Source organism: Streptomyces sp. NPDC048416 (assembly GCF_043200435.1).
Classification (GTDB): Bacteria; Actinomycetota; Actinomycetes; order Streptomycetales; family Streptomycetaceae; genus Streptomyces.
This window is the reverse complement of sequence record NZ_JBICXU010000027.1, coordinates 56,207-111,253: the sequence shown is the minus strand read 5'-3', so window position 1 is coordinate 111,253 and position 55,047 is coordinate 56,207. Positions and strand designations below refer to the sequence as shown.

Genomic DNA, 55,047 nt, shown 5'->3' with positions numbered 1-55,047 from the left:
TTGGCGGGTGCGGCGGTGGGTGGTTTGGTGCGGTCGGCGCAGGCGGAGCATCCGGGTCGGATTGTGTTGCTGGATGTGGAGGGTGGGGAGTTTTCGTCGGGTGATGTGGTGGGTGCGTTGGGTGTGGGTGAGCCGCAGGTGGCGTTGCGGGGTGGTGTGTTGTTTGTGCCGCGGTTGGTGCGGGCTGCGGTGGCTGTGCCGGGTGGTGTGTCGCCTGAGGTGGGTGCGGGCGTGGTTGGTGGGTTGGGTGGTTGGGGTGGTGGTGGGACGGTGTTGGTGACGGGTGGTACGGGTGGTTTGGGGGTGGTGTTGGCTCGGTATTTGGTGTCGGTGTGTGGGGTGCGGCGTTTGGTGTTGACGTCGCGGCGTGGTGGTGGTGTGGAGGGTGCTGGGGAGTTGGTTGAATCGTTGTTGGGGTTGGGTGCGGTGTCGGTGGAGTTGGTGGCGTGTGATGTGGCGGATCGGGGTGAGTTGGCTGGGGTGTTGGCGGGGATTCCTGAGGAGTTTCCGTTGTGTGGGGTGGTGCATGCGGCGGGTGTGTTGGATGACGGTTTGGTGGGTTCGTTGTCGGTGGATCGGTTGGAGTCGGTGTTGCGGCCGAAGGTGTTGGGTGGGTGGAATTTGCATGAGTTGACGTGTGGGTTGGCGTTGGATGTGTTTGTGGTGTTTTCGTCTGCTGCGGGTGTGTTGGGTGCGCCGGGGCAGGGGAGTTATGCGGCGGCGAATGCGTTTTTGGATGGGTTGGTGGAGTGGCGGGTTGGGGGTGGTTTGCCGGGTGCGGCGTTGGCGTGGGGTTTGTGGGGTGGTGTGGGTGGTATGGGTGGTGGTTTGTCGGATGGTGATGTGGCGCGGATGGCGCGTGGTGGTGTGTTGCCGTTGTCGGAGGCGGATGGGTTGCGGTTGTTCGGGGTGGGGGCTCGGGCGGATGCGGCGCTGGTTCCGGTACGTCTTGATGTGGAGGCGTTGCGGGCGCAGGGGGCGGCACTCCCGCCCCTCTACCACCACCTGGTCCCCACCGTGCGACGTACCGCCACTGTCGGCGACGGCACCACCGCGGACACCCTGCACCAACAGCTGTCCGCACTCAGCCCGGCCGAGCGGGAACGCGCGCTGCTCACCCTGGTGCGCGGGCAGGTCGCCGATGTCCTGGGCCATGCGACTCCGGCGGCCATCGCGCCCGACCGCGCGTTCAGCGACCTCGGCTTCGACTCGCTGACCTCGGTCGAACTGCGTAATGCGCTGAACACCGCGACGGGCCTGCGCCTGCCGGCCACCCTGGTCTTCGACTACCCGACCGCCGGCGACCTCGCGGCCTACCTGCACGACGAACTCCTCGGCACGCTCGACGACACGGTCGCTGTGCCGGTCGGCCACGGGGGGCCCGTCACGGACGATCCGATCGTCATCGTGGGCATGTCCTGCCGCTATCCCGGCGGCATCCAGTCGCCCGAGGACCTGTGGAAGCTGGTCGCCGACGGCAACGACACGGTCTCCGAGTTCCCGGAGGACCGGGGCTGGGATACGAGCGCGATCTTCGACCCGAACAGTGAGCGGCCGGACACCACGTACGTGAACAAGGGCGGTTTCCTGCACGACGCGGCCGATTTCGATGCCGCCTTCTTCCGGATCAGCCCGAACGAAGCACTGAGCACGGACCCGCAGCAGCGACTGCTCCTGGAGGCGTCCTGGGAGGCCTTCGAGCGGGCGGGTATCGACCCCGCCACCGTCAAGGGCAGCTCGACCGGCGTCTTCGCCGGGCTGATGTATCACGACTACCCGACCAGTCACAGCGCGGGCAGTATCGTCTCCGGACGCATCGCCTACACCTTCGGCCTTGAGGGGCCGGCCGTCACCGTGGACACGGCGTGCTCGTCGTCCCTGGTCGCGCTGCACCTCGCGACGCAGGCGCTGCGCAACGGTGAGTGCTCGCTGGCGCTGGTCGGCGGTGTGACCGTGATGTCGACGCCCGCCACGTTCATCGAGTTCAGCCGGCAGCGGGGCCTGGCCGGTGACGGCAGGTGCAAGTCCTTCGCCGACGCGGCGGACGGCACCGGCTGGTCCGAGGGCGTCGGCGTCCTGGTGGTGGAACGGCTGTCGGACGCGAAGCGCAACGGACACCACGTCCTCGCGGTCGTACGGGGAAGCGCGGTGAACCAGGACGGTGCGAGCAACGGCCTGACGGCCCCCAATGGCCCGTCCCAACAGCGCGTGATCCGGGCGGCGTTGGCGAACGCCCGACTGTCTGCGGACCAGGTGGACGCGGTGGAGGCGCACGGCACGGGCACGGTTCTTGGCGACCCGATCGAGGCGCAGGCTTTGCTTGCCACGTACGGTCGTGACCGTGCGGCCGAGCACCCGCTGTGGCTGGGGTCCATCAAGTCGAACCTGGGACACACGCAGGCGGCTGCCGGCGTGGCCGGGATCATCAAGATGGTGATGGCGATGCGCCACGGCGTACTGCCCAGGACGCTGCACGTGGATGCGCCGTCGTCGAAGGTGGACTGGTCGGCCGGTCGGGTGGAACTGCTCACCGAGTCCCGGCCCTGGGAAGCCGGGGAACTGAGGCGCGCGGCCATCTCCTCCTTCGGGATCAGCGGGACGAACGCCCACGTGATCATCGAGCAGGCCCCCGAGCCCGTCGCCGTCCAGCGCGGATCGGAACCGAGCCCGACAGAGGAACTGCCGGGCCGTCCCAGCACGTTGGCGCTTGTGGTATCGGCCGGGAATGCTGCGGCGCTGAGGGCTCAGGCGGTGGGTGTGCTCGGTCTGCTGGAAGGTGCGGATGCTCCGGATCCGGTGGATGTGGGGGTGGCGTTGGCGTCGACGCGTGCGCAGCTGGAACATCGTGCGGTGGTTGCGGGGGCGGGGCGTGAGGAGCTGGTTGCCGGGTTGCGTGCGCTGGGTTCGGGTGAGGAGGCCGGGGGTGTGGTGCGGGGTGTCCGTGCGGAGGGCCGGCTGGGCTTCTTGTTCACGGGCCAGGGTGCGCAGCGGGCGGGTATGGGGCGTGAACTGGCCGCCGCTTTCCCGGTGTTCGCTGCCGCTCTGGACGAGGTGTGCGTACACCTGGACCCGCTGCTGGACCGCCCACTGAAGGAGGTGCTGTTCGCGGAGGCGGGTTCGGCTGAGGCGGGGCTGCTGGACCGTACCGAGTACGCGCAGCCCGCCCTCTTCGCCATCGAAACCGCGTTGTTCCGGCTCACCGAATCCCTCGGCATCCACCCCGACCTGCTCGCCGGACATTCCATCGGTGAGATCAGCGCCGCGCATGCGGCGGGTGTGTTCTCGCTGGCTGATGCGTGTGCGCTGGTCGCGGCGCGGGGCCGGCTGATGCAGGCGCTGCCCGATGGTGGTGTGATGGCGGCAGTGCAGGCGACCGAGGATGACGTACGCGCCATGCTGGACGGTGTCGAGGACGCGGCGATCGCCGCCGTCAACGGGCCCCGTGCGGTGGTCGTTTCGGGCGCCGCCGACTCCGTCGAGAAGGTCGTGGAGACCGTACGGGCTGCGGGTGGGAAGACCTCGCGTCTCACCGTCTCGCATGCTTTCCACTCGCCGTTGATGGATCCGATGCTGGAGGAGTTCGGGGCTGTCCTGTCCGGGCTCACCTTCAGCGAGCCCCGCATCCCGGTCGTCTCCAACGTGACCGGACGTACCGCCACACCCGGCGAACTCACCAACCCCGCCTACTGGGTCACCCACGTACGCGAGGCCGTGCGTTTCGCCGACGGCATCAAGACGCTCGCGGAGGAAGGTGTCACCACCTTCCTGGAGATCGGCCCCGATGCGGTCCTCACGGCCATGGCCCCCGCAGCCCTCGCCGACGACACGACCGCCACGTTCATTCCCCTCCTGCGCCGCAACCGGCCCGAGCACAGTGAAACCCTCACCGCGCTCGCCCGCCTGTGGACCAGCGGCCACACCGTCAACTGGCCCGCACTCCACCCCACCAACGGACCCACCCGGCCCGTAGACCTCCCCACCTACCCCTTCCAACGCCAGCGCTACTGGATCGACGGCTACTCGCCGTTCGGTGCGGCGTCCGGTGCCGGAGGTCATCCGTTGCTGGGTACGGCTGTCGTGCTGGCGGAGTCCGATGGGCTGCTCTTCAGCGGCCGGCTCTCCACCCGAACGCACCCGTGGCTGGCCGATCACGCGATCGGGGAGACCGTACTGTTCCCCGGCACCGGCTTTGTGGAGATGGCGATCGGCGCCGGGGACCAGGTCGGCTCGGCAGTGTTGTCGGAAATGACACTGGAGGCTCCGCTGGTGCTTCCGGAGCAGGGAGTCATCCACACCCAGCTCGTGGTCAATGCGCCCGACGACTCGGGCGACCGCGCCTTCAGTATTCACTCGCGCGGCGAGGACACGGCGGGCGACTCGGCGTGGATCCGGCATGCGACCGGTGTGCTGAGCACGGGTGCACACCGCCCGTCGAGCGAGGCCGAATTCACCGAGTGGCCTCCGGTGGGGGCGGTGCCGGTTTCGGTGGAGGGTGTGTATGGGCGGTATGCGGAGGGTGGGTTGGTGTATGGGCCGGTGTTTCGTGGTTTGAGGGCTGCTTGGCGGTTGGGTGGTGATGTGTTTGCTGAGGTGGTGTTGCCTGAGGGGGTGGGTGTTGAGGGGTTTGGTGTGCATCCGGCTGTGTTGGATGCGGCGTTGCATGCGGTGGGTTTGACGGGGGTGGGGGAGCGGGCTGGTCTGCCGTTCGCGTGGTCGGGTGTGGAGTTGTTCGCGACGGGTGCGTCGGCGTTGCGGGTGCGGGTGCGTCCGCTGGCTTCTGGTGGCAACGCCGGGGCGGGTGGCAACGCCGGAGTGGGTGGGGGTGCCGGTTCGGGTGCGGTGTCGTTGGAGGTGGCGGATGGCGCGGGGCGGCCGGTGGTTTCGGTGGAGCGGCTGGATGTCCGGCCGATCTCGGAGGGGCAGCTGGCCCAGGCCCGTGCCGAGTTCCACGACTCCCTTTACCGGGTCGACTGGACTCCGGTGTCTTCCGCCCCCACTCCGGATGACTACGGTAAGTGGGTCGTGGTCGGTACGGCAGCGTCCGAGTGGTCGGAAACACTGGCCACCGCAGTGGCGAGCAGCGGGGTGGTCCCAGAGCTGCGGGACGCCGGCGATGCGGGCGTGATCGTACTGCCCGTGGTCGGAGACACACGTAGGGCAGGAGCCGGAACCCAGGCCGGAGCCGGCACCGAAACCCGGGCCGAGGTCGGCACCGATGCCGAAGCCCGAACCCATGCCGGGGCCCAGGCCGGAACCCATGCCGGCTCCGACGCCGATCTCGCGCGGGTGGTTCGCGAGCGTACGCACCGGGCGCTCGCCGACCTGCAACTCTGGCTGGACGACGCACGGTTCGCCACATCGACCCTGGTGGTGGTGACACAAGGCGCGGTGCCCACGGCGACCGGTGACGTGAGCGACCTCGCGGCGGCCGCGGTGGCTGGTCTCGTGCGGTCGGCGCAGATGGAGAATCCGGGCCGGATCGTCCTGGTCGACGTGGACGGTCGCGAGGCTTCCCTCGCCGCCCTGCCGCGCGCCGTGCATACGGACGAGCCGCAACTGGCCATCCGGAACGGTGAGTTGTTCACTCCGAGACTGGCGCGGGCGGCCGTTGCCACTCGGCCGGCCGACGGCAGGACCGAAGGGAAGGTCTGGGACGGCGACGGCACGGTCCTGGTCACCGGCGCCACCGGCGCCCTGGGCGGCCTGGTCGCGCGTCACCTGGTGGAGAAGCACGGGGTGGGTCACGTACTGCTCGTGAGCCGTCGGGGCCCGGATGCGCCGCGCGCCGCCGAGCTGAGTGCCGAGCTGTCAGAACTGGGCGCCACCGTGACGCTCGCCGCCTGTGATGTCGCCGATCGCGGCCAACTGGCCGCACTCTTGGCGGCCGTTCCCACCGAACACCCGCTGACCGGCATCGTGCACGTCGCGGGCACGCTCGACGACGGTGTCATCGGCTCCCTGACGCCGGAGCGCATGGACGCCGTGCTGCGGCCCAAGACCGATGCCGCCTGGAACCTGCACGAACTGACCCGCGACCTCGGTCTCTCCGCTTTCGTCCTCTTCTCCTCCATCGCCGGAGTGCTCGGGGTTCCGGGACAGGGCAACTACGCGGCGGCCAACTCCTTCCTGGACGCCCTGGCCCAGCATCGCCGGGCCCAGGGACTGGTGGCGAGCTCGCTGGCATGGGGCATGTGGGCGGACGACGGCGGCATGGCAAGCGGCCTGAGCGGAACCGATACACACCGCATGGCCCGCGCCGGGGCCGGCGCGCTCTCCGCCCGACAGGGTCTGGACCTCTTCGACACGGCAGTGCTCGGCCAGGGTCGGACCGACACTCCGGCCGACGCGCTCCTCGTACCGGCCCTGCTGGATGTACGCGCCATGGCGCAGAGCGGGGACGGGGAACTGCCGCCGCTCTTCCGCGGTTTGGTGCGTGCACCGTCCCGGCGGACCGCGCAGTCCGCCGCTCAGTCGCCCGCCGACTCGCAGGGCCTGCGGGCCCGCCTCGCGCAGGCACCCGCGGCCGAGCGGAAGGATCTGCTGACCGAGGTCGTGCGTACACAAGCCGCGCTGGTGCTCGGGCACGCGGACGCCGACACCGTGGACGCCGACCAGTCGTTCAGCGCCCTCGGCTTCGACTCGCTCAGCGCCGTGGAGTTCCGCAATCGCTTGAATGCCGTCACAGGGTTGCGTCTTCCCGCCGCGCTGATCTTCGACTATCCCAGCGCCCGGGCCGTCGCGGGTCACCTGTGGGAGGAGCTGGCACCGAGCACGGAGGACGAGGCGGGCGAAACGGGTACCGGTTCGGCCGAGAGCCGTATCCGCACCGCGCTCGCCGCCATCCCGCTGGCCCGGCTGCGGGAGGCGGGCTTGATGGACAGCCTGCTGGAACTCGCCGGGATCGAGCCGGGTCTCGCGCTGGCGGGGGACACGAACGACACCGCGGACTCCATCGACGCCATGGACACGGAGGCCCTGATCAACCTGGCGCTCGCGGACTCCGGGGCCAGTTCGGGTGTCTCATCCGAATTCGGCGATGCTCACGGCGATGCTCACGACGCGCCCCATGCCGATGGCGCCCACGGCCCCGAGTCTGCGTTCGGGTCGGAGTACGGGGCGGAGTACGGATCCGAGTACGGGGCGGAGTACGAGTCCGAGCACGGGGCGAGCTCCGAGTACGCGCATGACGAATTCGACGTCAACGACACGACGCGGGAGAAGTGACACTGCCATGGCCGAGCCCAGTCGTCCCACTCGGACTCCGCAACCCGACCGGCCCGACGCGAAGCTCGTCGACGCGCTGCGGGCCTCCGTCAAGGAGGCCGAGCGGCTGCGCGAGCAGAACCGCAGGCTGACGGCCGCGGCACGGGAGCCGTTGGCCATCGTGGGCATGTCGTGCCGCTATCCAGGCGGTGTCAGGTCCCCCGAAGACCTGTGGCGGCTGGTCACCGAGGAGTCCGACGCCATATCCGGATTCCCCGATGACCGCGGCTGGGACCTCGACACGCTGTACGACCCCGACCCGGAACACGACGGCACCTCGTACTCCAGGCACGGCGGGTTCCTGCATGACGCCGCCGACTTCGACGCCGCGTTCTTCGGTGTGGCACCGCGTGAGGCCCGTGCCATCGACCCGCAGCAGCGGCTGCTCCTTGAGGCGTCCTGGGAGGCGCTGGAGCACGCTCGGATGGATCCCGGCGCGCTGCGCGGCAGCCGGACCGGCATGTTCGCCGGGGTGATGTACCACGACTACATCAACAGCTACGGCAGCGGCAGCGTCGTGTCGGGGCGGGTCTCCTACACCTTCGGCTTCGAGGGCCCGGCGGTCACGGTGGACACGGCGTGCTCGTCGTCCCTGGTCGCGCTGCACCTGGCGGCCCAGGCGCTGCGCAACGGCGAGTGTTCGCTCGCGCTGGCGGCCGGCGTCACCGTGATGTCGACGCCGGGAACCTTCGTCGACTTCAGCAGGCAGCGCGGTCTGGCGGCCGACGGCCGGTGCAAGTCCTTCGCCGAGGCGGCGGACGGCACCGGGTTCTCCGAGGGCGTCGGCGTCCTGGTGGTGGAGCGACTGTCGGACGCGCGGCGCAACGGGCACCGGGTGCTCGCGCTGGTGCGGGGTAGTGCGGTGAACCAGGACGGTGCGAGCAACGGCCTCACCGCACCCAACGGGCCCGCCCAACAACGCGTGATCCGGGCCGCGTTGGCCAACGCTCGACTGTCGGCGGACCAGGTGGACGTGGTGGAGGCGCATGGAACGGGGACCGTTCTGGGTGACCCGATCGAAGCGCAGGCACTGCTTGCCACGTACGGCCACAACCGTGCTCCGGGGACTCCGTTGTGGTTGGGGTCGGTGAAGTCCAACCTGGGACACACGCAGGCGGCGGCAGGCGTGGCCGGGATCATCAAGATGGTGATGGCGATGCGTCACGGCGTACTGCCCAGGACCCTGCACGTCGACACACCGTCGTCGAAGGTGGACTGGACGGCGGGCGGTGTGGAACTCCTGACCGAGTCCCGGCCCTGGGTGGCGGAAAGGCCCAGACGTGCCGCTGTCTCCTCCTTCGGGATCAGTGGGACGAACGCTCACGTGATCCTTGAGCAGGCACCGGAACCGGCCCCCGTGACCGCCGTGAAGGAGAACCCGGAACGGCCTCAGACCACCGCCTTCGGCCCGGTGCTCTGGCCCCTGTCCGGCGCCACCCCCGCAGCCCTGCGCGACCAAGCAGCCCGCCTCCTACCCCTCCTGGACCACCCCAGCCCACCCACACCCGCCGACATCGGCTACGCCCTGGCCACCACCCGCGCCCACCACGACCACCGCGCCGTCATCACCGCCACCGACCCCACCCGGCTCCGCACCGCCCTGCACGCACTCACCCACGACACCCCCACCCCCCACACCACCCACGCCACCGCCCGCACCCACGGCAAAACCGCCCTCCTCTTCACCGGCCAAGGCGCCCAACAACCCGGCATGGGTCACCAACTCGCCGCCGCCTTCCCGACGTTCGCAGCAGCACTGGACGAGGTGTGCGCACACCTCGACCCCTTCCTCGACCGCCCACTGAAGGACATCCTGTTCGCGCAGGACGGCACCCCCGAAGCAGAACTCCTGAACCGGACCGCATACGCCCAACCCGCGCTGTTCGCCGTTGAGACCGCACTGTTCCGGCTCACCGAAGCCCTCGGTATACGCCCCGACCTGCTGGCCGGACACTCCATCGGCGAGATCAGTGCGGCTCACGCGGCGGGTGTGTTCTCGCTGGCCGATGCGTGTGCGCTGGTCGCGGCGCGTGGCCGACTGATGCAGGCGCTGCCCGACGGCGGCGCGATGGCAGCGGTACAGGCCACCGAGGACGACGTACGCGCCATGCTGGACGGAGTCCGGGACGCGGCCATTGCCGCCGTCAACGGGCCTCGTGCGGTGGTCATTTCCGGTGCTGCCGACTCTGTCGAGAAGGTCGTGGAGGCCGTCCGGGCCCAGGGCGGCAAGACTTCCCCCCTCAAGGTCTCCCACGCCTTCCATTCGCCGTTGATGGATCCGATGCTGGAGGAGTTCGCGGGCGTCCTGTCCGGTCTCACCTACAGCGAGCCCCGCATCCCGGTGGTGTCCAACGTGACCGGACGTACCGCCGCAGCCGGCGAACTCACCACCCCCACCTACTGGGTGACCCACGTACGCGAAGCCGTTCGTTTCGCCGACGGAGTTCGCGCCGCAGCGGCTCGTGGCGTGACGCGCTTCGTGGAGTTGGGCCCCGACGCGGTGCTGGCGGGGCTGGTCCAGCCGTGCCTGGAACCGGCCGAGGCCGAGAAGGTGACCGTGGTGCCCCTGATGCGCAAGCGTCGTAACCGTCGTAACGAGGTGCGGGACATGCTGGCGGGGCTCGGTCTGCTGCATGCGTGTGGAGCGTCGCTGAACTGGCAGGCGCTGTACGCGGGCAGTGGGGCACGAGAGGTGGACCTCCCCACGTATGCGTTCCAGCATCGCCGCTACTGGATCGACTCGCCCGCGCTCTTCGGCGGGGCCGTCACTGACGGACTCGAATCCGTGGCCGCCCGTCAGGAAGGCCCCACTTCCGACGGCCTTGAGACGGGCCGGCTGCGCGCCCGCCTGGCCGAACTCCCGGCCCCGGAACAGGAGAAGCTGCTGATCGAGGTCGTTGTCGAGCACATGGCGGCGGTGCTGGGCCACGAATCTGCCGGAGAGGTCGATCCGGAGCGGGGCTTCCTTGAGTCCGGTATCGACTCGCTTTCCGCGATGGAACTGCGCAAGAGTCTCCAGCGTGCCATCGGCCTCGAAGTTCCGGCCGGCGCGGTGTTCGACCACGGCGACCCGGTCAGGCTTGCCGCGTACCTGTGTGCCGAACTCGGATCCCCGTCGTCGGCGCCCCGCATCGGCGCCCCCGGCTCGGCCGCCGCTGCCGGGACGTCGCGGCTGCCCGAAACGCTCAGCGAGTTGTTCCGGGCCGCGGTGAGGGCGGGGAAGATGGCCGAAGGCACGGCCGTCCTGAACGCGGTCGCCGATCTTCGTCCCGCCTTCCGGACCGCCGCCGAACTGCACGACCGGTACCCGGTGAGCGCGCCGGTGAGGCTGGCTCGTGGCCCCCGCGGCCCGGTGCTGATCTGCTTCCCTTCGCCCATGGCGCTCGCCGGGGCCCAGCAGTACGCGCGGCTCGCCGCGAAGTTCAGGGACGTGCGCGACGTTCATGTGGTGGCCCCGCCCGGCTTCGTGGACGGCGAGCCATTGCCGGAGTCGGTGGACGCGGTCGTCGACCATTTCGCGGCGAGCGTGCGACAACTGGCGGGCGACAAGCCGTTCGTGCTGGTCGGCTACTCCTCCGGTGGCCAGTTCGCGCATGCCACGGCCAGCCGCCTGGAGAACGAGGGATCGGCGCCTGCCGCGATCGTGCTCCTGGACACGTATCTCCCGACCGACGGGGGTGTCAACGAAGGGAGCCGAGGGGGCGAAGGCGGCGACGGGGGTGGTGGAGAACCGCCTGCGGAAGGCGAATCGTCCGACGGGCTCTGGGCGCAGATGCTGGGCGGGATGATGGAGCGCGAGGACGCCTTCGGTACGTTCACCTCGGCGCGGCTCTCGGCCATGGGCCGCTACAGCTCGCTCATCACGCACTGTGATCCGGGGCCTGTCGCGGCGCCCGTCCTGTTCGTCCGGCCGACGGAATCGTTTATGGAGCAGGCGGCAGAGCCGACCGAGACCGGCGGGGCTGGGGAGGCCCGGGAGGGCGAGTCCGCCGGGGGCGACCAGAGCTGGCGTTCCTCCTGGCCCCACCCGCACACCTTGCGCGAGATCCCGGGAAACCACTTCACTCTGCTGGAGAATTCGGCCGCCACCACGGCTGAAGCCGTCGAGGCGTGGCTCGGCTCGCTGCGCGTGGATGAACTGCACTGAGGGCACTTCGTAAACCCCGGAAAGACCCCTAATATCGCGATACCCGTAACGCCGCCCAATTCGCGATCGGCCCCGGTGACGCTTCCCGCGCACCGGGGCTTCGTGCTGTTCCCGGCACGACTCGGCCAACATATGCGAGGGGCTGGCGTGAATACGGCAATCAGCACCCCTTAGGGGGCTAGGGGGATTTGTTGCGTTCTGGTGGAAGCGCTTACAGTGAATTCATTACCCACGCGAGCGGCGAGACGCGCTTCAGTGGGCCAAGTACTTCTCGTGTTGTGCAGATTCAATGAACAGGATCCGCCTTCTCCCGGAAGTGTGGATATTTGTAGCGCATTCGGTTGGATCCGGTGTAGACAGGGCATTCCTGGATCGCCCCGAGTCGGTTCGGTGAGGCCGGCCGATTGTATTCGCATAGCGCCCCACGCGTGGTACGCTCCGGCGCCTGACCGCAGGGGTGCGACGCATCTTGAGCCAGTTGTTGAAGAACCAAGTTCCCCATGGAAGTTCTCCCGGGCGCCCCGGGAGGCGACGAACCGTACCCCGGACGCAAGGGGAGATCGCGCGCATGGCCGAAGCGCCCTCCTGCCCGCGTTACAGCATCATTGTTCTGAGTGGTCCGGCCGGAGCGCAGACCAGGTCGATGCTGCCGATAGCCCAGGAACTGAATCGCAGAGACCACCGGATCACGTACATCACCACTCAGGAGTTCGCCGAGGGGAACGCGTCCGGGGGCGTCGATGTGCTGGTCCACGAACCACGCGCCGTGCCTGGGCAGGGGGCCGGTGGCCGGGAGGAGCGGGGCGGGCCCGAGGACGGCGTCCGTGTCGAAGACACCCTCGACCGTGCGGAGTCCATCCACGCCGCCTTCGCCGACGACGTTCCCGACCTGGTGCTGTACGAGGACTCGGCCCGGATCACCGCTCGTCTGCTCACCCACCGCTGGAAGCGCCCGGCGGTGGAGATCTTTCCGTCATTCGCCCATGGCGACTTCCTGGAACGTGACGAAGCCGCCGATCCGGATGCCGGCTGCGACGCCGGTGCGGCATCCGACCCCGGGACCGGCTCCGCGACCGGCTCCGACCCCGCCTCCGGGCCCCCCTCCGCGACCGGCCCCGACCCCGCCTTCGCGACCGGTACCGGCCCTGCCTCCGAGCCGGGCTCGGCGTCCGAAATGGGGTCCGACGCCGGCGTCGACGCCGCCTCCGGGGCGAGCGATTGTGTGAGCGGCCTGTCCGAGGGAGTCCGGGAGCGGCTGCTCTGCTTTGTCTCCCCAGGGGAGCAAGCCGGTTTGTCGCCGAACGACTTCTGCACCAGGCCCGAACCCCTGTCGATAGCGTTGCTGCCCAGGGAATTTCAGACCGACGGACATTTTTTTGACAGCCGTGTCGTGTTTGTGGGTCCTTGCATACCGGAACGCCGCATGGACGAGCGCTGGCGGCCGCCCGGGACCGGACTGCCCGTGGTCTTCTTCGCCCTCGACCCCGAACTCCTGGACGCGGGGCCGGAGTTCGTCCGAGACTGTATCGACGCCTTCGCGGGACGCCCGCTGCATGTGGTGATCGTGGCGGACGGCAATTCGGAAGCCGTACGCGAGATGGCCGGCTCTTCGCCCCATGTGGAAGTCCATGAGCGGGTCCCGCGTTCGGTAGTGTTGCGCTGCGCGGCGGCTTTTGTCTGCCACTCCGACCACAACAGCGTCATGGAATCCCTCTATTTCAATACGCCGCTCGTCGCCGTCCCCACGTCCGAAAGCGAACGGGCCGTCGCCGACCGGGTGGTGGAGCTCGGGCTCGGGGTGCGGATCTCGCCCGGAGCCGCCGGCCCACAGGCTCTGGTGGACGCGGTGGTCGCGCTCGTCGGGGACCTGGAGACGGGCTGCCGCGTACGGGAGTTCCAGCGCCAGGCGCGCCGTGCGGGAGGCGCACGGCGCGCGGCGGACGAGATCGAGCGTTACCTGGAATGGATCTACCAACCATGACGGGCAGCGGGCCCGCTCAGGCGGACTCCGCCTCGGTCGAGGTCTCGGGGGAAACGATGTCGAGCCGCGCGGCCAGGGCACTTCTCCGGTTGATCTCCAGCTTGCGGTAGACCCGGGTGAGGTGCTGCTCGACGGTGCTGATGGTGATGTAGAGCTTCCGTCCGATCGCGCGGTTGGTCGCCCCCAGCGCGGCCAGCTCGGCGACACGTAGCTCCGCCTCCGTCAGCACGTCGGTGCCGGCCGGTTTCGGTTCGGCCCTTTGATGTTCGGCCCTTTGATGTTCGTTCCGGCGGGGTTCGTTCTGGCCGTGTTCGGTGGGACGCTGTGCGCTCCGGCCGTGTTCGCGCCGGCCATGGTCGTCCCGCAGCCCCGCCGAAGGCCCCGCCGCCTCGCTCCGCGTGCCCGACGGCGACGCCACGGTCGACACGTCCGGCCACAGAGCGTGCGCCGGCCGTGCGACGGGCGGCGGCTGGTCCCACTCCGCGGCCGCGGGAGAGCGGCACGACCTCAGCATCTCGGCGGCCCGCTCCGCGGCCCCCATGGCTCTGACCGGATCGTCCAACTGCCAGTACGTGTCGCTGAGATCGGCCAGCGCGCGGGCGAGTTCGAAACGCGCGGTGTCCGGGTGCAGAAGTCGTACGGCGTCCTGGAGGAGTGCCGGGCGGTCCTCCAGCTCGCCGGCCGCGGCCAGCAACCGGAGCGAGGCCCCTCTGGTGCGCGGCTGATGCGTTCCTGGACGGGTCAGCTGCTCCTCCATGAGCGCTCGGGCCCTGTCCTTCTCGCCGAGGGCCAGTGCGGCTTCCGCGGCGCCGCCGCGCCAGGAGATGAGGGAGGGCAGGTCGAGCCCCCAGTCACTCATCAGCCGTCCACAGCTCTCGAAGTCGGCGAGCGCCGCCGCAGGCCGGTCCGTCGACAGATGGAAGTGCCCGCGCGCGTTGAGATAGTGGAGCCCGTACCGGGTGTCGAAGAGGGTGTCGGGCACCGGCAGTCTGATGTACCGCACCGCCTTCTCGTGGTGCCCGAGCACCGTCGAGGCGAGGATGAGGTTCGCCAGCGGGCCGCCGATGGCGACGCCCCAGGCGGCGGTGGGTATCCGGGTGAGCGCGGTCTCGCCGTACCGCACGGCGCCAACCATGTCGCCCTGGCGGAAGGCCGCCTCCGCGCGTACCGCGGCGAACACCGCCTGCCAGGTCGGAAAACCCTGGTCCGCGGCCTCCTTCAGCAGCTCCTCACACCACGAGGCGGCCTTGTCGGGGCGGTCCGCGCAGATCAGCGTGAGCAGGGCGGCGTGCAGGGACTCAAGCGTGGCGGCGCCCAGGCCAACGCTGTGCAGGACGCCTTCGGCGTTGGTGACCGCCTCGTCGCTCGCGCCCTGGTCCAGCAGCTGGGAGAGCACGGTGACGGCCTGGGGCCCGAAAGGACGTACGGGGTCCGGGCCCGTCCTGGATTCGGACTGGGCCGATGCTCCGGCGGATCCGGACGAGGGGGAGCCGGCGCACTCGGCAGGACTCGATGAGCCGGTGGAGCGGATCAGCAGCGAGGGATGCGAATACGTCATCCAGCAGTTGAAGGCGGCCAGTTCCTCCGACGGGGCGCGATCGTCGGTGGCGTCGAACGCCTCCCAGAGGGCCAGGGTCTCACGTGCCTCGGCGTAGCGGCCGTGCCAGAGCAGGCTGCGTGCGAGGAGGCCCGTGTCCCGGCCGGTTAAGTGACCGTCGCGCAGGGCGATCTTTAATCGCACGGCGTGGCGCATGGCCTTCAGCGGGGACTTCTGCCAGTCGATGCGCATGCGGTCCGCGGTGAGTGCCGCGAGCTGCCGGCTGTCGGTGCAGTCGGTGAGGGCGAGTTTGAGGTATTCGCAGGCCATGTGGGTCCTGCCCGCGTCCAGTTCGGAGTGTGCCGCGTCCCTCAGGACGTTGATCATCCACTCTTCGGGCGCCCTGCTCGCGGCGACGAGCTGTTCGGCCACCACGACCGGTGGGACGCCTTCGTTCTGGAGCGCGGACGCGACCCGCAGATGCAGTTCGTGGCGGTCCTCGGGGGGCACCTGCTCCAGGATGGCGGTACGCGCGGCGGGATGGCGGAAGTGTCCCGCACTCAGCACGCCGGTCGCGGTCAGTGAGGCGATCGCGTGCTCCACGGTCGCCGTGTTCACGCCGAGGATGTGGCCGATGGACCCGGAGGACATGACCTTGCCCACCGCGGCCACCGCCCGCGCGACCTTGAGGTCGGCCGGATCCGCCAGGTAGAGGCAGCCCATCAGCGCGTTGCGGAAGGCCTCTTGAGGGACCGCGGGCTCGCCTTCGTCGCCGCCTTCCTGGAGGCGGTGGACGGCCTCGTAGTCGTCGAGCAACGCGGACAGGAACAGGGGGCTGCCGCCCGAGGCCTCCTGGTAGGCGTGGGTGAGTTCCAGCGCCTTGGCCGGGCCGAGTCTGGACTCGATCATGGTGTGTGTGCCGGAGCGGGACAGCATGTCCAGGCGCACCTTGCGGCAGTTCGGCTGCCGGAACAGCTCGGCGTGGAAGACCGGATGGGGCGAGCGGATCGTGGACAGCTCCGCGAGCAGCAACAGCGTCCGCGAGGCCTTCATCCGGCGTTGCAGGAACAGCAGCATCTGGAGGGACTGCTCGTCCGCGTACTGGAGATCGTCGATGCTCATCACCACGGGCCCGCGCTCGCCGAGCGCCAGCAGCAACGACCGCAGTCCGTGGGCCACCGCCATGCTTGGCTGGTTCATCAGGACGGGATCCGAGCCCGTCGCATGGCCGGCGGAGACCTCCGCCGTCAGCAGATCGTTCACTCGGTCCCGGAACTCGTGGGGAAACGACTCACTTCTGAAGAGCTGGTCGATCACGCCTAGCGGAATCTCGCATTCGGCGCGGGAGGCGACGGCGGTCAACAAGACGGCGCCGGAGTTCGCCGCTTGTTTACAGAATGTTTGTAGCAGTCGAGTCTTCCCGCTGCCCGTTGGTCCGCTGACCAGCGCGATGCCGCCCCGCCCCGCCGCGGCCTCGGCGAGCAGCGTTGTCAGCGCCCTCAACTCGCTGTCTCTGTCGATGAGTTGAATCATCGGCTGAGCTTCCATCCTGCCCCCTGTGCGCGGCCACGTCTCTCCCAGGGCTGTAAACATAGCAAGCCGATTCGATCAAAAGGAGTCGTCTTGATCAAATAAAAGAACTGAATTCTGCTGGTAAGGGGACACCTTCGCTGTTGGCTGATGTTCATCTCCTGGTGTTGGTCATTGGCTGAAAATGTAGGTACGCGGCACCGATAGGTGCCCGCAATTAGCGCGCCCGAGGCGCGACATGCCGTGCTCGTCTGGGTGCGGGCGGAGGGGGCCGGTGCGCGAGGCGTGCCGCACCCTCCATCGCCGCCTCCCCGGTTTGGGATCCGCGTTTCGAGGAAGGCGACATATCGGACCGGTCGACGGTCCCGCCATGAGTAGTAGTGCGAAGTGGAGTGAAGGGTGTCTGTCGTGAAGAGTGCGCTGTCCGATGCGGAGCTGAAGGTGGTTGGTCCGGCGCTTCAGGGTGCGCTGGTCGATCTGGTCGATCTGTCGTTGGTGGCGAAGCAGGTGCACTGGAATGTGGTCGGGCCGCGTTTTCGGTCGGTGCATCTTCAGTTGGATGATGTGGTGGCGACGGCGCGGCAGCATTCGGACACGGTGGCTGAACGTGCTGCTGCGCTTGGCGTGAATCCGGATGGTCGGGCTGCGACGGTGGCGGGGAGCAGTGCGATCGGTACGGTGCCGGAGGGGTGGATCAAGGACTCCGAGGCGGTGGAGGTGCTGGTGGTGGCGCTGGGCCGGGTGGTGGAGCGGATGCGTGAGCGGATCGCGGTGACTGATGAGCCGGATCCGGTGAGTCAGGATCTGCTGATCGCGGTGACCGGTGATTTGGAGAAGCACGCCTGGATGTTCCGCGCCGAGAGCAGCTGACAGCGGCCACGCCGTGGCACGGGGGCGTCCTCCGGGGTCGCCCCCGCCCGGGCCGCCCCCGCCCGGGTCGGCGACGCTCGGGCCACTGACGTCCGGGCCACTGACGCCCGGGTCGGCGGCGTCCGGGATGCCGGGGACGGCGAGCTGTACGAGGCTGGTGGTGCGGGCGGCGGCCGGCCGTCCGGATCGAGGGACAGAGGAACGATGGAAAGCAGCGAGGGGCCCCACAGCGGCCCCGGGACGGCGGAGCGATACGCGCCCTGGCCCCGACCCGAGGACTCTCCCGCCGGCGCCACCGGATCGCAGGTGAGCCTGCGGGTGAACGGCGCCGCCCACGCGGTCGAGGTCGACCACCGCACCACCCTGCTCGACCTGCTGCGCGAACGCCTGGCCCTGACAGGTTCGAAGAAGGGCTGCGACCACGGCCAGTGCGGTGCGTGCACGGTGCTCGTGGACGGCCGGCGCGCCAACAGCTGCCTGCTCCTCGCCATCACGATGGACGGCTGCGACATCGTGACCGTGGAAGGCCTGGCCAGGACGGACGGCGCGGACGGTGACCTCCACCCGCTCCAGCGCGCCTTCCTGGACCGCGACGCCTTCCAGTGCGGCTACTGCACCCCGGGCCAGCTGTGCTCCGCCGTCGGCATGCTGTCCGAGGCGAAATCCGGTCACCCCTCCGTCGTCACCGACCCGGGGCAGACGCCCGACGGCCCGGTGCGGCTGACCGATGACGAAATCCGCGAACGTCTCAGCGGCAACCTGTGCCGCTGCGGGGCCTACCCGCACATCGTCGACGCGGTGCGGGACGTGATCGCGTGAAGCCCGTGTCCTACCTGCGCGCCCGCAGCGTGGAAGAGGCCGCGGCCGCCCACGGCGGCCGCGAGGAGGCCCGCTATCTGGGCGGCGGCACCAACCTCGTCGACCTCATGAAGCTCGGCGTGGAACGGCCGGAGGTACTGGTCGACATCACGCGCCTGCCCCTGGGCCGGGTGGAGGAGCGGCCCGACGGCTCGGTGTGCGTCGGCGCGACCGTACGCAACAGCGACCTCGCGGCACACCCCCTGATCCGGGAGCGCCACCCCCTGGTCTCGCAGGCGGTCCTCAGCGGAGCGTCGGGCCAGCTGCGCAACATGGCGACCACCGGGGGAAACCTCCTCCAGCGCACGCGCTGCGCCTACTTCCAGGACCTGTCGAAACCCTGCAACAAGCGGGTGCCCGGCAGCGGGTGCGCGGCGATCGACGGCGTCAACCACAACCACGCCGTCCTCGGCCACTCGCCGCACTGCGTGGCCACGAACCCCTCCGACCTCTCCGTGGCGCTCGCGGCCGTCGACGCCGTCGTGGAACTGACCGGCCCCGGAGGTCACCGGACCGTCCCGGTCACGGAGTTCCACCGCCTGCCCGGCGAGCACCCCGAACGGGACACCGTGATCCGGCCGGGCGAACTGATCACCGGCGTCGTGCTGCCGCCCCTGCCCGCCGGCGCGGTCTCCCGCTACCGCAAGGCGCGGGAACGGGCGTCGTACGCCTTCGCGCTCGCCTCCGTCGCCGCCGTGCTCCAGGTGCGGGACGGTGAGATCCGGCACGTCGGCATCGCCTTCGGCGGTCTGGCCCACCGGCCCTGGCGCGCCCGGCGCGCGGAGGCGGCCCTGCTCGGCGCCCGGCCGGGCACCGAAGCCTTCGCGCAAGCGGTGCACGCCGAGCTCGACGCGGCCCAGCCGCTGCGGGACAACGCCTACAAGGTGTCGCTCGCCCGCGACCTGGCCACCCAGGTGCTCGACTCGCTGACCACGTCGGCCTGAACGCCTCGCACGAGACCCGACGCCCCCTGAACCGCCCGGGAGGAGATACCGCCATGGCTTCGCAAGCGAACGCGCTCGGCGCACCCATCGAACGCCGCGAGGGCCGTGCGAAGGTGACCGGGGACGCCCTGTACGCCACCGAGTACGCGCCCCCGGGATGCCTGTACGCCTGGCCCGTCACGGCCACCGTCGCACGGGGCCGGGTCACCTCCCTCGACACCACGACCGCACTCGGCCTGCCCGGGGTGCTCGCCGTCCTCACGCCCGAATCGGCGCCCCGGCTCGCCGAGACGGACGACCCGACGCTCGCCCTCCTCCAGGACGTCCGGGTTCCCCACCACGGCTGGCCCGTCGCCCTCGCGATCGCCGAAACCCTGGAGGCGGCCCGCGCCGCGGCCCAGTCGGTGCACGTCGCGTACGACACCGAGCCGCACGCGTCGGTCCTCGACGAGAACCTGGCGGACGCCTACCGTCCCGAGGAGGCCAACGGCGGACATCCCGCGGACCGTCTTCGCGGCGACCCGCGGGACGCGTTCGCCGCCGCACCGGTCACGGTCGACGTCCGGTACCGGGTGCCGCCCCTGCACAACCACCCCATGGAACCGCACGGAGCCACCGCGCACTGGCACGACGGCCGGCTCACGGCGTACGACACCAGCCAGGGCGCCGACATGGTGCGCGCCAAGCTGGCCGAACTCTTCGAACTCCCCGAGGAACGGGTGACCGTCGTCTGCGAGCACGTGGGCGGCGGATTCGGCTCCAAGGGCACGCCCCGGCCGCACGTGGTGCTCGCCGCGATGGCATCCCTGCACACCGGGCGCCCCGTCAAACTCGCCCTGTCCAGGCGGCTGTTGCCGGAGCTGGTCGGCCATCGCGCGCCCACCGACCACCGGCTGCGCCTCGGCTGCCAACCGGACGGCACCCTCCTCTCGGTCATCCACGAGGTGACCACCCACACCTCACGGGTCAAGGAGTTCGTCGAGCAGGCCGCCGTGCCCGCCCGCGTCATGTACGCCAGCCCGAGCAGCCTCACCACGCACCGGGTGGCCGCGCTGGACGTCCCCACTCCGTCCTGGATGCGCGCTCCGGGAGAAGCCCCCGGCATGTACGCGCTCGAGTCCGCCGTCGACGAACTCGCCTGCGCCCTCGACATGGACCCCATCGAGCTCCGGGCGCGCAACGAACCGGGCCAAGAACCCGACAGCGGACGGCCGTTCAGCAGCCGCCACCTCGTGGAGTGCCTGCGTGAGGGAGCCGAACGCTTCGGCTGGGCCGAGCGCGACCTCCGGCCGGCGGCGCGGCGTTCGGGCGCCTGGCTCCTCGGCACCGGAGTGGCCGCCGCCACCTACCCGGTACTCGTCTCGCCCTGCCGCGCCACGGTCACCGCCCACCCCGACGGACTCCATGTGGTGCGGGTGAACGCCACCGACATCGGCACCGGAGCCCGGACCGTCCTCGCGCAGGTCGCCGCACACGCGCTCGGCGTGGGCGTCGAAGCGGTCCGTACCGAGATCGGCACCACGGGGCTGCCGCGCGCACCGCTGGCCGGCGGCTCGTCCGGCACCGCGTCCTGGGGCTGGGCCGTGCACGAGGCGTGCCGCTCCCTGACCCGCCAACTCCAGGAGCACAGCGGCCCATTGCCGCCCGACGGTCTCACCGCGTCCGCCGACACCAAGGGCTCGGCCGACGAGGAGTCACCGTACGCACGACACGCCTTCGGCGCCCACTTCGCGGACGTCGGGGTGGACACGGACACCGGCGAGGTGAGGGTGCGCCGACTGCTCGGCGTGTACGCGGCCGGACGCATCCTCAACGCGCGCACCGCCCGGTCCCAGTTCATCGGCGGCATGGTGATGGGGCTCGGCATGGCGCTCACCGAACGCGGCAGCGTGGACCCCGCATCCGGGGCCTTCATCGGCAGCGACCTCGCGGGCTACCACGTGCCGGCGCACGCGGATGTGCCCGCCATCGAGGCGCACTGGATCGACGAGGAGGACGCCCACCTCAACCCCATGGGCAGCAAGGGGATCGGGGAGATCGGCATCGTCGGCACGGCAGCGGCCATCGGCAACGCGGTCCACCACGCCACGGGCGTCCGCTTCCGGGAGCTCCCGCTCACACCCGACCGGGTGCACGGCGCGCTGTGAACCGGCGGTCGGCGGCCCCACCCCCCATACCGGCCTGGCGGGGCGGGGCCGCTGTGCGTCAGACGGTGCTCAGCGGATGGGCCGCCGTGGCGGAACGCGGGGGCCAGGCGTGGGGGGCGAGTATGCCGAGCACATAGGCGCGGGCGACCAGCGCGGGGCGGGTGCCGGCGCCCAGGAGTTCCCGCAGACGGCTGAGGTGGTAGTCGACGGTCTGCCGCGACAGCCTCAGGGAGGTGGCGATGTCACCGTTGCTGCTGCCCGCCGCCAGCAACGAGAGGATGCGGATCTGCGCCGCGGTGAGCGACGGATGGGCCTCATGGGCGAGGCTCTGGTGGGTGACGACGACCCACACGTGCCGGGCGCGGGCCGCGGAGTGGCCGACCGTCGTCAGATGCAGCCGGGCCCGGCGCTGGCGGCCCCGGGCGTCGACGAGCACCGCGCACGTCTCGACCCGTCTGGTCCGCCGCGCTATGAGACCGTTCCACCTGTGGTGCAGCCGGTCCAGGCCGGGCTCGGGGGCGAGCAGGGTGTGCGCGCGGCGCCCGACGAGGTCGGGCAGGCTGAGGTCGAAGAGTTCGGCCGCCGCGGTGCTGGCCCGCACCACCCGTCCGTTCGCGGAGAGAAGAGCGCAGGGCAGACCGCTGTGGTCACGCAGCGCCCGCAGGTCGTCCTCGGCGCGCTGGCGCTGGACCGTGGCGCGCAGATGATCCGTGACATCCACGTAGATCCCGGCGACGCACGTCCGCGCGTTCTCCCGAACGGGGAACCGGTGACCCACCGCCTGCCCCGCGCTGCCGTCCGGCCGCCGGTAGTCCAGCGTGTGGCGCACCGGTGTCCCGCGGCCGAGGATGTCCTGGTCGAGGGCACGGAACTGGGCGGCCTCGGCGGGAGCGTCGAAGTCCTCGATGTACTTGCCGACGAGCTCTTCGGGAACGGTGTTGTACAGGTGCGCGTAGGCGTGGTTGGCCCATAAGTAGCGCCCGTCGCTGTCCCGGATGAAGGCCGCGGCCGGGGCGAGGTTCACCAGACCCGCGAAGGCGGCGTACTGACGCGGGACCTCGGGCCGGGCATCGACCTCCACGGCCAGGCCACGGGTACGGCTCGGCGCGCGGCTGGGGGCGCGGCCCCCGTCGAGGGGCCAGCTCACATCGAAGGTGCGGCCGTCGAACCGGGCCTGCCAGTGACCCTCGCGCGGCGTGCGCCCGCGCGCCGGGAGTTCCTGACGCAACCGGTCCAGGAACCGCTGCGCGGTGCCCGCGTCGGCGAAGGCACCGCCTCCCCTCTCGGTCACCTGCCACGGCTCCTCGGCCTCCCACCAGAACACCGGGAGGTGTTCGAGCAGCGCCTTGAGACTGGAATCGTCCACAGCGGTCTCTCCGTCCGTATACAGCCCGTACGCAATCGGCTGACGCACAGTCACCCCGCGAGGGGTATCCCGTACCGATCCCGCGCATACCCGCTTCTCGGCCGAAGTGGAGGCCGCCCGCGAGCACGCGCGGGGCCGGCCCGGAGCCTCAACGCGGCCTGCGACTCAGGCATTTGCCTGAACGGTCGGCGCCTGTGATCAGGATATGGGCGCCGGCCGCGTGGTCTCATTGAGTGTGCGGGTGAATACGCCCCGACACGAACACCGGAACTTCCCCGCGGCCGACGCGCGTCACCGCTCAGCACGACGACCCACAGGACGCGTACGGCGCCGGCGCCCACGACGCGTGCGGCACGTACCGACACGGACGAATGACGAATGGAGACGAACTTCAGTGAGCAAGGTGCTGTTAGTGCATGCCAAGGGTGGTCCGCCGCTCGGTCACGTCCTGTCCAGGACGGCCGCGCGGGCGGAAGTGCACCTGCTGGCGCTCAGCGCTCTTCCTCCCACCGTGGCGGGCTCCGCCCAAAGACTGTGCGCCTCAGTTGTGACGCCCCCCGACGCGCAGCGCTCCGACCTGGTGTCCCTGATCGTCTCGCGGGCGAAGGCGGTGGGCGCCGACGCGGTGCTCACCTTCTCCGAGTACGCGGTCGTGGCCGTCGCCGAAGCGTGTGAAGCGCTCGGCCTCGCGGGCGCGGGCGGCGCCGCCGCGCTCGCTCGCGACAAGCGGCTGATGCGCCGCACCTGGCAGGAACACGGCCTGCCGCAGCCCGAGTTCCGCGCCGTCGCCACCGAAACGGACCTGCACGAGGCGGCCCGCGCCCTGCCGTTCCCCATGCTTCTCAAGGCGGCCTGGAGCGCCGGTTCCACCGCGCACCAGATCATCCGCGCCCCGCACGAGCTGTCCGCCGCGTGGCGCCGCTCCCGTGAAGTAATGGCCGAATCCGCTCAGTTGGGATATGCGGAACTGCATGTCGCGGAGGCGCAGGGTCACTTCGTGGTCGAGGAGATCGTCACCGGCACTGCGTCGGACTGGTTCGCCGAGCCCGGCTGGGGCGACTACGTCAGCGTCGAGGGTGTCGTGGTGGACGGCGCCTTCAAGCCGGTCTGCCTCAGCGGCCGGATGCCCACGGTCGAGCCGTTCACCGAGCGCGCGGGCATCACCCCCGCCCTGCTGTCCACGGACGCCCAGGACCGGGTGGTGGCGCTGGCACGCGAGGCCGTCGACGCCCTCGGCCTGCGGAACTGCGGGACGCACACCGAGATCAAGCTCGGCGCGGACGGCAGCATGTGGCTGATCGAGACGGCCGCCCGGTTCGGCGGCGCGATGACGGTGCCGCAGATCGAGGACGTCTTCGGGCTCGACCTCGTCGGCATGCTCGTCGACCACCTCCTCGGCCGTACGGTCGAGTGGCCCGAGCAGGCCCTCACCGCGGCGCAGGCACGCGGCGCGGCGGGCTCCCTCGTCGTCCTCGCGGTCGACGGCAGGGGCGAGGCCTGGCGGGACCGCAAGGTGTGGGACTTCCCCGCCGTCGCCAAGGACGTCACCCTCAGTGTGGGCAGCGAGCTGTCGGTGGTCGCGGAGAGCTCCCTGCCCGACGGCGGGCTCGTGCCCGTCTACGACCCGGCGGCGGGCGCCAACACCATGGCGGCCCTGTGTCTGCTGTCGGCCACCGACGCGCGGACGGTGCTCCGCGACTTCGAGACGCTGGTGGACGCCCTGCCACACGTTCTGCCCGCCGCGCAGCCAGAGGAGGTCTCGGCATGACCGCCCAGCTGTTCGCCGGCGCCGCCGAACCGGCCACGGACCGCACCGTCGTCGGCGAGAACCTGTCGCTGCCGCTCTTTCGCACCCTCTCCGGGGTCCTGGCCGGCCACCCCTACCTCAAGGTGGTCGTCGACCGTGCCGAGAACACCTGGCACCTGCTCGACACGGCGGCGCACCCCTTCCACGTCAACTACATAGCCACTCGTGTCCTCGGCATGACACTCGCCGAACTGGACGCGGATCTGGACGCGTTCAACGCCTCCGTCTACATGGACCCCCAGCGCCGTTTCCTGCTCGGTGTGCTGTCCCTGCACACCGATGACGACGCGGAGGGCCGCGACCGCACCTTCCTCGTCCTGGAGACGACCGAAGCCGACACCATGAAGGGCGAACTCCTCGCGTTCTTCTACGAGTTCGTACGGGCTCGGGTGGACGGAAGGCTCCCGGTGCTGCTCAAGCCCGCCAACCACGGGCAGGAGGAGGAGCTTGCCGCGATCAGCGAACGACGCGTGCCGCGCATCCTGAGCCACGAACTGTTCGGCTCCCGCGTCAGGACACCCCTGAACCCCGGCGAGGCCATCGGACGCCTTCGCGTCTTTCGGACCGGCCAGGAGTACGCGGCCGCGGAGGCCGGGCTCGGCTGGGCGGACATCGTGGCCATGCCGCGCCTGCCCGACGACGTGCCGCGCGTGGCCGGATTCCTCAACACCGCGCCCATCACCCCGCTCTCGCACACCAACGTACTGGCCTCCGGCTGGGGGATACCCAACGCCATCGTGCGCGATCTGGACCAGCTCGTCGAGGCGGACGCGCTGGACGGCGCATGGGTCCGCTACCGGGTGTGCGAGGACGAGATCTCCCTGGAGCGGCTGGCCGGTGAACCGGACCTGCGGGCCCCCGCCTGGCACCAGCAGCGCATCCGCCTCGAACCGCCGCTGCTCGAGGACGCCCCCGTCCTGTCCCTGCACCGGCTGCGGGGCGCCGACCGCGACCGGTACGGCACCAAGGCGGCCAACCTCGGCGAGCTGCACCACGTACTGGACAGCCGCACGGCCGACCTGACCGCCTTCTACGGGCGGCCCCGCCCGCCACGCGACGACCTGTACGGCCACCTCGCCACCCGGCTCGGCCTCACCGCCCCCGCACCGGCCGAACTCCGCGCCAGGGCCGCCGACTTCGTGGCTTCGACGGTGGGCGCACCGGAGGGCGTCGCGCTGCCCTTCGCGCTCCAGCAGCACTTCCTCGCATCGTCGCCCGCCATCCAGCAGGGCATCGGCAAGCTCAAGATGGCACTCGAACTCGACGCCACCGACGTCCTGGACTCGCTCTGTCTGCAACTCCAGCAACTGATCCGGCACACACCGGTCCCCGAGTCCGTCACCCGTCAGATCAGCCAGGCGTTCCCCGCAGGACCCGCCTCGCACGGGCGCCTCGTGGTGCGCTCCTCGTCCAACGCCGAGGACCTTCCGGGCTTCTCCGCGGCCGGCGTCTACGACTCCGTCACCACCGTCCACGGCACCGGCGAACTCCTCGACGCGGTGCGCCAGGTGTGGGCCTCCCTGGTGTCGCCGCGCAGTGTGCGACTGCGCCACCAGGTCGGGATCTCGCTGGACGACACGTACATGGGCGTGATCATCCAGGAGTACGTGCCCGCGTCCCTCGGCGGCGTCCTCGTCACCTGTGACCCGACGCGCCGCGCGGACTTCCGCAACGTCTACCTCAACTGCTCACCCGGCTCGCCGGAACAGGTCGTCGAGGGTTCGGTCCTGCCGCAGCAGTATCTCTACAACGTGGTGGAGGGCGGCGGCCGCACCGTCGCACTCGGATCCTGGGGGGATGGGCTGCCCGCCGCGACCCGCGCCCGGCTCGCCGACCTGTCGCTGACCGGACGGCTCCTGCAATCCCACTTCAGCGGATCGGACCTCGGCGGCGCCGACGTGGACAAGCCGCTGGACATCGAATGGCTGATGACCGAGCGGGGCGACTTCCGGCTGGTCCAGATCCGCCCGTACGCGCTGTGATGCCGCGCCTGGGACGACCGCGTTCCCGGCAAGGAGCGGGCGCCGTCCTCACCGTCACCGCCCGTCGGATCATCCGCCTCAACTACGGTTTCCAGCTGCTGTTCAACCTGCTGTGGTGGATGCCGGTCTTCTACGCCTACCAACGGGAGGCCGGGCTCTCCGACGGGCAGATCTTCGGCATCCAGAGCATCTATTACGTCGCCTTCTGCCTGTTCGAGATCCCGACCGGGCTGCTCGCCGACCGGATCGGCACCCGCAACTGTCTGCGGGCCGGCGCGGTGGTGATGACGGCGGCCAACCTGGCCCCGGTGTTCAGCGCCTCGTACACCGGCTTCCTCCTGCACTTCCTCGCCATCGCCGTGGGCCGCTCACTCACCTCGGGAGCGGCGAGCGCCTATCTGTACGACGGGCTGCGAGCCGAGAAGTGCGACGGGCACTACCTCAACGCGGAAGGCACCGCGCGGGCCCTCGGGCTCGCGGCGAAAGTCGTGTGCTGGCCGCTGGTCGGACCTTTGATGGCGGTCGCGCACACGGCTCCATACGTGCTGAGTGCCGCCAGCGCGGCCGGCTCCCTGGTCTGCGCCGTCGCGCTGCCCCGGCTCGCCGGTGCGGACGGCGGTACGGGCAGGGCGGCGGGCCGTGCGGGCACGGGGCGCGGGGGTGCCTTCCTGCGGGACGCGGGCGCCGTGTTGCGCTGCGTCGCCTCGTCGCGGTGGCTGGGCCTGGTGATGGTGCAGGGCGTGGCGGTCTTCACGCTGTCCCGCATCTGCCAGGTCAACCTGTTCCAGCCGATCCTGCTCGACCACGGCATCGGGGAGGCCTCCAGCGGGGGAGTGCTGGCCGCGATGACGGTGGCGGAGGCGGTGGCGTCGGCCCGCCCCCAATGGCTGAGCGGTCGCCTGACGCCGGTCACCTGGGTGTCGGTCCTCAGCCTGGCCCTCGCGGGCACCCTGGCGGCCATGACGCTCGGCGGACCGTGGGCCGTCATCGCGCTGCTCTGCCTGTTCGCCGCCGCGACCGGCTTCGTGTACCCGGTGCAGCGCAAACTCGTGAACGACGCGGTGCCCCCGAACGCCCCGCGCGCCACGCTGCTGTCGATCGAGAGCATCGTGGACCGCGCGGTGTGCGCCCTGGCCGCCGTCGCCGTGGGCGCCTACATCTCCGCCGGTCACCTGGACACACTGCTCCTGCACAGCGCGCTGGCGACGGCGGTGCTGCTCGGGGCCGTCCACCTGCTGCTGCGCAGCGGGGTGGTGCGCCGCGACCGGGCGGGACCCGAGGCCCCGCCGGCCGGCGAGGCGTGGCCGACCGGCCCACCCCTCGGAGCGGACGCGGAGGGGGACCGGGCTGCGGACACACCGAGCCGGTGACCTACGCGGTCACGCCACCGTGGCGACGGCCGAGGAGTTCGACCAGCCAGACGGGCAGGAACGCGGGCCGGCGGGGCTGCCCCACCTGGTAGGGGACATAGCCCAGTGAGCCCGCGATCCTGACCTCCTCGGTCGTCTCCGCCTGGTAGACGAGCCGGCAGCGCCCCGACTCGGCCTGCGCACGCTGCCACAGGACGGGCGCCGGCTTGCGTTCCGCCTCGGTACGCGGGGTGAGGATCCGGTCGCCGAAGTCCTGCCAGGCGAAGGGCGCCGAACCGTGCCAGGTGGCATCGACCTCCTTCTTCAGCCGCGCGGCGCGCTCGGCGTCGGTCGTGCCCCAGGCGGGCGGAACGTTGGTGATGAGGCCGACCTTGATGTGGTGTTCACGCAGAGCCCGCAGATAGGCGGCAGCGCCCGGCAGATAGCTGGTGCTGCCGTCGTCCGCCGTGTGCACCAGGGTCTCGCCCAGGTCGAAGTACACGATGGGGCAGGCGCGTTGAGCGACCGTCCGCGCGGCAGCAGGTGCGCCGACGGGACCGCTCGCGCCCACGGGCGCCGCCGCGCTCATGGGGGCGCAGAGCACGGTCGACGCCAGGGCTGCGCCCAGCGCGAGGCCCGCTCGGCCCCAGCCCTTGGAGATGGATCGGTCCATGGCGTCGTCCCCCATCGTTGTGCGCGCCGTTGCTGCGCGTCTGTCCTGTGCATGACATACCGATGCCGCAAAGTCTCTCACGCGATGGCCGAAAACACGGGACGTTTCCCTTTCACCCATGTGATCCGTCGGCCGTCGACATCAACCGGTGACCGTCTCCTTGCGCAGCCCCAGGTAACTCCAGTGCACGCCTGAACGGCCGTGCGGATCCGCTCGTTCGCCGAGGTGGACACGGGCCAGACCGTGACGCCGGGCGAGTCGCACGGTCTCCTCGGGCGTCACATCGAACATCCGCCGCCCCGCCGGGACCGGGCCGTGCCGCAAGGACAGGACCACAAATCCTCCGACCCCGAGCAGATCGGCGATGCCCGCCATGGCCGACGTCCGCTCCCGGTCGTCCAGATGCATCCATACGGCTGTCATGAGGACGAGATGGAACCGCCGGCCGCGACTGCGCAGCACCGCGAGCTCCGGCAAGGAGTCGTCAACCCACTCGATGGCCTGATCGGCGTGGATCCGCCGACCCAGGGAGCGCAGTTCCGCCGTCGGCTCCACGGCCGTGACCCGATGCCCGGAGGCGGCCAGGGCGGCCGCGTCACGGCCACTGCCCGCGCCGATGTCCAGGATGTCGCTGGGCGGGGAAGGGAACAGATGGAGCACATCGCGGTGGACCTCCGCGAAGGAGACGCTCTCGTACTGGGCGACGAGCACGTCGGCGGCTTCGGCGTAACCCGCGGTGCCGGCCGGGGTGTTCGGATGGTTGATCATCGCAGCAGTGTAACGAGCGGTCGTACAACGTCACCTGATGGCCAGTCAGGTTTGATGGGCGCAGGCGGCCGCGCCGGTCGTCACCACCGCCGGCGCACTGTGGCTTTGGTGCCGGTCACCAAAGTGGCCGGCGGAACGTCGTCGGCCACCACGGCGCCCGCGGCGATGACAGCATCGCGGCCGATGGTGACGCCGGGCAGGATCGTGGCGCCGGCGCCGATCCACACGTTCTCCGCCACGTCGATCGGCGCGCCCGTGAGGTACAGCCGGCGCTCCGCGGGATCCACGGGGTGGCCGCCGGTGATGAACGTGACCTTCGGCCCGACCATCACGCGCTCGCCGAGCCGGATGCCCGCGTAATCGAGGAAAGTGCAGTTCTGATTGATGAACACGCGCTCGGCGAGGTCGAGATGGAGGCCGTGGTCCGTGAAGAACGGCGGGTAGATCGTGACGCGCGGCGGCAGGGGCTTGCCGAGGATCTGCTCGAACAGCTCCGCCTTGCCCGCCTCGTCCTCGAAGGGCAGGACGTTCAGGCGTGAGGTGAGCTCGGTCACCCGCAGGACCCTGGCGGTCATCGCCTGGAACTCGGGGCTGTGGATCCGCATGAGCCGATCGCTGGTCATGTCGCGATCCTTTCTGGTGGTGGGCAACTGGCCGCCCAACCAAGGGCGTTGGCGGCATGGGCGAGGAGGGGTGGTTCGCAGCCGGGACGGTCTTGTGAGCGCGCGCGGGGGTCGTCACTCCCGTCGTGCCGCGCCCGGCACCGCCCAGGACGGGAGCCAGGCGGTCTGGGGGAGGGCCGGCAGCCCGGCAAGGTGGGTGATGATCCCGCGGAGCCCGGGGTGTGGGTTGGTGCTGGGCAGGATGAGTGAGAGCGGGTACGCGAGGATCGGGTCCACCACGGGGATCCGGCGCAGGTCGTGGTGGGTCGGCCAGATGTAGCGGTCGCGCGCTCCGACCAGGGTGGCCACGTCCGCCGAGTCCGCGAGGGTGTCCAGGAGTACTTCGTCGCCGAAGTGCGGGCCCGCCGCGTCGATCCGCAGGTCGAAGGCGGTGGTGAGCTCGTCGTAGAACTCCGCCCATTCGCTCCCTGGTGCGATGCCGGGCACCCAGATCCGGTGCTTGCGCAGCTGCCGCGGAGTCACCTTGCGCGCCCCGGCGAGCGGATGTCGCGGGCCGACCAGAAGGTCCAGCGGGGAGTGGAACGCGTGGATCATCTGGACGCCGGGCGGCAGCGCGGCGGGGTCGGTGACGGTGCGGAACGACGCGTCGACGTCGCCCGCCTCGACGGCGGCGACCGCCACGCGCGGATCGTTGGCGCGGAGAGTCACCACGTCGAGGTCGATGCCGGGATGGGAGCGCCAATAGTCGTGCAGGACAACGGCTTGCGCGCTCCGCAGTCCGAGAACGTCGATCCGCAGGGCGCGGGAGCCCGGCCTGACCGCGGCGACGGCGCGCTCGACGCCGGCAACGATGCCCCGCGCGTGAGGAAGGAGCGCCTGACCGTCCAGCGTCAGCTCCACTCCGCGGGTGGTACGCGAGAACAGGCGCACCCCCAGCGAGCGCTCCAGGGCCGCGATCCGTTTGGAGACGGCCTGCTGCGTTACGCCCAGCTCGTCGGCCGCATGCTGGAACTGTCCGAGCTCAGCCGCCCGGACAAACGATCGCAACGCCTCGGTGTCCACGCGCCCATCGTAGGCAACCACAACCAAGGGTTGTGGCTGTGAGCGCCGGGTTGTTCGTGGTGCCGTACGGAGCGGCCGCCACCTGCGGGTGTTCAGCGGGCGTTCAAACGAAGCGTTGTCACCGGCAGCGCGCGGCACGTGACCCCTTCGGCTTCCGATTCCCACCCTCGCGACGCGACGGGGCATGCGCGCAGCGAGCCCTAACGCGACGGAGCATGCAGCAGCGAGCCGTAACGCGTGGCCCGTACCCGCGGCTCCCTTGCGCGTGCCCCTATAGCGCGTGCCCGCATGGCGCGTGCCCTCGGTGCGCGTGCCGCATGGCGCGTGGCCCCGAACGGGTGGACTCGCCGCAGGGCGACTCGGGCGGGGGCCCTCGCGACGCCGGCCCGTGGTCATGCTGCACTCCGTCCCATGACCGTGACTGAAAGAGGCGTCCTCGCATGCGTCGAACCCCCCGCCGTCGGCTGTTCGCCACCGCGCTCCTGGTGGCATCCGTTCTGGCCCCGATGACACCGGCTTCCGCCGTCACGAACGGCACCGTGAGTGGAGCCCGGCACGACCAGGACGACTACGCGCCGGGCGGCCTCGGCCCGAGCCTGACCGCCCGGCTGGACAAGGCGATCGAGGACGTCAGGCAGCAGGCGAACATCCCGGGGGTCGTCGTCGGCCTGTGGATGCCGGGCAAGGGAAGTTACGTACGTGCCACCGGCGTCGCCAACACCGACACCGGCCGGCCGATGACCACGGACTCCTACGTCCGGATCGGCAGCGAGACCAAGACCTTCACGGTCACCGCGCTCCTGGAGCTCGTGGACGACCATCGGATCGGGCTCGACGACCCCATCTCCAAGTACATCCACGGCGTGCCGAACGGCAACCGGATCACCCTGCGCCACCTCGCCGAGATGCGCAGCGGCCTGTTTCCCTACAGCTCCGACCCGGACTTCGTCCACGACCTGCTGAGCGACCCGAAGCGGCCCTTCACGCCGCAGGAGTTGCTGGCGTACGGGTTCAGGCACCCGAATACTTCCGCGCCGGGCGAGCAGTTCCAGTACTCCAACTCCAACCTCATCCTCCTCGGCCTGGTGATCGAGAAGGTCACAGGTCACCGGCTGGCCGACGTCATTCACCATCGGGTGCTGCGGCCGGCCCACCTGGACAACACGCTGTTCCCGCGGGGCGCGGAGTTCCCGATGCCCCACCCGCGCGGTTACACCAACCAGACGCTGAGCGGCGAGGTCGCCGACGCCACTGACTGGAACCCCAGTTGGGCGTGGGCGGCAGGGTCGATGATCTCGGACCTGCACGATCTGCGGCACTGGGCGAAGACGGTGGCCACCGGAGAACTGCTCAGCCCCCGCACCCAGGCCCAGCGGCTCAAGACACTGCCGACCGGTTTCCCCGGCACCAGCTACGGGCTCGGCATCCTGACCACCAACGGGTGGATCGGGCACAACGGTTCCATCCCGGGATACGAGACCGTGACGGTCTATCTCCCCTCGCAGAAGGCCACCCTGGTCGTCATGATCAACACGGACATCACCGTCGACGGTCAGGAGCCGTCCACTCTCCTGGCCCGGGCGATCACGGCGGTCGCCACCCCGGACAACGTCTATGACGGCGCGGTGGTGGCGAACTGAGGTTTGTCGACGTGACGCGTCGGTGAAGTCCGGGCCCGGCCGACGGGCCCGGACTTCTTCGTTCCGCCGAGCGGGACCGGGAGCCGCCCCGGCCGGTGTGCGGCGCGGTGGCCGGTTCGGGCGGCCGGCGACACCCCGGCCGGTTCAGGCGGTGGGTTTGTGCCAAGTCAGCGAGTAACGGCGAAGCACATGGCGGCGATAGCGCACGCCGGGCAGCAGCTGTCGTGCGGCGGCACGTACCTGTCCATAGCTCATCCGCGGGTCGGCGACCGGCATGCCCTTCGGCGCCCTCGCGTGACGCAGGACCTTCGCGACGCGTACGACAGGAGCCGCCGCGATCAGGGTCGCCCAGTCCCGCACTCCCGCCTCGCGCGCCAACCCGACCACCATCAACGTGCCGCCAGGACAAAGGAGTTCACGCATGCGCACAAGCGCGGACTCGAAGTCCATGTGATGGATCGTGGTCACCGAGCAGATGAAGTCGTAACCCCCGACGGGCAGGTCGGCGGCGAGGAAATCGTCCTCGACGAAGGTGAGGCCGAGGTCGCGGCAGTCGGCGGCGAGCTCGCGCGCGCAGGCGATCATCTCCGGTGACCTGTCGATCCCCGTGACGCGCTCCGCCCGCTCGGCGAGCTTTCGCGCGAGCAGTCCGTCCCCGCAGCCCACATCCAGCGCGGCCTCACACCCCGGCGGCACGGCACGGAGAATGCCGGGGTGCCGGGCGACGTTGGTGTTCCAGTACGGCGTGGGATCGGCCGGTGGCATGGGGATCTCCTGTCCGGTCATCTGGGGGGCTGCGTTCCTGAGGATGCGGCCGCGCGGGGCCTTGCGGCATCGGTGCGTGCGACGACAGTAGGCCACCCCCGGCCTGGGTCGCCCCCGGCCTGGGTCGCCCCCAGCGCCGTGGGTCGCCCCCAGCGGTGTGCGGCACCTCCTGCGGCGCGGCCTGGGTCGCCCCGCGCCGCGTGGTCACCCCCGCCGCGTGGGTCCCTCACCTCGCGGCGGGACCTACGCCCGGGTTTGGCGCCGGGCCATCGCGGTCATACGGCGAAAGCGACGCCCCCGGGCCCGCGCCCGGCGAAGCCGCCCGCCGCCCCCGGGCCGGCACCCATATCCCGACGTACGAAGAAAGCCTGAGCACAGACGTGAGCACGCAGACAGAACAGCCGGCGCCGAGCGCGCCCGAGGCCCCGGCCACGCTCAAGCGAGCGCTCGGCACACCGCTGCTGTACTTCTTCATCCTGGGAGACGTCCTGGGCGCAGGCGTCTACGTCCTCATCGGGCAGGTGGCGGCGAAGTCCGGCGGCGCCGTGTGGGTGCCGCTGGCCGTCGCCCTCGGCCTCGCGCTGCTGACTGCAGCCTCGTACGCCGAGCTGGCCACCAAGTACGCCCGCGCCGGCGGAGCCTCGTACTACGCGACGCTGGCCTACGGCCCCTTCGTCGGCTTCTTCACCGGGTTCTGCATGCTGGCGGCCGGCATCGTCTCCGTGGCGGCCCTCGCCCGGGGCTTCGGCGGTACCTACCTCACCGCGTTCGTGCACCTGCCCGTCGCGCTGGTGGCGGTGCTCTTCCTCGCTGCCCTTGCCCTGCTCAACGCCCGCGGCATCAGCGAGTCCACCCGCGCCAATGTGGTGGCCACGGTCATCGAGACCAGTGGCCTGCTCCTCGTCATCGGACTCGGCGTGTGGCTCGTCGTACGCGGCGACGGCGACCCGGGGCGGTTGGTCCAGCTCGGCACCCCCGAGCACGGGCCGGTGGCCGCCGCGCTCAGTGGCGCGGTGCTCGCCTACTACTCCTTCGTCGGTTTCGAGACGTCCGTCAACGTGGCGGAGGAGACCCGCAACCCCCGGCGGGCCTATCCGCGCGCGCTCTTCGGCGCCCTCGGCACGGCCGGGCTCATCTACGCCGCTGTCGGAGCGGCGGCATCCGCGGCCGTGCCCACCGGCGTCCTGGCCGGCTCCGACGGACCGCTTCTTGAGGTCGTCCGGGCGGCGGGGGCGGTACCCGAATGGCTGTTCTCGGCGATCGCGCTGGTCGCGGTGGCGAACGGGGCACTGCTCACCGGCATCATGTGCTCGCGCCTCGCCTTCGGCATGGCCCGCGAACGCCTGCTGCCCGCATTCCTCACACGGGTGCTGCCCCAGCGCCGCACGCCGTGGGCCGCCATCGCCGCCACCACGGCCCTGTCCCTGGTGCTCGCCCTCACCGGCGACATCGAGACGCTGGCGGCGACCTTGGTACTGCTCCTGCTCGTCGTGTTCTTCACGGTCAACACCGCGGTCCTGGTCCTGCGCCGCCGCGATCACTCGGGCAACCCGGACCACTTCCGTGCCCCGGCGCTGATCCCGGTCCTGGGCGCCCTCTCCTGCGTGCTGCTCGCCACCCAGGTCGACGCGGCGGTGTGGCTGCGCGGCCTCGTCCTGCTGGCCGTCGGCGCGGCGCTCGGGCTCGTCTCCACAGTGGTCTCCCGGCGCAAGCGCACGGAGGCGGAGGCGGCGGCGTCCGAGACCGCTGGGGCATCCAAGACCGCTGGGGCATCCGCTGTACCCGGGGTGCCCGAGACCGCGACGCAGCCGCGGGACACGGGCACGGCGCTGGACTGACGACTTGCCCGAACGGTCGGTGCGGCCGATGTGACGATGCGGCGGCCGGTTGCGGGCCGGGACGATCCGCGCTGTCGTGGTCAGGGAGGCCCAGTGCGCCGTACGGGACCGAAGGCCGAAGGCGAGACGCGGACCGTGCCGGGCCGGCGCGCCCGGCTCGTCCACGGTGCGCGCACCCGTACCGCGCTGGAGCGCCCCGGCTCGTCCACGGGGCCGCAGTACGAGGGAACGGCGCCGGGGCCGGTACGGACCCTCCACGCCGCCCCGTGTAGGAACGCCGCCGACGGGAACCGGGAGAGCGGCGGCACACCTGGCCTCATGACTGCTGCCACACGGCGGCACACCTCTGCCACAGGGCGGCACACCGCACCTCACCCCCGGGAGCGCAGCATGAACCCTCGACGGAATCGTTTCGAAGGCCGCACCGCACTCGTCACCGGGTCCTCGCGGGGCCTCGGGCTCCTGATCGCCCGGGAGCTGGCCGCCCGGGGCTGTCGTGTCATGCTCTGCGCCAGGGGTGCCGAGGAGCTGGCCGCCGCGGAATGGAAGCTGCGTACCACGGGGGGCGCGGTCGCCTCGTTCCCCTGCGACATCACCGACGGCGACGCGCCGCGACGGCTGCTCGACGCCGTCCACGAACGGTTCGGGCCGCTGGACATCCTCGTCAACAACGCCGGCATCATCCAGGTGGGCCCGATGGAGACTTTCGAGGAGGAGGACTTCCGCGAGGCGATGGAGACGATGCTGTTCTCGCCGGTGCGGCTCTCCCTTGCGGCGCTGCCCGACCTCCGCAGGAGCGGCGAGGGAACGCTGGTGACCATCTCGTCGATCGGCGGCCGGATCGCCGCGCCGCACCTGTTGCCGTACGTCACGGCGAAGTTCGCCGCCGCCGGGTTCTCCCAGGGACTGCGCGCCGAGCTCACGGGCTCGGGCGTCAGCGTGACCACGGTGTTCCCCGGGCTGATGCGGACCGGTTCGCACACGGCGGCCCGGTTCAGCGGCCGCCCGGGCGCGGAGTACGGCTGGTTCGGCGCGGCAGCCACGCTGCCTCTGCTCTCCATGGACGCCGGACGCGCGGCCCGTGCCGTCGTGCGCGCCGCCGAACGCGGCAGGCCCGAACTCGTCCTCACCCCGGCCGCCAAGATCGGCGTAAAGCTCCAGGGCCTGGCGCCCGCCTCCATGGCCCGCCTGCTGTCGGTGGCGGACCGCGCGTTGCCCGAAGCCGGGGAACGACCGCGCCGTGACGTGCCGGGCGCCGCAGCGGCAGGACAGTCCAGGCTCCCGCGCTGGGTCACCACGCTCGGCGACCGCGCCGGCCGCCGCCTCGGCGAACCCCGCCCTCACAACTGACCCGAGCGCAAACCCCGGCCTCACAAGCGGCCGCGCGGGCAAGGCACTTGCGAGGGTGCACCGCACGCGCCCCGGCCCCAGCTCCGACCGGGCCACCGGGCAGCCCGTCCCGGCTCACGGGGTGACCGGCGCCGGAGCAATCCAGGTGCACGGGGTGATCGGCTTGAGGGACACTCGCGCGGTTCGGGGCGCCTCGGGAGCCCGCCGGCCGGTCGGCGGGCGGGCCCAACTGGTCGATACGTCAGCCGACTTCGGGCATCAGGCGTCCGTAGGGGTGTCGGTCACGGTCACGCTGACCGGTGTGCCCGCCTCGATGGTGCGGCTGACCGTGCAGAGGCGGTCGTGCGAGGTTTTCACGGCTCGGGGGAGGATCGCGCGGGCGCGGTCCCCCGACGCCCCGTCCGGGAACGCGGCGGAGAAGGCGACCGCGAGGTCCGACAGCCGGTTGCCGGACTCGTCCTCGACCTTGTTGCCCGTCACGGTGAGGGAGAACGTGACCGGATCCGCGTGGCGACTCGTGGCGACCTCGACATCGGCTGCGGTACAGCCGCCGATCGCCGCGAGGAGGAGTTCGACCGGCGTGAAGTCGGTGCCCGACCCGGTGCTGAAGGTCAGCGTGCCGCCGCGGGCATTGGTCGCGGTGAACCGGCCCGGGCCGGCCCGCTCGATGGTGACGGAACGCAATGAGTCGTTGGTCATGGCGACGACGGTAGCCTCACGCCGCACGAACCGTCCGCATGCCCGCCCGCAGTGCCGAGAACTGGGACGCGACGCGGCAGTCGTACGGCGTACGGCGTACGGTCCGCGCATCCGCCCCGCAGTGATGGGGTACGGGGCTTGCTGTACAGGGCGTCGCGAAAGCGGCCATGAGCGAAGGGCGTCGGGACATGATTCGGAAGTTGCAGGCGATCGCGCTGGACTGCGCCGATCCGGGACGGCTGGCGCAGTTCTACGCGGAACTGCTCGGCGGCCGCGTGGTCGCGGACGCGTCGGATCCCGACTGGGTGGAGGTCCACGGCTTCGAGGGGACGCCCCTCGCCTGCCAGCGGGTGGAGGGCTACCAGGCCCCCGAGTGGCCCGGCCAGCAGCGTCCGCAGCAGCTGCATCTCGACTTCGACGTGGACGACCTGGACGGCGAGGAGAAGCGGGCCATCGCCCTCGGTGCGACCGTGCTTGAGCGCACGGACCAGATCCAGTCGGACGCCAACTGGCGGGTCTACGCGGACCCGGCCGGGCATCCGTTCTGCCTCTGCTTCCACTGAATCCGCCGGGCTCCGCACGGCAGAGCCCGGAACACCGGCACTGAAACCCGGTGCAGGGACGGGAATTGCCCACTTTCGAGGGACACCGGGCTCCGGGGCGACCTCGCTACGATCGGCGGCACTCCTGGGGGCCCTGAAATTTCAGCGGCGGGGCACCTGCCTGCGCCGCCGGACCCCGGGAGCCCCACGATGCGCGGTGCCGGCACGGGCACAGCGCAGGTCACGCGAGGGAAGGCGGCCGCAGATGGCGATCCACGACAACGGGGTGCGAGCTGAGGAGATCACGGGCGCGGTGTGGGTGAAGGCGACAGCGAGCGACGCCTACAACGACTGTGTCGAAATTGCGCGGCTTCCCGACGGCGAGGTGGCGGTGCGCAACTCCCGCTTCCCCGCGGGCCCGGCGTTGATCTTCACCTCCTCCGAGCTGGCGGCCTTCCTCGACGGGGCGCGGAAGGGCGAGTTCGACGGGATGGTTGGCTGAAAGACCCCGGACGCGGGTTGTGGTGGCCACCTTGGTTCCTCAGGATGGGCGGGTACCGGCGACGGTCGCCGTGTGTGGGAGGAATCAGGGTGGCCGCACGCGTTCTCGATCCGGTTCCGGATGAGGAGCCGGAGAACCAGCTCCTGGGCGCCGCGCCGCCCGCGCGCGTACTGGGAATGAAGCTGCGGGCGATGCGGGCCGCCAAGCAGCTGCGCGGCAAGGACGTGGTGGCCGCCGGGGTGATCAGCTCGACGTCGATGCTCAGCCGGTACGAGACGGGCAGCAGGGCCGCAAGGCCCGACCTGTCGACGGTGGTGCGGCTCGCCACGTTCTACGGCCGTGCCGACGAGGAGTCGGTGCGGACCCTGACGCGCCTGTTCAACGACGCGAATCAGGGCCGGTGGTGGACGGACTACCGCGATGTGGTGGACACGTCGCTGGACGAGCTCATGACCGTGGAGTGCGCCGCCAAGGAGATCCGTACGTACTCCGGCTCACTGGTGCCCGGGCTGTTGCAGACCCCCGACTACGCCCGCGCCATCATGCAGGTCCCCTACCTCGGCAGGCCGGACCACCCGACGATCGAGCGTCGGTGGGAGGTGCGGCGCCGCCGCCAGCAGCTGCTGGAATCACCCGAGGCGCCGGACTATTCGGCGGTGATCGGCGAGGCGGCCCTGCGTGCGTGGGTGGGCGGCCGCAAGGTGATGCGCGGGCAGTTGCGGCACCTGTTCAACCTGGCGGAGAACCGCGACCGGGTGTACATCCGGATCTTCACCGACCGGGCCTGGGAGAAGGTGTGTCCGCTGACCGTCGCGATGACCGTCTTCAAGTTCGCGGCGCCGGGCGAGCCCGACATGGTCTACAGGGAAGGGATGAACAGCGGCGGCGCCTGGCTGAGCGCCGCCGCCGATGTCGACCTGCATGCCGCGTCGATGCTGGAGCTGATCCAGCACAGTCTCGGCAAGGAGGAGACGCTGACCCGGCTGGACCGGCTCATCAGGGGCTTCGCCGACGAACGCTAACCCCGGACGATTTTGCCGATCCCGCCGTACTCGATCCACTCCTGGGTGGCCTGACGCGGCGCGATGTCGGTGTCCGGGTACCAGGTGGACACCTCGACGGGCTCCTCGGCCTTCTGAAGGATGAGACCGTCGAAGTAGCGCCTGACCTCCGCCGTGGAGCGTACGCGTCCCCAGGTGCCACCGGTCGCCCGGCGCATGAACTCGGTTACGCTCTCGCGCAGTTGGGCGTTGTCACTGGTGAGCTGCGAGATGACCAGGTAACTGCCGTCGGGCAGCCGGTCGGCGACCTGCTCGACCAGCCGCCAGGGGTCGTCGTCGTCCGGAATGCAGTGCAGGACGGACACGAACAGGGCGGCTACCGGCTCGCCCTCCTCCATCAGCCGGCGCACCTCGGGGCGCTGGAAGTTGCCGTCGACGTCACGCATGTCCGCTTCGATCACCGCGGTGGTCTTCAGGTCCTCGGCGAGCATGAGCCGGCCGTGCGCGTGCACGAGCGGGTCGTTGTCGATGTAGACGACCTGGGCCTCGGGCTGGGACTCCTGGGCGACCTGATGGACGTTGGGGCGGGTGGGCAGCCCGGAGCCGTGGTCGAGGAAGCGGCGGATGCCGCACTCCTGGGCGAGGTAGCGCACCGACCGGACCAGGAAGGCCCGGTTGATCAGCGCGAGTTCCCGGGTGCTCGGCGCCATCTCCAAAAGCGTCCGGCATGCGGCCCGGTCCGACTCGTAGTTGTCGGTCCCGTCGATGAGGAAGTCGTACATGCGCGCCACGCTGGGGGTGCTGACATCGATGGAAATGGCTCTCTCCCTCTTCAGGCGCAGCCGTGCCCAACCGGGCCGCGCACACTGCCGGTTGACAGGAGAGACATGGTAGAAGCGGGCGCGGGGCGTCGACCAGTCCGCTCGGGGGTGACAGGGGCGCACGAGGGAGCAAACCGGACGGCGGGGGAGGGGGAGTGGCCGTGGTCCGGGGGAGCTGTCAGCGCCGTTTCCCGCGTTCGCCGCGCGGCTCATCCCCTACGGAGAGGGGGACGCGGGATGCCGGGGACGCCCAGGACGCCGGCGATGCGGAGGGCGGGGGTGTCGTGCGGGAGGTGAGAAGGCGTATCGCGCCGCCGAGCCGAACGGTGAACTCCGGCACATCCATCCCCATCACCGCCGCCGCGTCGGCCACCGACAGTCCAACGCGGTAGCGGAGCACCAGCATGTCCGTCTGCTCCGGCGTCAACTGCTCGCCAAGCAGCGGCATTTGGGCTCTCGCCGCGATGTACGAGGTGATCAGTGACCAGCATGCCGCCGTCGGCGACGCTTCCCGCAGCACGATGTGCCAGCGGGCCGCCAGGTTCTCCAGCGCGGCCCGGACGGTGAGATCCGCTGCTTCGACGCTGTGCAGCCGGACCCGCGCGTAGCGGAGGTAGATGCCTGCGTACCGCGTGCGGAACGCGTCGAAAGCGACCCGCCGAGCGTTCGCCGCTCCGAACGCGCAGGCGCCGGGGCGCCGGCCAGGATCGAGGCGGCGGGGCGGCAGGTCTCGGAGTTCTGAGGGGTGGTGGAACCGTCCCGATGGCATCGCGGCTCCTCGCGGGCGGGGTGGGCAGGGTCCGATGAGGCCCGCCGGGCGGCTCTCGCACCATGACCGAAAACCGTGGCGGCCCTCCTGCGGGCAGCCCGGACATGGGCCACGAACGCAGCCGCCCCGCCGGGGGCACCCGGCGGCGGACCACCTGCGGGTGATCCGCAGGTAATCAGCACCGCGTCGGCGTTGCCATGACAGGAAATCCCTGAAAGTGGAACGGGAACTTCTCCCGGCACCCCTCTCCCATCGTCCCAATCCGCCCCGTAGCTGTCGCCCGCAGTCATGGGCCGGGTCCGTCTGATCGCGTGAGGTCAGGTTCGATCAGGAACCGGTGCTCTTCGCGGCGACGGCGTCGGCTCTTTGTGCAAGCCGGCCTCCGTACGCGCACCCCGATGCAACCCGAACGTATGAACATAGGAACACCGTCACCAACGCTTCCCGCAATTTCACGCAGGCGCAGGCGCAGGCGCAGGCGACGCAGGCGGCTTCGGCTGCGACACCTGCACCGCCCGAACGGGTTGGGTAGCGTGAGGCGTTCGCATGTTCCCCCGCCCCATGGAGTGGCCCATGTACGTTCGCCGGATCGTTCCCAACTTCCAGTCCGAAGGCCCGGCCCTCGCCGAGAGCGCCGACTTCTACGGTGCGCTCGGCTTCGAGGAAGTGATGAATCACGGCTGGATCGTCACGCTCGCCTCAACGGACAACCCCGCCGTGCAGTTGAGCCTGATGTCCAAGGACCGGACGGCTCCCGTCGCGCCGGACGTGAGCATCGAGGTCGAGGACGTGGACGCGGTGCACCGGGCGATGGTGGAGCGGGGCGCCGAGATCGTCCATCCCCTGACGGACGAGGACTGGGGTGTGCGCCGCTTCTTCGTGCGCGACCCGAACGGCCGGGTGATCAATGTCCTCAGTCACCCCTGAGCGTGGGCGGGGCGTGTCCGTGGTGCGGCCGAACGCCCCAGGTACGCAGGCCGTTCATGTGGCCGCGCCCTGTGCGCGAGCGGGGGCGGGCGACGGCCGGGGTGTGGACACCGACAGGGCCGTGAGGTAGTCGCGCAGGGCCTTTCCTGCGTGGGACAACGGGAAGCGGGCGCCCAGCTGTCCGTCGGGACGAATGACGAAGCCGGTCGGCCCCTCGGGGCGGTAGAGCCGCGCGAACTCGCCCGCCGCGTCCAGGTATCCGGGCACCGGCAACCATGTCGGGTCCCACAGGTCCGGTGCCGTACCGGACACGTCGGCGCTCCTGGCCGGGGCGACGATCGCGACGGTACGCGACCCGGGGCGTGCGGGGGAGAAGCCCCCCGCCCCGAGAGCGATGGCCGATATGACGGCTTCGGCAGCTTCGGCAGCTTCGGCAGCTTCGGCGGCTTCGGCGGCTTCGGCGGCTTCGGCGGCTTCCGCGGCCTCGCTCGCCGCGGTGGCTTCGGCCGGGGATCCCGCATCGGCCGGGACGGGCAGATACAGGAGCACGATGTGCCCCGGGCACCCGCGCAGGATGTCGAGCAGACGCAGCCGGTAGGCGGTCAGGGGCGGTGCGGCCAGCCCGCCGCAGTCCGGCGCGCGGTCGCCGGGCTGGGGCGCGTCGGCCGGTCCGTACGGGCTGCCGGCCAGCGGACCGCCCCGGTACCCCACCAGCAACTGTGCCTCGCGGAGCATCAGGGACTCCGGGTCACCGGGGGCCGCCTGGACGCCGTGCACGGCATGCCGCACCGTGCGTCCCACGACCTCTTCGCCGACCGGACGGCGCTCGGCGTCGTAGCTGGCGAGCAGGGCGGGGGCCGCCGCGCCCCGGACGACGAGTGCGATCTTCCAGGCCAGGTTGCAGGCGTCCTGGATGCCGGTGTTCATACCCTGGGCGCCGGTCGGCGGGTGGATGTGGGCCGCGTCGCCGGCGACGAAGACGCGTCCCTCGCCGTAGCGGTCCACGATCCGATGGCTGATGCGGAACACCGAGGACCAGCGCATACGGGACAGGGTCGTCGAGGCGGGGGCCAACCGGTCCACGACGGTGCGGATGTCGGACAGCTCCGGGGCGCCGACGGCCCCACCCAGGCCGTGCGCCACGTCGTCGGCGTCCGCGTCCGTACCCGCCGTCGCCGCGGCGAGGTCCTGGTCCGGCCGCTGCACGGACCGCCGGCCGGCGAGTTCGGCCGACAGGTCTGCGGGGGCCCGCATCGACAGACGGTACCGGGCAGCGCCCGGCAGCGGGACACACACCAGGACGTCGTCGACGGAGCCGTCTTCGGCATGATGGCTGGAACGCACGCTGTAGCTGGGCGGCAGGTCCCAGTCCACTTCGACGTCGGCCAGCATGAACTCCTGGGGGAACGCCCCGCCCTCGTAGGAGAGCCCGAGCCCCTTGCGCACCGTGCTGTGCGCGCCGTCGCAGCCCACGACATAGCGTGTCCTGAACTCCTCCTGGGCGCCGGACGCGGTACTCAGCAGCGCGGTCACCCCGTCCTTGTCCTGATGGAAGGACAGGAGTTCGGTGCCGCGTTCGACGACCGTGCCCAGCCCCGTCAGGTACTCCTCCAGGAGGCGTTCCGTCTCGTACTGCGGCAACGCGGCGAATCCGTACGGTACTTCGGGCGGCAGGGCGAGGTCGACGCGTGCCTGTTCGGCGCCGTTGACGTATGTCAGCTGACCGCGCAACGGGACGGCGGCCTCCAGAACGTCGCGCACCAGACCCATCCGGTCCCAGATCTCCAGGGTGCGCGGCTGGATGCCCACGGCTTTGGCATACGGGAGCCTGGCCGGCAAGCGGTCGATGAGCCGGCAGCGCACTCCGTGCCGGGCGAGCTCGGCCGCCGCGCTCAGACCGACCGGGCCTGCGCCGACGATCAGCGCCGAGGGGGTGTCGGTATGTGCCATGGGTGCCTCCCCGGTGTGCGGGCCCCCGGACGCGATCCGTATTCCATTGTCGCCCTGAGCCACGCGGACGGCGAGGCGAGCCGGACACCGAGCGCGCGACGAGCCACACCCGCAAGGGGCTCGGTGCGAGGGCTCGGGACGACGTCGGTCCCGTGCGACGAGCCGCACCCGCAAGGGGCTCGGCGCGACGGATCGGGACGACGTCAGTCCCGCGCTCCCCCGAAGGTGCCCAGAATCCGCTCGGCGGCGAGCGTGGCCGTCAACTCCCCGTCCCTGACCTGTTGTTCGAGGGCGGGAGCCAGCGCGCGGACGGCCGGGTCGGAACGCAGCCGGCCCAGGAGTTCGTCGCGCACCATCGTCCACGTCCAGTCGACCTGCTGGTCACGGCGTTTCGCGGCCAGGCGGCCGGTGGAGTCCATCAGGGCACGGTGTTGTTCCAGGCGTTCCCACACGGTGTCGAGGCCCTGCGATTCGCGGGCGCTACAGCTCAGTACCGGCGGCGCCCAGAACGCGTCCGGGCCGTGCATCAGGCGCAGCGCGCCCGCCAACTCCCGTGCCGCCGACTGGGCGTCGCGTTCGTGCGGGCCGTCCGCCTTGTTGACGGCGATCACGTCGGCCAGCTCCAGGACGCCCTTCTTGATGCCCTGGAGCTGGTCGCCGGTGCGGGCCAGCGTCAGGAGCAGGAAGGAGTCGACCATGTTCGCGACCGCGGTCTCCGACTGGCCGACGCCGACCGTCTCCACCAGCACGACGTCATGGCCCGCGGCCTCCATCACCACGATGGACTCGCGGGTCGCCTTCGCGACGCCGCCGAGTGTGCCGGCGGTGGGGGAGGGGCGCACGAACGCCGCCGGGTCGACCGCCAGGCGCTCCATCCGGGTCTTGTCGCCCAGGATCGAGCCGCCGGTGCGGCTGGAGGACGGGTCCACCGCCAGCACCGCGACCCGGTGCCCGGCCGCGGTGAGCCGGGTCCCGAACGCGTCGATGAACGTCGATTTGCCGACACCCGGCACACCGCTCACGCCGATCCGCCGCGCCTTGCCGCTGTGCGGCAGCAGCGCCGTGAGCAGTTCCTGTGCCAGGGCCCGGTGCCGGGGGTGGGTGGACTCGACGAGGGTGATGGCGCGCGCGACGAGCGCCCGCTTCCCGTCGAGGACCCCCTTCACATAGGCGTCGACATCGATCACAGCTCGTGCCCGAGGCCGACCGCAAGACGCCGCACCAGGTCGTGGGCCGCGTCCGGGATCACCGTCCCGGGCGGGAACACGGCCGCCGCACCCATCTCCAGCAGCGTCGGCACGTCCTGCGGCGGGATCACACCGCCCACCACCACCATGATGTCCTCGCGCCCCTCCGCGGCGAGCTCTTCCCGCAGCGCCGGTACGAGGGTGAGGTGGCCGGCCGCCAGGGAGGAGACCCCGACGATGTGGACGTCCGCCTCGACGGCCTGACGGGCGACCTCACCGGGCGTCTGGAACAGCGGACCCACGTCCACGTCGAAGCCCAGGTCGGCGAAGGCGGTGGCGATCACCTTCTGGCCCCGGTCGTGGCCGTCCTGGCCCATTTTGGCGACCAGAATGCGCGGCCGGCGGCCCTCGGCCTCCTCGAAGTCGGACACCAGGGCCCGGGTGCGCTCCACGGCGGGGGATTCACCTGCTTCGTTGCGGTAGACACCGGAAATGGTACGGATCTGGCTCGCGTGGCGGCCGTACACCTTCTCCAGGGCGTCGGAGATCTCGCCGACGGTGGCCATGGCGCGGGCCGCGTTCACGGCCAGCTCCAGAAGGTTGCCCTCGCCCCCGGCGGCGCGGGTCAGCGCGTCCAGCGCGTCCTGGCAGGCCCGCTCGTCGCGCTCGGCGCGCAGCCGGCGCAGCTTCTCGATCTGCTGGGTGCGCACGGAGGAGTTGTCGACGGCTCGGACGTCGATCTGCTCGTCGGTCTCGACCCGGTACTTGTTGACGCCGATGACCGGCTGGCGACCGGAGTCGATGCGCGCCTGGGTGCGCGCCGCCGCCTCCTCGATACGGAGCTTGGGGATGCCCGCGTCGATGGCCTTGGCCATGCCGCCCGCCGCCTCCACCTCCTGGATGTGCTGCCAGGCACGGCGCGCGAGGTCGTGGGTCAGCTTCTCGACGTAGGCGCTGCCGCCCCACGGGTCGATGACCCGGGTCGTGCCCGACTCCTGCTGGATGAGCAGCTGGGTGTTGCGGGCGATGCGGGCGGAGAAGTCGGTGGGCAGCGCCAGCGCCTCGTCGAGGGCGTTGGTGTGCAGCGACTGGGTGTGTCCCTGGGTCGCCGCCATCGCCTCCACACACGTACGCGTCACGTTGTTGAACACGTCCTGCGCCGTCAACGACCAGCCCGACGTCTGCGAATGGGTGCGCAGCGAAAGGGACTTGGTGTTCTGCGGGTCGAACTGCTTGACCAGCTTGGCCCACAGCAGGCGCGCCGCCCGCAGCTTGGCGACCTCCATGAAGAAGTTCATGCCGATCGCCCAGAAGAAGGAGAGCCGGGGCGCGAACGCGTCCACGTCCAGGCCCGCCTCACGCCCGGCCCTGATGTACTCCACTCCGTCCGCGAGCGTGTACGCGAGCTCCAAGTCGGCCGTCGCACCGGCCTCTTGGATGTGGTAGCCGGAGATGGAGATCGAGTTGTAGCGGGGCATCCGCTGCGAGGTGTACGCGAAGATGTCGGAGATGATCCGCATCGACGGCTTCGGCGGATAGATGTAGGTGTTGCGGACCATGAACTCCTTGAGGATGTCGTTCTGAATGGTCCCGGCCAGCTTCTCGGGCGGCACGCCCTGTTCCTCCGCCGCCACGATGTACAGCGCGAGCACCGGCAGCACGGCGCCGTTCATCGTCATCGACACCGTCATCCGGTCCAGCGGGATGCCGTCGAAGAGCTGCCGCATGTCGTAGATGGAGTCGATGGCCACGCCCGCCATGCCGACGTCACCGGTCACCCGCGGGTGGTCACTGTCGTATCCGCGGTGGGTGGGCAGGTCGAAGGCGACCGACAGGCCCTTCTGCCCTGCCGCGAGGTTGCGGCGGTAGAAGGCGTTGGACTCCTCGGCCGTCGAGAAGCCCGCGTACTGGCGGATCGTCCACGGCTGGTTGACGTACATCGTCGGGTAGGGCCCGCGCAGGTACGGGGCGACACCGGGATAGGTGTCGAGGAAGTCGACGCCCTCCAGGTCACGGTCGGTGTACAGCGGCTTGACCGCGATGCCCTCGGGGGTCTCCCACGTCGGTTCGCCACCGTCCGTCGCCGCCCGGGCGGCGGTGCGCCATTGTTCGGCGCCGCCGTCGACGGCCGGCGTCCCGAGCTCGATCCCGGAGAAGTCGGGGATTCCCATCAGGACACTCCCATGCGGTCGAGGGTGGCGGTGAGCACGGCGACGGCGTCGCAGCCCGCGAAGACGTAGGAGTCCACTGCGGCATGCTGCCCGGGGCGGCCGGCGAGGAAGACGTGCCGCGCACCGGCTTGTGTGAGGGACCGGGCCGCTTCCTCGGCCTGCTCCTCGTACACCGCGTCGCTGGAGCAGAGACAGGCCTCCGTCGCGCCGCTGTCCTCGAACGTGCCGTCGGTGACGGACTCGATGCCGCCGGCCTGGAAGAGGTTGGCCGCGAACGTGGCCCGCGCGGTGTGGGCGCTCGCCGGGCCGAGGGTGGCCAGAAAGACGCGTGGCCTGGATCCGGTCGCCGCGAGGTGGGCGTCCGAGCGGGCACGCAGTTCCTCGTACGCCTCGTCGCGCCGCACGCGGGGCAGGCCGCCGGACGGCCGGGCGGGCGCGGGTTCGCGCTCGACGGGGCGTTCGGCGAGGTTCGGGAACTCACTGACCCCGGTGATCGGTTCACGCCGGTTGGCGAGCTTCGCGCCGCGCTTACGCCAGGTGTCCGCGAGGTCCTGGCCGAGCCGGCCCGAGCGCAGGGCCGCCGCGAGGCCGCCGAGCCCTTCGAGCCGGCGGAAGAACTCCCAGCCCGCGTGGGCGAGTTCATCGGTCAGACGCTCCACGTACCAGGAACCGCCCGCCGGGTCGATCACCCGGGACAGGTGAGACTCCTCGATCAGGATCGTCGAGGTGTTGCGGGCGATGCGCCGGGCGAAGGCGTCGGGGAGGCCGAGCGCGTGGTCGAAGGGCAGCACGGTGACGGCGTCGGCGCCGCCCACTCCGGCCGCCAGGGTGGCCACCGTGGTGCGCAGCATGTTCACCCAGGGGTCGCGGCGCGACATCATCACCGGTGAGGTCACGGCGTGCTGGACCTGCGCCCCGGCGGCGGGCGCCCCGCACACTTCGGCGACCCGCGCCCACAGCCGGCGCGCGGCCCGCAGCTTGGCGATCGTGAGGAACTGGTCCGCGCTGGCCGCGTACCGGAACTCCAGCTGCGCGCAGGCCTGTTCCACACTCAGCCCGGCATCGGTGAGCTCACGCAGATAGGCGACGCCGGTCGCCAGGGAGGCGCCGAGCTCCTGCGCGGCGGAACCTCCGGCCTCGTGATAGGGCATCGCGTTCACGGTCAGCGCCCGCAGGCCCGGGTACTGCTCGGCGCACCGCAGCGCGAGGGACGCGGCGGGCTGGAAGTCCAACTCCTCGCCGGTACGGGCTTCGTGGCCCAGCGGGTCGGCGCCGAGGCTGCCGCGCGCCGCCTCCTTGGCGACGCCCCGCTCCTCGTAGAGCCGCAGCAACTCCTGCGCGGCGGCCTCGGCATCGCGTCCCGCGTCCAGGACGACGGATGCCAGGTCGAGGTAGACCCCGTCGAGCACCGTGCCGAGGCGGGACACGGGGAAGCCTCCCTCGCCGAGCACCAGCCACAGCGAGGTGGCCCCGTTTTCGAGGTCCGCGAGCACCGTGGCGCCGTCGCCCACCGTGTGCTGCTGGCGTACGTCCCAGCCGCCCGCGGTGTTCCCCTCGGCGCGGCTCCCCCGCACGAAGGGCGCGAAGCCGGGGAAACCGGCGGACACGGCTTCGGGCGCGGTGGTGTGCGCGGTGTACAGGGGCCGGGTGCGCAACCCGTCCTCCAGCGCGGTGGACAGGGCGTCCTCCGCTGCCACGCCGGAGGTTTCCCTGCCCGACTTGCGCAGGACACCAGCCACGAGGCTGTGCCACTGCTCAAGGGTCGCGTCAGGGAACTCGGCGGCCAGAGAGAGCCCGTCGTCAGGCAGGACCGTCATGCTCGGATGCTAGGTCAGTTCCACAAAGGAGCAGCAGGGGGCAGGGCTGTGACCTTGACCTCTTTGGCGCCATGACCTCGGCGTCCTCGACGCGCGCCCGTCGTGCCGCGCGTCACGCCCGCAGGAAGGCGAGGACCGCGAGCACCCTGCGATGGGTGTCGGTCGCCGGGGGCAGATCCAGCTTGGTGAAGATGCTGCCGATGTGCTTGCCCACGGCGGCCTCGGACACCACCAGTTCGCCGGCGATCGCGCTGTTCGACCTGCCTTCCGCGATCAACGCCAGGACCTCTCTCTCGCGCGGGGTCAGCCGCTCCAGCGGATCGCGGCGGCGGCGCAGCAGGTGGCGCACGACGTCCGGATCGACGACCGTGCCACCGGCCGCCACCTCGCCCAGCGCGTCCATGAACGCCTCGATGTGGCCGACGCGGTCCTTGAGGAGATAACCGACGCCGGATCCGTCGCCGGAGTCCAGGAGTTCCGCGGCGTAGGCCCGTTGGACGTACTGGCTGAGGACCACCACGGGCAGGTCGGGGCGCCGCTCGCGCAGCCGGACCGCCGCGTGCAGCCCCTCGTCCGCAAAACCGGGAGGCATGCGCACATCCGTCACCACCATGTCCGGCGCGTGCTCGTCGACCGCGACGATCAGGGCTTCGGCGTCGCCGACGGCTGCCACGACCTCGTGTCCGCAGCGGCCGAGCAACCCGATGAGCCCTTCCCTGAGCAGCACGCTGTCCTCGGCCAGCACTATGCGCAGCGCTCTCGTCATCGGTCGGTCGGCTCGCAAGGGAACTCCACACGCAACAGGGTCGGTCCGCCCGGCGGGCTGGACAGGGAGAGTCTTCCATCAAGGACCGACACCCGGTCGGCGAGTCCGGCCAGCCCGCTCCCGGCGGCGGGGTCCGCGCCGCCCCGGCCTTCGTCGTACACCGTGAGGAACAGCCGTCCCTCGCGATGCCTGCCGCTCACCCGCGCACGGTCCGCCCCACTGTGCCGTGCGACATTGACCAGCGCCTCGCAGACCACGAAGTACGCGGCGGACTCCACGGAAGGGGGCAGCCGGCCGGGGAGTTCGACGTCGGTGTCGACGGTGACCGCCGAGCGGTCCGCGGCATCGTCGACCGCCGCGCACAGACCGTAGTCCGTGAGGACTTTGGGGTGGATTCCACGGATCAGTTCGCGCAGCTCGGCGAGTACCAGGCCCGCCTCTTCGTGGGCCCTTGCCAGCTGTTCGGCGAGCGGACCCGGCGGTACGTCGAGGCGGGCCACACCGAGCGTCAGGGTGAGCGCCACCAGCCGCTGCTGAGCGCCGTCGTGCAAGTCCCGCTCGATGCGCCGCCGTTCCGTCTCGAAGGCGTCCACGAGCCGCATACGGGACCGCGTCACGTCCGCCAGCTCCGCCCCCAACCCGCTCTCGGGCGAGGCGATCAGAAGGCGTGTCAGGTGGCCGCGGGCGCCGGCGACGATCGCCAGGACGTACGCGCCGAGGCCCAGGAGGACGAGCCCGAGCACGGCGGCGGCGAACGCCGCGGGCCAGGTGGTGACCGTCACCAGCTTGAGCACCTTGGTCTCGCGGCCGTCGCCCACGGTGGCCATGAGCAGCGGTGTCAGGGTCATGGACAGCGGAAGCAGCAGTGCGACCGTGAACGTGAGGATGTCGACGAGCCACAGACACCCCGCGAACAGCAGGGCGTAACCGAGCTCGCGCCAGGTCGCCCGTTCCGTGAGGCGTGTCGTCAGCCATGCCCGCAGCCCCACGTCACCGGGCGGCTCGTGCTGGTCGGCCGCCGGTTTCCGGTCGATCAGACGCAGCCTGCGCCGCTCCAGCGCGGCCACCGGTATCCCGGCGAGGGCCGTGGCGACGAGCAGCGGCAGCCCCACCCCGACGACGGCAAGGACGCCGCCCAGCACGGCCGGCACCACGATCGCGAGCAAGGTGGCGGCGCCCATGAACGCGCCGGTGAGCAGATAGGCGACCGAGCGCCATGGCCACGGCGACAGCAGGAAGTTCGGCCGGGCGACGGCCTGCCACACGTTCCGAGGGTGCATGGCGATCACCGTAGAAGGCCCGCCCCGGCCGACGCCATCCGTCCAGAGGGAGGAACGGAGGTATGCCTGGCCCTACCCCAGGTGTCGGTTCCGCCGTAATGCGCCGCCCCGCCTCCGTGCGATGTCGTGGAGTCCGCACGCAAGCCGCCTTCGGGGCGGCAGCCAACCACGACCACACCGGAGCCCGTCCCGTGCTGAACATAGCCCTGCGCACCCTGCACACGCGGTGGATCACCTTCGTCGGCAGCTTCGTCGCGCTCGCGCTGGGTGTCGCGCTGATGACCGCGATGGGCCTGGCCCTGTCCTCATCGCTGGACGCGCCCGACCGGAAACCGGAACGGTTCGCCGTCGCGCCGGTCGTGGTCAAGGGGGCGGACACGCTGACCGTCTCCACTGCGAGCGGCGACAGAACCCGGGCACTGCCCAGGCCGCGCCCCGTGCCCGCGGCCACCGTCGCGCGCCTGAGAAGGCTCGGTCCCGTGGTCGAGGACCGGTCCTTCGCCGTACGGGCGAGCGGCGGCCCCGACGAGCTGGTGGGCCACCCCTGGTCCACCGCGGCCTTCGCCCCGTACGCACTTCACGCGGGGCGCGCACCCCGTACGGCCGACGAGGTCGTCATCAGCGGTGACTGGGCGAAGCCGGGCCGGAGTGTGCGCACGGACCACGGCACTGTCCGCGTCGTCGGCACGGTCGCGGACCGGGGTTTCGAGAAGGCGCTCTTCTACACCGATGCGCGTGCCGCCCAACTCGCCACCACCAGCGTCCAGTTGGTCGTCGACGCGGATCCCGGGCCGGTACGCGAGGCGGTGCGCGGCAGCGGCGCGCACGTGCTGACCGGGGACGCACGCCGGTACGCCGACGCCGACCCGGACCGGGACTTGGAGGCCCTGACCGCGATGAACGCCCTGTTCGGCACCTCGGCCGCCGTCACCTGCTTCGTGTCGGTGTTCGTGGTGGCCTCCACGTTCGCCTTCGCGGTCGCCGGACGCCGCCGGGAGTTCGGGCTGCTGCGCATGGCCGGAGCGACACCGGGCCAGATCCGCCGGACGGTACTCGCGGAGGCCATGGTCGTCGGCGTGCTCGCCTCCGGCGCCGGCTGCGTTCTCGGTGGGCTGGGCGCTCCGTGGCTGGCCGCCTGGGCGGTCCGGGGCGCGGTGGCGCCGGCCTGGTTCACCATCGACGCCTCCACGTGGCCCTACCATCTGGCCTTCTGGACGGGCGTGCTCGTCGCGCTCTGCGGTGCCGTGGCCGCGTCCTGGCGGGCCGGGCGCACCGCGCCGACGCAGGCACTGGGCGAGGCCCGCGTCGACATCCGTCCGATGCCGTGGGGGCGCAGGGTGTGCGGCGTCGCTCTGCTGCTGGGCGCCGTCGTGATCCTGGGCACGGCCCTCGCCACCGACCCCGGTGATCTCCTGCACCGCAAGAGTTACGTGAGCCGGCCCATGCTGCTGATCACGGCGGTCGCGCTCTTCGCCCCGGCCGTGGTGCGTCCGCTGGTCCGTGTGCTGGCCTGGCTCCCGGCTCAACTGCCGGGCGCGGGCGGCATGGTGGTGCGTGAGAACGCCGCCGCGGACATCCGGCGCACCGCCGCGATCGCGGCGCCCGTCCTCATCGCGGTCGCCCTCGCCGGCTCGCTCCTGGGCGCCACCGCCACCCTGAACGAGGCGAAGGCCACCGAGACGTGGGCGCGGACCAGCGCCGACTTCGTCATCACTGCCGCGGACGGCGAAGGATTCGACCCCGCGACGCTGCGCAGGCTGCGCGTCATACCCGGCGCCCAGGTGTCCGCGACGTCCTCCAGCGCCGTCTACGTCCTGGAGGACGGGGTGGCGCTCATCGCATCCGAAGCCCGTGCCGGCGAACCCCGCGCGCTCGCGGCCACCACGCACCTGCCGGTCGTCTCGGGCAGCACGGCCGACCTCGACGACCAGTCGATCATCGTCACGGAGGAGTGGCAACAGCACACGGTGGGCCGGCGCGTGCGGGTGTGGCTCGGTGACGGCACGGTGAAACAGTTGAGGATCGCCGCCGTGATGAGCACCGGCACCGGCGGCAACGGCGTCTACGTCACCCCGCGCAACGCGCCGGGCGCGCCCGTGGACCGCGTCGACGTCACCGTTGCGGACGGCGTCGACCCGGGCACCGTGACCACCGCGCTGCGAGCGGCGCTGCACTCGTCGGGCGGGCACCTCCTCACCAAACGGCAGTGGGTGCAGGCGAGTTGCCCGACAACGAACCGGACGACGAGGACGGGTCTGCTCCTGGTCCTCGGCATCGCCCTCCTCTACACCGGCATCTCCATGGCGAACACCATGGTCATGGCCGCCTCCGGCCGCAGGGGCGACCTGGCGGTGCTCCGGCTGGCCGGAGCGACCCGGTGGCAGGTGCTGCGGGTGGTGGGCGGCGAGGCGCTGCTGGTGGTGGCGGTGGGTGGAACGCTGGGCCTCGGGGTCACCGTGCTCAACCTGCTGGGCATGCGGACCGCCCTGGGTCTGTTGTCGGTGAGTGCCCCGATCGCGGTCCCCTGGGCGGCCCTCGGCGCGACGGTGGCCATCTGCGCGCTGCTCGCCGTGGTCGCCTCGGTCGTCCCCGCCTCGCTCGCCCTGCGCCGCGGGGCGAGCGAGCCGGTGGGCGCGGGCGAGTGACCTCAAGCGGCTCCCCGGTGCGGCCGGTCAGGACAGGATCTCGACGTACCCGTCCGTTCCGTGCACGCGGATCCGCTGTCCGTCCCGGATGAGGCGGGTGGCCTGCCCCACCCCCACGACGGCCGGCAAGCCGTACTCCCGGGCGATCACCGCTCCATGGGTCATGAGGCCGCCGACCTCCGTCACCAGACCCGCGATCGCGACGAACAGCGGCGACCAACTGGGGTCCGTGAAGGTCGTGACCAGGATGTCGCCCGCTTCGAGATCGGCGTCCGCCATGTCGAGGACGACGCGGGCCCTTCCCTCGATCGTCCCGGCGGAGACCGGCAGGCCGGTCAGGGCCCCGGCCGGCACGTCGTCGCGCCGGTACGCCCCGTTCAACACCTCACCGTCCGATGTGAGCACCCGGGGCGGTGTCAGCGCCTGGTACGAGCGGAACGCGTCCTTGCGCTCCTGGATGAGCCGACCGTCCACCTGGTGCGAGCACACCACGTCATGCAGTTCCTGGAACGTGAGGTGGAAGATGTCCTCCCGCTCGGGAAGCACACCGGCCCGCACCAGGCGGTCCGCCTCCTCCAGCAGGGCCCGCTTGTAGACGAAGTAGCGGCTGACGACACCGTACTTGGGGTACTCCCGGTACCCGACGAAGGTTCTGACCCGGTCGATCATCCGCTTGGTCTCGTCGGCCTTCAGGTCCCCGTCCGGCAGGGCCCGCAAGCGCGACAGCACATCCTGCTCCTTCTCCAGCGCCTTTTGCCGGCCCTGCTCGAAGCGGTGCGCCGCGGCGCCCGGCCCGAAGTTCCTCACGTTGTCGAGGATCACGGGCACCAGCGTGGCGGGGCGCTCGCGCCAGCGGGGCCTGGTGATGTCGATCTCGCCGACGCAGCGCATGCCGTACCGGTCGAGATAGGCCTCGATGGCCTCGCGCGCCTCGGTGCCGCCCGTGACCTTCGCCAGGTCGTCGAGGAAGCCCTCGTCCTCGACGCTCTCCAAGAACGCGACCACCTCGGGGTGTTGGCGGACCACGTCCGCGACGTCGAGCAGCGCGAGCCCCATTTCCGACGTGATGTTGTCCGGGGCGGACAGCGTGAGCGTGTCAGCCGCGTTCTTCTCGCCCAGCCACTCGCGCAGTCTGTCGTTGAGCCACCAGGTGGCCTCCATCCCCGCCATGATCGCCTGCATGCTCAGCGGGTCACCGAGCATCCGCTTGTGTTCGACGAAGGCCTCGCGCAGGAAGTCGAAGAGCTCCGGGCCGCTCTTCGTCCGGATCTCGCGCTCCAGGGCGGCGACGGACACCTCAGTGCGTTCGATCAGTTCGGCGACGATGGCCGGGTCGGTCGCGATCGCCGGGGCCGCGCCACCCGCCGACGGTGTGCCGGGACCGGCGTCCGGGAGCGAGGGAACGAAATCGCCGCGCTCCAGGATGGTTTCCAGCGCGTCCCTGGTCAGCGGGTCGCCCCTGCCCACGAG

The 55,047-nt window shown here is 71.0% G+C and carries 34 protein-coding genes and 1 pseudogene (1 of these 35 running past the window's edge); 18 read left to right on the top strand and 17 right to left on the bottom strand.

From position 1 onward, the window contains the following. The 3 genes and pseudogenes from ACGFW5_RS27610 to ACGFW5_RS27600 form a co-directional block, all read left to right on the top strand. A partial coding sequence (locus ACGFW5_RS27610; protein WP_393836992.1) for a type I polyketide synthase occupies positions 1-7,224 on the top strand: 7,224 nt, incomplete at its 5' end. Between the two features lie 40 nt (positions 7,225-7,264). After that, positions 7,265-11,410 (top strand): annotated as a pseudogene (locus tag ACGFW5_RS27605) (type I polyketide synthase); the annotation flags it as partial. Positions 11,411-11,978: 568 nt separating this feature from the next. Next, positions 11,979-13,391, top strand: coding sequence for a hypothetical protein (locus tag ACGFW5_RS27600; RefSeq protein WP_393836991.1), 1,413 nt, complete (start codon positions 11,979-11,981; stop codon positions 13,389-13,391). 16 nt (positions 13,392-13,407) lie between these two features. Here the strand turns inward: ACGFW5_RS27600 and ACGFW5_RS27595 are convergent, their stop codons facing one another. Continuing rightward, the gene (locus ACGFW5_RS27595) at positions 13,408-16,461 is read right to left on the bottom strand and encodes an AAA family ATPase (RefSeq protein ID WP_393836990.1); all 3,054 of its coding nucleotides are present in this window, start codon (positions 16,459-16,461) and stop codon (positions 13,408-13,410) included. Between the two features lie 396 nt (positions 16,462-16,857). Here ACGFW5_RS27595 and ACGFW5_RS27590 point away from each other — a divergent pair, with 396 nt between their 5' ends. From ACGFW5_RS27590 to ACGFW5_RS27575, 4 genes are all read left to right on the top strand, one after another. Continuing rightward, positions 16,858-17,328 (top strand): Dps family protein, encoded by a 471-nt coding sequence (locus ACGFW5_RS27590; RefSeq protein ID WP_393836989.1) that lies wholly within the window; start codon positions 16,858-16,860, stop codon positions 17,326-17,328. 204 nt (positions 17,329-17,532) lie between these two features. Then, positions 17,533-18,147, top strand: a complete 615-nt coding sequence (locus ACGFW5_RS27585) for a (2Fe-2S)-binding protein (RefSeq protein WP_393836988.1) — start codon at positions 17,533-17,535, stop codon at positions 18,145-18,147. After that, positions 18,144-19,130, top strand: coding sequence for an FAD binding domain-containing protein (locus ACGFW5_RS27580; RefSeq protein ID WP_393836987.1), 987 nt, complete (start codon positions 18,144-18,146; stop codon positions 19,128-19,130). The genes ACGFW5_RS27585 and ACGFW5_RS27580 overlap by 4 nt, the downstream gene beginning before the upstream one ends. Before the next feature lie 53 nt (positions 19,131-19,183). Continuing rightward, entirely contained in the window at positions 19,184-21,277 is a 2,094-nt protein-coding gene (locus ACGFW5_RS27575; RefSeq protein ID WP_393836986.1) for a xanthine dehydrogenase family protein molybdopterin-binding subunit, read from the top strand. Between the two features lie 58 nt (positions 21,278-21,335). Here the strand turns inward: ACGFW5_RS27575 and ACGFW5_RS27570 are convergent, their stop codons facing one another. Continuing rightward, positions 21,336-22,643: a PAS domain S-box protein gene (locus ACGFW5_RS27570; RefSeq protein ID WP_393836985.1), complete on the bottom strand. Its 1,308-nt coding sequence runs from the start codon at positions 22,641-22,643 to the stop codon at positions 21,336-21,338. 394 nt (positions 22,644-23,037) lie between these two features. On the opposite strand from ACGFW5_RS27570, the gene ACGFW5_RS27565 reads away from it, so the two are divergent. From ACGFW5_RS27565 to ACGFW5_RS27555, 3 genes are read left to right on the top strand one after another with little or no spacing between them, the layout of a single operon-like run. After that, positions 23,038-24,411 (top strand): acetyl-CoA carboxylase biotin carboxylase subunit family protein, encoded by a 1,374-nt coding sequence (locus ACGFW5_RS27565; RefSeq protein ID WP_393836984.1) that lies wholly within the window; start codon positions 23,038-23,040, stop codon positions 24,409-24,411. Beyond that, positions 24,408-26,432, top strand: a complete 2,025-nt coding sequence (locus tag ACGFW5_RS27560) for a PEP/pyruvate-binding domain-containing protein (RefSeq protein WP_393836983.1) — start codon at positions 24,408-24,410, stop codon at positions 26,430-26,432. The genes ACGFW5_RS27565 and ACGFW5_RS27560 overlap by 4 nt, the downstream gene beginning before the upstream one ends. Beyond that, on the top strand, positions 26,432-27,802 hold the full coding sequence (locus tag ACGFW5_RS27555) for an MFS transporter (RefSeq protein ID WP_393837001.1): 1,371 nt from the start codon (positions 26,432-26,434) through the stop codon (positions 27,800-27,802). Before ACGFW5_RS27560 ends, ACGFW5_RS27555 begins: the two co-directional genes overlap by 1 nt. A gap of 1 nt (position 27,803) precedes the next feature. On the opposite strand, the gene ACGFW5_RS27550 is transcribed toward ACGFW5_RS27555, so the two are convergent. The 4 genes from ACGFW5_RS27550 to ACGFW5_RS27535 form a co-directional block, all read right to left on the bottom strand. Then, positions 27,804-28,454, bottom strand: a complete 651-nt coding sequence (locus ACGFW5_RS27550; protein WP_393836982.1) for a hypothetical protein — start codon at positions 28,452-28,454, stop codon at positions 27,804-27,806. Between the two features lie 141 nt (positions 28,455-28,595). Then, positions 28,596-29,222, bottom strand: a complete 627-nt coding sequence (locus ACGFW5_RS27545) for a class I SAM-dependent methyltransferase (RefSeq protein ID WP_393836981.1) — start codon at positions 29,220-29,222, stop codon at positions 28,596-28,598. A gap of 80 nt (positions 29,223-29,302) precedes the next feature. After that, positions 29,303-29,845, bottom strand: coding sequence for a DapH/DapD/GlmU-related protein (locus tag ACGFW5_RS27540; RefSeq protein WP_393836980.1), 543 nt, complete (start codon positions 29,843-29,845; stop codon positions 29,303-29,305). 114 nt (positions 29,846-29,959) lie between these two features. Beyond that, the gene (locus ACGFW5_RS27535; RefSeq protein WP_393836979.1) at positions 29,960-30,907 is read right to left on the bottom strand and encodes a LysR family transcriptional regulator; all 948 of its coding nucleotides are present in this window, start codon (positions 30,905-30,907) and stop codon (positions 29,960-29,962) included. A 440-nt stretch (positions 30,908-31,347) separates the two neighbouring features. Here ACGFW5_RS27535 and ACGFW5_RS27530 point away from each other — a divergent pair, with 440 nt between their 5' ends. Then, positions 31,348-32,547, top strand: a complete 1,200-nt coding sequence (locus ACGFW5_RS27530; RefSeq protein WP_393836978.1) for a serine hydrolase domain-containing protein — start codon at positions 31,348-31,350, stop codon at positions 32,545-32,547. A gap of 144 nt (positions 32,548-32,691) precedes the next feature. On the opposite strand, the gene ACGFW5_RS27525 is transcribed toward ACGFW5_RS27530, so the two are convergent. Beyond that, positions 32,692-33,333 (bottom strand): class I SAM-dependent methyltransferase, encoded by a 642-nt coding sequence (locus ACGFW5_RS27525; RefSeq protein ID WP_393836977.1) that lies wholly within the window; start codon positions 33,331-33,333, stop codon positions 32,692-32,694. A 359-nt stretch (positions 33,334-33,692) separates the two neighbouring features. On the opposite strand from ACGFW5_RS27525, the gene ACGFW5_RS27520 reads away from it, so the two are divergent. Both ACGFW5_RS27520 and ACGFW5_RS27515 read left to right on the top strand, forming a co-directional pair. Then, the gene (locus ACGFW5_RS27520) at positions 33,693-35,150 is read left to right on the top strand and encodes an APC family permease (protein ID WP_393836976.1); all 1,458 of its coding nucleotides are present in this window, start codon (positions 33,693-33,695) and stop codon (positions 35,148-35,150) included. A 390-nt stretch (positions 35,151-35,540) separates the two neighbouring features. Then, positions 35,541-36,500 (top strand): SDR family NAD(P)-dependent oxidoreductase, encoded by a 960-nt coding sequence (locus tag ACGFW5_RS27515; RefSeq protein ID WP_393836975.1) that lies wholly within the window; start codon positions 35,541-35,543, stop codon positions 36,498-36,500. A gap of 258 nt (positions 36,501-36,758) precedes the next feature. On the opposite strand, the gene ACGFW5_RS27510 is transcribed toward ACGFW5_RS27515, so the two are convergent. Further along, positions 36,759-37,199, bottom strand: a complete 441-nt coding sequence (locus ACGFW5_RS27510) for an OsmC family protein (protein WP_393836974.1) — start codon at positions 37,197-37,199, stop codon at positions 36,759-36,761. A gap of 188 nt (positions 37,200-37,387) precedes the next feature. On the opposite strand from ACGFW5_RS27510, the gene ACGFW5_RS27505 reads away from it, so the two are divergent. The 3 genes from ACGFW5_RS27505 (at position 37,388) to ACGFW5_RS27495 (ending at position 39,265) form a co-directional block, all read left to right on the top strand. After that, positions 37,388-37,762 (top strand): VOC family protein, encoded by a 375-nt coding sequence (locus ACGFW5_RS27505; RefSeq protein ID WP_393836973.1) that lies wholly within the window; start codon positions 37,388-37,390, stop codon positions 37,760-37,762. 244 nt (positions 37,763-38,006) lie between these two features. Beyond that, a complete protein-coding gene (locus ACGFW5_RS27500) occupies positions 38,007-38,243 on the top strand; it encodes a DUF397 domain-containing protein (RefSeq protein WP_393836972.1) in 237 nt (78 codons plus the stop codon). A gap of 89 nt (positions 38,244-38,332) precedes the next feature. After that, positions 38,333-39,265, top strand: coding sequence for a helix-turn-helix domain-containing protein (locus ACGFW5_RS27495; RefSeq protein WP_393836971.1), 933 nt, complete (start codon positions 38,333-38,335; stop codon positions 39,263-39,265). Here ACGFW5_RS27495 and ACGFW5_RS27490 read toward each other — a convergent pair. Beyond that, the gene (locus ACGFW5_RS27490) at positions 39,262-40,086 is read right to left on the bottom strand and encodes an SAM-dependent methyltransferase (RefSeq protein ID WP_393837000.1); all 825 of its coding nucleotides are present in this window, start codon (positions 40,084-40,086) and stop codon (positions 39,262-39,264) included. The genes ACGFW5_RS27495 and ACGFW5_RS27490 overlap by 4 nt on opposite strands. Positions 40,087-40,243: 157 nt before the next feature. Next, positions 40,244-40,834 (bottom strand): hypothetical protein, encoded by a 591-nt coding sequence (locus ACGFW5_RS27485; protein ID WP_393836970.1) that lies wholly within the window; start codon positions 40,832-40,834, stop codon positions 40,244-40,246. Between the two features lie 573 nt (positions 40,835-41,407). Here ACGFW5_RS27485 and ACGFW5_RS27480 point away from each other — a divergent pair. Continuing rightward, positions 41,408-41,761 (top strand): VOC family protein, encoded by a 354-nt coding sequence (locus ACGFW5_RS27480; RefSeq protein ID WP_393836969.1) that lies wholly within the window; start codon positions 41,408-41,410, stop codon positions 41,759-41,761. A gap of 54 nt (positions 41,762-41,815) precedes the next feature. On the opposite strand, the gene ACGFW5_RS27475 is transcribed toward ACGFW5_RS27480, so the two are convergent. The 6 genes from ACGFW5_RS27475 to ACGFW5_RS27450 all read right to left on the bottom strand — a co-directional run bounded on the left by ACGFW5_RS27475 (position 41,816) and on the right by ACGFW5_RS27450 (position 50,932). Then, on the bottom strand, positions 41,816-43,711 hold the full coding sequence (locus tag ACGFW5_RS27475) for an FAD-dependent monooxygenase (protein ID WP_393836968.1): 1,896 nt from the start codon (positions 43,709-43,711) through the stop codon (positions 41,816-41,818). Between the two features lie 203 nt (positions 43,712-43,914). Further along, entirely contained in the window at positions 43,915-44,898 is a 984-nt protein-coding gene (gene meaB / locus ACGFW5_RS27470; protein WP_393836967.1) for a methylmalonyl Co-A mutase-associated GTPase MeaB, read from the bottom strand. Further along, positions 44,895-47,069: a methylmalonyl-CoA mutase gene (gene scpA / locus ACGFW5_RS27465; protein WP_393836966.1), complete on the bottom strand. Its 2,175-nt coding sequence runs from the start codon at positions 47,067-47,069 to the stop codon at positions 44,895-44,897. The genes meaB and scpA overlap by 4 nt, the downstream gene beginning before the upstream one ends. Next, positions 47,069-48,886 (bottom strand): methylmalonyl-CoA mutase family protein, encoded by a 1,818-nt coding sequence (locus ACGFW5_RS27460; RefSeq protein WP_393836965.1) that lies wholly within the window; start codon positions 48,884-48,886, stop codon positions 47,069-47,071. The genes scpA and ACGFW5_RS27460 overlap by 1 nt, the downstream gene beginning before the upstream one ends. Positions 48,887-48,998: 112 nt before the next feature. Continuing rightward, positions 48,999-49,631, bottom strand: coding sequence for a response regulator (locus ACGFW5_RS27455; protein ID WP_393836999.1), 633 nt, complete (start codon positions 49,629-49,631; stop codon positions 48,999-49,001). A gap of 17 nt (positions 49,632-49,648) precedes the next feature. Continuing rightward, on the bottom strand, positions 49,649-50,932 hold the full coding sequence (locus ACGFW5_RS27450; protein ID WP_393836964.1) for a sensor histidine kinase: 1,284 nt from the start codon (positions 50,930-50,932) through the stop codon (positions 49,649-49,651). A gap of 191 nt (positions 50,933-51,123) precedes the next feature. Here ACGFW5_RS27450 and ACGFW5_RS27445 point away from each other — a divergent pair, with 191 nt between their 5' ends. Beyond that, positions 51,124-53,577 (top strand): ABC transporter permease, encoded by a 2,454-nt coding sequence (locus ACGFW5_RS27445; RefSeq protein WP_393836963.1) that lies wholly within the window; start codon positions 51,124-51,126, stop codon positions 53,575-53,577. 27 nt (positions 53,578-53,604) lie between these two features. Here ACGFW5_RS27445 and rph read toward each other — a convergent pair whose 3' ends face one another. Then, positions 53,605-55,047, bottom strand: partial view of a rifamycin-inactivating phosphotransferase gene (gene rph, locus ACGFW5_RS27440; protein ID WP_393836962.1) — the 3' portion only. It continues 1,155 nt past the right edge of the window; the window shows 1,443 of its 2,598 coding nt (coding positions 1,156-2,598); the start codon falls outside the window, past its right edge; its stop codon occupies positions 53,605-53,607.

Excerpts from the sequence above, each read along its gene's own strand:
- ACGFW5_RS27600 (WP_393836991.1), top strand. The coding sequence starts at position 11,979 with ATGGCCGAAGCGCCCTCCTGCCCGCGTTACAGCATCATTGTTCTGAGT.
- ACGFW5_RS27595 (WP_393836990.1), bottom strand. The coding sequence starts at position 16,461 with ATGATTCAACTCATCGACAGAGACAGCGAGTTGAGGGCGCTGACAACG.
- ACGFW5_RS27585 (WP_393836988.1), top strand. The coding sequence starts at position 17,533 with ATGGAAAGCAGCGAGGGGCCCCACAGCGGCCCCGGGACGGCGGAGCGA.
- ACGFW5_RS27575 (WP_393836986.1), top strand. The coding sequence starts at position 19,184 with ATGGCTTCGCAAGCGAACGCGCTCGGCGCACCCATCGAACGCCGCGAG.
- ACGFW5_RS27560 (WP_393836983.1), top strand. The coding sequence starts at position 24,408 with ATGACCGCCCAGCTGTTCGCCGGCGCCGCCGAACCGGCCACGGACCGC.
- ACGFW5_RS27555 (WP_393837001.1), top strand. The coding sequence starts at position 26,432 with ATGCCGCGCCTGGGACGACCGCGTTCCCGGCAAGGAGCGGGCGCCGTC.
- ACGFW5_RS27550 (WP_393836982.1), bottom strand. The coding sequence starts at position 28,454 with ATGGACCGATCCATCTCCAAGGGCTGGGGCCGAGCGGGCCTCGCGCTG.
- ACGFW5_RS27545 (WP_393836981.1), bottom strand. The coding sequence starts at position 29,222 with ATGATCAACCATCCGAACACCCCGGCCGGCACCGCGGGTTACGCCGAA.
- ACGFW5_RS27540 (WP_393836980.1), bottom strand. The coding sequence starts at position 29,845 with ATGACCAGCGATCGGCTCATGCGGATCCACAGCCCCGAGTTCCAGGCG.
- ACGFW5_RS27530 (WP_393836978.1), top strand. The coding sequence starts at position 31,348 with ATGCGTCGAACCCCCCGCCGTCGGCTGTTCGCCACCGCGCTCCTGGTG.
- ACGFW5_RS27525 (WP_393836977.1), bottom strand. The coding sequence starts at position 33,333 with ATGACCGGACAGGAGATCCCCATGCCACCGGCCGATCCCACGCCGTAC.
- ACGFW5_RS27515 (WP_393836975.1), top strand. The coding sequence starts at position 35,541 with ATGAACCCTCGACGGAATCGTTTCGAAGGCCGCACCGCACTCGTCACC.
- ACGFW5_RS27510 (WP_393836974.1), bottom strand. The coding sequence starts at position 37,199 with ATGACCAACGACTCATTGCGTTCCGTCACCATCGAGCGGGCCGGCCCG.
- ACGFW5_RS27505 (WP_393836973.1), top strand. The coding sequence starts at position 37,388 with ATGATTCGGAAGTTGCAGGCGATCGCGCTGGACTGCGCCGATCCGGGA.
- ACGFW5_RS27500 (WP_393836972.1), top strand. The coding sequence starts at position 38,007 with ATGGCGATCCACGACAACGGGGTGCGAGCTGAGGAGATCACGGGCGCG.
- ACGFW5_RS27485 (WP_393836970.1), bottom strand. The coding sequence starts at position 40,834 with ATGCCATCGGGACGGTTCCACCACCCCTCAGAACTCCGAGACCTGCCG.
- ACGFW5_RS27480 (WP_393836969.1), top strand. The coding sequence starts at position 41,408 with ATGTACGTTCGCCGGATCGTTCCCAACTTCCAGTCCGAAGGCCCGGCC.
- ACGFW5_RS27475 (WP_393836968.1), bottom strand. The coding sequence starts at position 43,711 with ATGGCACATACCGACACCCCCTCGGCGCTGATCGTCGGCGCAGGCCCG.
- scpA (WP_393836966.1), bottom strand. The coding sequence starts at position 47,069 with ATGGGAATCCCCGACTTCTCCGGGATCGAGCTCGGGACGCCGGCCGTC.
- ACGFW5_RS27460 (WP_393836965.1), bottom strand. The coding sequence starts at position 48,886 with ATGACGGTCCTGCCTGACGACGGGCTCTCTCTGGCCGCCGAGTTCCCT.
- ACGFW5_RS27450 (WP_393836964.1), bottom strand. The coding sequence starts at position 50,932 with ATGCACCCTCGGAACGTGTGGCAGGCCGTCGCCCGGCCGAACTTCCTG.